This window comes from Ruegeria sp. N4 (genome assembly GCF_056531425.1).
This window is the reverse complement of record NZ_JBQFLT010000013.1, coordinates 56908-111930: the sequence shown is the minus strand read 5'-3', so window position 1 is coordinate 111930 and position 55023 is coordinate 56908. Positions and strand designations below refer to the sequence as shown.

The following is a 55023-nucleotide window of genomic DNA, read 5'->3' as shown; positions in this document are numbered from 1 at the left end:
CTGGACGCCGTCGACCGGCTCAATACTCTGTTGGAGACATAATGGAACAGGTCACTGCCTTTCTGGAGGAAAGCGAAGCATTGGCTGCCGTAATCGAGGCGCAGTGCAACGGACGTTGGGATGCGCCCACCCAGTTCAAGGGGTGGACGGTGAATGATGTGTTGGTGCATCTGCATTTCTGGAACCGGGCTGCCGATCTGTCCCTGACCTCGGCAGATGCGTTCAATGCGATGCTGGGTGAAAGCCTGCCCAAAATCCAGACGCTGGGGTTTCGGGCCATGGAAAACGCCGCCATCCCGGAACGGGGCGAGGCGCTGCTGACCCTCTGGCGGGATTACTTCCGCGATATGGCCACCCGCTGGCAAGGTGTGGATCCCAAAGCGCGACTGCCCTGGGTGGGGCCATCGATGTCGGCGCGGTCGTCCATCAGCGCGCGCCAGATGGAGACCTGGGCCCATGGGCACGAGGTCTTTGACCTGTTCGGCGCGGAACGCGCCGAGAGCGACCGGATCAAGAACATCGTCATTCTGGGCGTCAACACATTCGGGTTTTCGTTCCAACTGCGTGGGAAAGAGGTTCCGCCTGCGATGCCTGCCGTCGAACTGACTGCGCCCTCGGGCGAGGTCTGGCAATTTGGCGACGCGTCGGTGGGGCAGATCAGCGGTTCGGCCCTTGGGTTTGCGCAGGCGGTGACGCAGACGCGCAGCTATGTGGACACCGATCTGACCGTTTCGGGCGATCTGGCACGGGAATGGATGGAAAACGCCCAGTGCTTTGCTGGCCCGCCTGAAACCACGCCGCCGCCCGGATCGCGGTTCCGGCAATAAACGGTCCTGACCCCGGAAAGGACGAGATGCAGCCGATCGACGCCAATACCCTGAAGCCCGTACCGCTTCACCTGATCGACACCGTCAGGCGTCTTGGGGATGCGCCCGCCTATTGGCACGAGGTTGATGGGGATTGGCAATCGCAAAGCTGGTCGGGGTTCGGGGCCGAGGTTGAGCGGGCGGGTCGTGCATTGATCGCCTTGGGGCTTGACCCCGGACAGGTCGTTTGCATTCTCGGTCGCAATCGCCCGGAATGGGTGGTCATGGCCCATGCGGCAATGGCGGCCGGGTGCAATCCGACAGGGATCTATTTCACCTCATCGGCCGAAGAGGTCGATTATATCATCCGCCATTCGGATTGCCCGCTGGTCTTGTGCGACACGGACGAAAACCTGTCGCGGGTGCAATCGGTGCGGGCAGACGCCCCGGGCCTGCGCCACGTCGTGTCCATGAACCGACAGGTGGCCGAGGCCGAAGTGCTGTCCTGGCCTGATTTCCTTGGGCTTGGCGGGGCAGAGTTTCAGCCCGAATTGGACGCCCGCCGCAATGCGCTGACGCTGAAAGACACGGCACTTCTGGTCTATACATCGGGGACCACCGGGAAACCGAAGGCGGTTGTGCTGTCGCATCGCGCTGCGATCTGGATAACGCAGACGCTTGGTGAGTTCATGCAGGTCAAGGACGGCGCGCGTATGCTGTCTTACCTGCCGCTGGCCCATATTGCAGAGTTCAACAACTCGATTTTGGGCCAAGCCGTGTTTGGAAGTCAGGTCTGGTATTGTCTGGACCCTTTGACCATGCGCGATGTGCTGCCCCTGTGCCGCCCAACGGTGTTTCTGGGCGTGCCGCGCGTCTGGCAGAAGATCGAAGAACGGATCTCCACGGGTGTTGCTGCGGCAAAAGGGGCCAAAGGCGCGATGGCGCGCTGGGCACTGGGTGTTGGGCAGGAGGTGGCTCAAAAGCGGCTTGGGGGTCAAAAGCCCGGCTTTGGCCTTGCGCTGCAATACCGTCTGGCTGATCGGCTGTTGCTGAGACGGGTGCGCCGCGCCTTGGGGCTGGCGGATTGCGGTACGATCCTGTCCTCTGCGGCACCGATCTCGGTTCAGACACTGCAGTTCTTTTCCGGCCTCGGCATCGATGTCTATGAAGGTTACGGCCAGTCCGAGGCCTGCGGTCCCAGCACGATGAACAGCGCCAGCGCCAACCGATTGGGTAGTGTCGGCAGACCTCTGCCGGGCATCGAGGCGCGCGTTGCCGAGGATGGCGAGATTCTGGTGCGTGGGCCAAACGTCTTTGATGGGTATCTGAAAGACCCTGAATCCAGCAGCGAAACCCTGACCGAAGATGGCTGGCTTCGTACAGGTGACTTGGGGCAGATCGACGAGGATGGGTTTGTCACCATCAACGGGCGCAAGAAGGAAATTCTGATCACCACCGGCGGCAAGAACATCTCGCCCGCCGCGATTGAAAATGACCTGACGGATATTCCGCTGGTCGAACACGCCATGTTGTTGGGAGATGGGCGCAAATTCGTGGCCGCGCTGCTGAGTATCTCGGAAGATGCGCTGGCCGCTTTCGCCGAGGCCGAAGGTTTGGACAACCCGACACCGTTGCATCCCCGCGTGCAAGAGGTTGTCGCTGCCGCCATTGCCCAGATCAACCCACGTTATTCTCGCGTCAATCAGGTGCATGAATTCCGTATTCTGGACCGACCTCTGTCTCAGGACGCTGATGAACTGACCCCGACCCTTAAGATGAAGCGACGGGTGATCGAGAAAAACCATGCCGCTTTAATCGACGCAATCTATGCAAATCCCCCCGAACAGGAGCCTTTATGAGCCCCCATTTGAACGACCCAACCACCCCCATCAAACCCGCTGCGTTTGGTGCCTGCCATGGCCTTGACCATGGATAAGGCGATCCTGACCTGTGCGCTGAACGGGGTGCTGACAAACCCGGCGCAGCATCCCGTTCCGGTTACCCCCGAAGACTGCGCAGCCTCGGCGCGTGAGGCTTATGATGCGGGCGCGTCGATCATTCATGTCCACTACAGGGATCAGGGCCCCGGTCGCGGCCACTTACCCAGCTGGGATCCAAAAGTTGCCCGTGACATTACAGATGCAATCCGCGATGCCTGTCCGGAAGTGCTGATCAATTCGACCACCGGCTTGCCCGGTGCGGATATCAGCGCGCCGGTTGGTGTGTTGCGTGAACTCAGGCCCGAGATTGCGGCCTGCAATGCCGGGACGCTGAACTACCTCAAGCTGCGGGCCTCGGGCGATTGGGCCTGGCCACCGATGGTCTTCGATAACCCGCCCGAAAAGGTGCAGGGCTTCTTGGACGTAATGGCAGAGACCGGAAGCATCCCAGAGTTTGAGTGCTTTGACGTGGGCATTGTCCGTTCGGTCGAGATGTATGTCCGTGCGGGAATGGCCAGGCAAGCACAGTATAACCTTGTGATGGGTGTCGCCTCGGGCATGCCGGTGGATGGTGATCTGCTGCGTCTGCTTCAGAAATACATGATCCCCGGATCAAAATGGCAGACAACGTTGATCGGACGGGCGGATATTTGGCCAGTGCACCAGCTAAGCGCCGAGTTGGGTGGTATGTTGCGCACCGGGGTTGAGGACACGTTCTATCTGCCGTCGGGCGACAAAACCTCGGGCAACGGGCAGTTGATCGAAGCGCTGGCCACATGTGCTGGCAACGCCGGGCGCGCAGTCGCATCCCCGGCCGAGGCGCGCGCGATCTTGGGGATTGGCTGACCAGTCAGGCCGATTTCGTTTGCGTGCGATCAGCCTGCCACGCTTGCTGGGCCGAAAAAGCATGAGCCATTATTGACTCATGCTGCACTAGCACAATAGGAGGGGTCGGTCCGGTCGCATCGGGTGACCGGCACAGCTTTCCCGATGGAGCATATCGAAATGTCTGAACTGCGTGACACCGCAATGTCGTCCAAGGCCTGGCCTTTTGAAGAGGCGCGCCGGTTGCTCAAACGCTATCAGAAGAATGCGCCGGAAAAGGGCTATGTTCTGTTCGAAACCGGCTATGGCCCTTCGGGCTTGCCGCATATCGGCACGTTTGGCGAAGTCGCGCGGACCACGATGGTCAAGCGTGCGTTCGAGGCGCTGTCGGATATCCCCACCAAGCTGATCTGTTTCTCGGACGATCTGGACGGTATGCGCAAGGTTCCGACCAATGTACCGAACCCTGAGATACTTGAACAGCATTTGCAGCGCCCGCTGACCTCGGTCCCGGATCCGTTCGGCGAATACGACAGCTTTGGCGCGCACAACAACGCGATGCTGCGGCGGTTTCTTGATACGTTTGGGTTCGAGTACGAGTTCTATTCGGCCAAGGAATTCTACGAGTCCGGGCAGTTTGACGAGATCCTCAAGCGCGCGGTCGAACGCTATGACGAGATCATGGCAATCATGCTGAAAAGCCTGCGGGAAGAACGCCAGCAGACCTATTCGATCTTCCTGCCGCTGCACCCGGAAAGCGGGCGGGTCATGTATGTGCCGATGAAAAAGGTCTGCGCCGAGACCTACACGGTGACCTTTGACGATGAAACCGGCAAGGAATGGACCGTACCCGTCACCGGCGGCCACGTGAAGCTGCAGTGGAAGCCGGATTTTGGCGCGCGCTGGGCGGCGCTGGGTGTCGATTTCGAGATGTATGGCAAGGAACACGCGACCAACGAAAAGATCTATGACGCGATCTGCCGTGCGTTGGGTGGTCGTGCGCCCGAGCATTTCAGCTATGAGCTGTTTCTGGATGAAAACGGTCAGAAGATCTCCAAGTCCTCCGGCAATGGCGTGTCGATTGACGAATGGCTGACCTATGCACCGACCGAGTCGCTTGCGTATTTCATGTATCAAAAGCCCAAGACCGCCAAGCGGATGCATTTCGATGTGATCCCAAAAGCTTATGACGAGTATCATCAACAGTTGCGAGCCTATCCGGGTCAGGACCTGAAGGCGCAGTTGAACAACCCGGTTTGGCATATCCATGGCGGAGAAGTGCCCGAGTCGACCCTGATGGTACCCTTTGCGATGTTGCTGAACCTGGCATCAGTGTCCGGGGCCGAAGACAAAGAGGCGTTGTGGGGTTTTATCCGCCGTTATGCGCCCGACGCGACTGCGGAAAGCCATCCCGATTTGGATCAGGCGGCAGGCTTTGCCGTGCGCTACTTCAACGACTTCGTCAAACCGACCCGCAAGCACCGCGCGCCGACCGATCAGGAACGCGAGGCGCTGGAGGCGCTGAAAGCTGCGCTTGAGGCCTATGACGGCCCGGTCGAGGACGAGGCGCTGCAATCGGTGGTCTATTCCATCGGACGCGAGCGGTTCGACCCGATGCGTGGTTGGTTCACGGCGCTTTATGAGGTGCTGCTGGGGGCCTCACAGGGGCCGCGCTTTGGTGGTTTCATCGCGCTTTACGGCGTGGCCGAGACGATCGCCCTGATCGACAAGGCCCTGGCCGGAGAGCTGGTCTGATTTGACCTGATCCCGCTTGGGGCTACCCTTCCGACAGGAGGTGGCCCCATGCGTCGATTTTTGCTTGCTGTATCCCTGAGTGTCGCTCTGGCTTCGGGTGCCTATGGTCAGAGCGAAGAGATCGAGGCCAATATCGCGGCGCAGATCGAAGCGTTCGAAGCCGATGATTTCGCCACCGCCTTCACCTTTGCCAGCCCGAATATCCAGCGCCTGTTCCAGAACCCTGACAACTTTGGTGCCATGGTGCGCAACGGCTATCCGATGGTGTGGCGGCCGTCCGAGGTGCGGTTTCTGGAACTGCGCGAGATTGCGGGCGCGCTGTGGCAAAAGGTCATGATCGTGGATGGTGACGGCCGGGTTCACATTCTCGACTACCAGATGATCGAGCAGGAAAACGGTTGGAAAATCAACGGCGTGCAATTGCTGGGCAATTCCGACCCATCAGCCTGAGGCAACGCCACCGTCACGGTGGGATGAGCCGCAGTTAATCCCTTTTGGATACTCAGACTTTCGCGTTCGGGGTGGACCCGGGCTGAGGGTTTGAACGTGTCGCTGTTCTGTGCGGCGCGATTGGGAAAGGGATTTCTATGAACAAGGCAATCACCGACGGCATCGTTTTCATGCCGCCTCAATTCGCGGATGGTCTGGGGGTTTGGTCTGCGGGGGACGGGACACCGGGCTCTCCCACCTATGCCGGGTCGGGCACGGGGGCATTTGTGCCAGCGGATGCGGATTTTGGCGGCTGCCTGGAGATTCTGAAGGTCAATCCGACGCAGCAATTGCGGTACATGGGCCAGACGCCGCTGCTGCCTGGATGTTATTTGCAGATTAAGGCGCGGGTCAAGGCCGTCAGCGGTCCGTTGCCCGAGGTTCGGATTGCGGCCTGGGCCGGCGGGGCCGGGGATACAAACCTGACCGGCGTGATCGAAGAGGGGCCGGCGACGCAACTTTCAGGCTACGGGGCGGTGCATGAAATCACCGCAATCGTCGGCACCGGGCGTCGCCCCGGGGTGGACATGCCCTGGGGTGTCGATGCGCTGTACGGCCATTTTGGTCTGGACATCCTTGGTGCCAACGGCGCACTTGTGCGGGTCGATGACATCGAGATCACAGATGTGACCGGCGTTTTCCTGCGCGAGATGATCAGCATTGTGGATGTGCGCGATTACGGGGCCATTGGCGACGGCGTCACGGATGACTCGGCTGCGTTCGAAGCGGCGGATCAGGCTGCGGGCGGTCGTCGGGTTTATGTTCCGCAGGGAACATATCATCTGGCCGAAAATACCAGCATGACGTCCGAGATGGATTTCGAGGGCACGGTGACCATGCCCGACGACAAGATGCTGCTGTTGACCAAGAATTTCGATCTGCCTGCCTACATCACCGCCTTCGGGGATGAGGAACTGGCCTTTAAAAAGGCATTTCAGGCGTTGCTGAACAACTCGGACCACGACTCGCTGGATCTGGGCGGGCGCAAGGTCGCGGTGACGGGGCCGATTGATATGGCGGCGGCTGTGCCCAACAAGCAAGGCTTCTCCACCCGACGTGTGATCCGTAACGGACAGTTCGACGTCAAAAGCAGCACGGATTGGGACACCGAGACCTTCACCTCGGTCGCCACCTATGACCCTTCCGACAATACCCGTCTGACGGATGTGGCCAATGTGGCGAACATCCCTGTTGGATCACTGGTGCAGGGCGCAGGCGTGGGGCGCGAGATTTACGTGCGGTCCAAGGATGTCGGCGCGGGCGAGATCACGCTGAATGCGCCGATCTATGACGCCTCGGGCACGCAGACCTATACATTCCAGTCCTTCAAATATCTGCTGGATTTCAGCGGCTTCAGTACACTGCGCAAATTCGGCATGGAGCAGATCGAATTCCAGTGCAACAGCCGGTGCAGCGCCATCCGTCTGGCGCAGTCGGGCAGCACGTTTTCGCTGAACGATTGTTTCATCAGCCGCCCCAAAGATCGCGGCATCTCGTCAACCGGGACCGGGTGCAAGGGGATGCTGATCGACAATTGTCAGTTCCTGTCCGCCGAGGAATCCTTCACCGTGCCCGAGCGTAACTCGATTGCGCTGAACACAAACGCAAATGACATCAAGCTGCGCCATAACCGTGTCGTAAGGTTCAAGCATTTCGCCGTTGTGGGCGGCGACAACAACATGATTTTGGGCAATCATTTCTTTCAGGGGGACAGCATTCCGCAGGGCGTTCGCACCGCTGGCCTGATCATGATTGGCACCTACAACAGCTCGACCATTGCCCAGAATTACATTGACAACTGCTTTATCGAATGGAGCAACGAGCGCGACGCAGAGCCCAGCTATGTTTCGGGCAATTCGTTCAGCGCCATGAGCATCACGGACAACATCTTCTATTCCAGCGAAGCACCGCCCTGGTTCAGCTATATTGTGGTCCGTCCACACGGGCCGGGGCATTTTCTGAACGGATTTTCGGTGACTGGGAACGTGTTCCGGTCAAGCAGCAGCGACATTGAACGCGCCGAGCGGGTGGATACAACGTTTGCTGACCTCAATAAGGATCGCCACGTCAATGTGACGTTCCAGAACAACACCTTTCACGGTATCGACAAGAAAGTAGCGAACCCTCTTCGGCTTCGCCATACACAGAACACGGCTGCCGGGACATGGAGCGTTTGGACCTCTGCCCGCTTGCCATTCAAGGGCAAGGCGCGCAGCTGCGATTCCGTCACCGCGCTGGGGGCGCTCAGAAGTACGCTTGGCACAGTCCGCTATGCCACGCCCTATGTCGATGTCGAGCAGGGGAATAACGAAGACGGCGTTCGCCTGCGGTGGCAGGAAAACCTGAGGGGTACGGCATCTGTTCTGGTGCGAATGGAGCGGTAAGTGCTCAGGCGGTCGCCCCAAGCGGGCGGCCGTCATTCTCTTGCCAAAATCACAAGAATCCAAGGAATTGCGCGACTTATAGGTTTCCTGTGCTAGGCTGAGATCAGCCAAAGGAGGATCAGATGCCGACCATCGCCAAAACCGCAACCGTGCAGACCGTCATTACAACATTTGAAATGACACCGGGAACCTGTCAGGATCTGTTGGAAGCGCTGACGGATGCCTATTCCAGCTTCATCTCCAAGCAGCCGGGATTTGTGTCAGCGGGCCTTCATGTGAACGACGCGCAGACCCGCATTGCCAACTATTCACAGTGGGAACGCCGTGAGGATTTCCTGGCCATGTTGCGCACGCCCGAGATGCGGGACCGCAACCGCAAGCTCAACGAATTATGCAAGAGTTTTGAACCGGTCATGTACGAGGTGGCCGAAACCTTTGACCGATCCTGACCTGGATCAAGGCCTCTGATTTCCGCGTGGTTTACTATGACTGCGGTTAAACGGAGGCCCTAAAATGTATCACAACATTCTTGTCCCCATTTCCTTCGACACCGAACGGGATACGTCCGGCCCGATCAAACTGGCCGAGTTATTGGCAACATCGGACGCAAAGGTCACCTTGCTGCATGTTGTCGAGCATATTCCCAACTATGCGATTTCCTACATGCCCGCCGAATATCTGACCGAAGCGCGCAAGGCCATTCAGACTGAGCTGGATGACCTTGCCGCAAAACTGCCCAATGCCGAAGGGCTGGTGATCGAGGGGCATTCGGGCCGCAGTATCCTGGACTGGGCCGAGGCACACAGCCCGGATCTGATCATCATGGCATCGCATCGGCCGGGGATGCAGGACCTGCTGTTGGGGTCTACCGCGACGCATGTCGTGCGCCACGCAAAATGCGCGGTTCACGTGGTCCGATGACGTCTAGAAATCCGCAGGGCTCAGGCGGTAGGCTTTTCCGAACCCGCCGTTGAGCAACCCGTCGGTGACGTCAAAGCGAACAAACCCGAAGTCGGCAAAATCGACATAAAGCTTGGCCTTCGGGCGCAACTCCAGATAGCGCAGGCGCAGACCCGCATGATCGGGTGTGCCTCGGGCGATCAACTGCGCTGTGGCGTGCAATGTCAGAAACGGATGTGTCAGCGGATCGCCCTTGTCCGCCGGTTCTCCGATCAATAGCGCACAGGCTGGGTTCGCGTGCAGAGCACGTGTGTGATCGGACAGCGTTGAAATCAACGAGATCGGTTGCCCATTCTCATCTGTCGCCAATGCAATGCGCGACGATGATGGCAAGCCGTTGTCCGGGCGCAGAAAGGACAGCGCGGCAAAACTAGCGCTGCCCACCAGATCGCGCGCCAACTTGCGCGCTGTATCGTCCGTGGGTTGGTATGGGTCGGCCTTGGGCATCGCACTCGGCTTGCTGTCGCGTCAGAGATGACCATTTGATACGGGTTTGAGGGACACAGTTCCTGCCCGTCGGGTCGCCGCCGCCTCGGCTTTGCCACAAATCGCGTATACAGACGGGGTATGGATTTGGATCGCCCTACGCAGGAACAGGAACACCTGAACCCGCAGCCCTCAAAGCGACACCTGCGCGCTGATGCGACGCGGCGGCGGGCTTTGTCGCCTTTTCGCATTGGGCTGATGGTCGTGGCCTTACCCCTGACAACTGCTCTGATCGCGGCGAACATCTACATCCGAATGTCCGAGTTCGACCGGAACGGAGCGATCCTGCACCTCATCGCCCTGTCAGGCTGCGAAGCACCCGCAAAGCTTGGCTTTGGTCCCTTCCGCAAAGGTTATGCCGGGTATCACGAACGCTATGACCCGGACCGCAACGGTGTCTCGTGCGAAAAGTCAGGTCAGGTGCGCGCCAACAAAGCACCCACATCCGGCACGGCAACACAACGCGCTGTGGGGAACGCGAAATTCGTGCGCCCCTGATCCGTTCGGCCTGATTTCTTCACCTCAGGACAATTGAGCCCCGGCGCAGTCGCGGAAAATGCGGACCTGGGGCGCGGCCCCGTCCAGCGGAAACTCGGCCACCCCGTCCTGAGTGAATGCGTAGGCGGTCTGATTATATTCCAACCCGTCCAGCACATTTCCGAACCCGGTATCCGCGACGGTCAGCGAGGCCGCACCGTCCGACAACACATGGCGCGCGGTGGCAATTTCAATCGGGTTCGGCCCCTCAAACCGCATGGCAAACCATGGGGCCTGTGTCCAAGCCCCGGTCTTTTGCGTGACGGTCAGCGTGTAGAGAGGTTGGGACGGGTCGTAGGTCAGAAAGATATCTGCTTGGTCGGTGTCATGCGACAGGGTGCAGATTGAACCCACCGAGGCCTCCCATGCGGTGGCTGGGGTGGCGAGGAGTATCGAGAGCAGAACAAGACGCATGACGGAAACTTAGCTGTCGATGGGCATTGGGCAAGGGTGGTGATTTGCCTTCACGACAGAGGTTGGTTGTGCACGAGGCGGCCTGGTTGAAGGCGCTGACCGATTTTTCCGCAGAGGCGCGCCAGATTCTCGGCCAGCACCACACGGGTGCCGCGCACCCGGTGAATGGCGCTTTGGACTTCATGCGGGCCGGGCAGGGTGTTCGTCATGGCAACCGTTTGGGCTTACAATTTGTGATTTCAAACGTGGAGGATAGGGTGTTGGGCTGCAACCTTGAAGTGTGGAGCGTTAACATTCCAGAGTACCACAGAGCACCATGGATCAGAGACCCAACTGCGATGCAAGCGACTGCCCAAATGATGTCAGTCCAATGTACTCGAAATCGGGTATGTCGAATGCCAATTCGACATAGACCATTTCTCCGTTCTCATAGTCTGCACCATCGGCTGTCCCCGCGGGCACTCGAGGATATTGTAAGACCCCCAATTGAACCAAATTTTCAAAATCAGATCTATTGAACCCGGATTTCTGTAAATCAAGGACCATCATGGAAGACCGCCCTTCGGTGCGCTGAACAACTTCTGAGAAAAGCTTAGCGTCATTAGAAGAGAGATTTTGAAGACAATTGATAAAACGCTTCTCTACACTGGCGGAAGAAGGGTCCATCGCGTTTGCTAGCAAATTTGCCCAAAGTTCGAGCAATTCATCGTCGTCTTCTAGACTCGCATCTTCGAGAAGTGGCGCAGCGAATTTTGGAGGCACTGATCTAGTCTCATCAATCTGTCTTTCGGACAAAATTCTTTCAGTGTTTTCCTTGAGCTTCGCCAACCTTCGCGTTCTGAACTCGCGAAGCGGGTCGGTCAAAAAAGTGCCAGCCGCGATTTCAATCGGCTCACCAACTACTTTGTAAATGAAAGATCCAACTGCTGAAGTTTGATCTAATGCTTTCGAAGTTGTTTTAGCTACTTCAGTGGAAGCGCCTGCAATTTCTTTGATCGTTTCTTTATCCATAAGCTACCCAACTAAATCTACCGCTTCCGCCGCTTCACATTCCCACCCCTTTGCCCCGGCCTCCCAGCCGTTGACCGCCCACGCGACCTAACCGCATCCTCCGAGGCCTTCTCAACCGCCCACTGGCGCGCCATGGGGTCGTCGGCGACGGCCAGATCGACCGCTTCCAGACGTTTGATCTCATCCCGGATGTTGGCGGCCTCTTCGAACTCCAGGTTCTCGGCGGCTTTGCGCATTTGCTCGCGCAACCCGTCCAGATGGGCCTCCAAATTCGCGCCGTGCATCGGTTTGTCGATGGTGGCGGTGACGCGGTTCATGTCGACGTCGCCTTCGTAGAGACCGGCCAGAACGTCTTCGACATTCTTCTTGACCGTTTCAGGCGTGATGCCGTGTTCCTCGTTATAGGCGAGCTGTTTGGCGCGGCGGCGGTTGGTTTCGCCCAAGGCGCGTTCCATGGAACCGGTGATCTTGTCGGCATACATGATCACCCGCCCGTCGGCGTTTCGCGCAGCGCGGCCGATGGTCTGGATCAGTGAAGTCTCGGAACGTAGGAACCCCTCTTTATCCGCGTCCAGAATGGCAACCAGACCGCATTCGGGGATATCGAGCCCCTCGCGCAGCAGGTTGATGCCGACCAGCACGTCAAACGCGCTTAACCGCAGGTCGCGCAGGATTTCGATGCGTTCCAGCGTGTCGATGTCGGAATGCATGTAGCGCACCTTGATGCCCTGTTCGTGCAGGTATTCGGTCAGGTCCTCGGCCATGCGTTTGGTCAACGTCGTGACCAGCGTGCGGAAGCCGTTGGCGGCCACTTTTCGCACCTCGTCCAGCAGATCGTCCACCTGCATCGAGACGGGGCGGATTTCTACCTCGGGGTCCAGCAGGCCGGTGGGGCGGATCACCTGTTCGGTGAAGACGCCGCCGGTCTGTTCGATCTCCCACTTGGCGGGGGTGGCCGAGACAAAGACGGATTGCGGGCGCATGGCGTCCCATTCCTCGAACTTCAGCGGGCGGTTATCCATGCAGGAAGGCAGGCGGAACCCGTGTTCGGCCAGCGTGAACTTGCGCCGATAGTCGCCCCGGTACATGCCGCCGATTTGCGGAACGCTGACATGGCTTTCATCGGCGAAAACGATGGCATTGTCGGGGATGAATTCGAACAGGGTCGGGGGCGGTTCGCCCGGTGCGCGGCCTGTCAGATAGCGCGAATAGTTCTCGATCCCGTTGCAGACGCCAGTGGCCTCGAGCATTTCCAGATCGAAATTGGTGCGCTGCTCCAGACGTTGGGCCTCCAGCAGTTTGCCTTCGCCCACCAGTTGGTCCAGCCGGATGCGCAGTTCCTTTTTGATCCCGATGATCGCCTGCTGCATCGTCGGCTTCGGCGTCACGTAGTGCGAGTTCGCATAGACGCGCACCTGTTCCATCGTCGCAGCGCGCTCACCGGTCAGCGGGTCGAACTCGGTGATCTGTTCCAGTTCCTCACCAAAGAAGGACAGTTTCCAGGCGCGGTCCTCAAGGTGGGCGGGCCAGATTTCCAGCGAGTCACCCCGCACCCGGAACGAGCCACGCTGAAACGCCTGATCATTGCGCCGGTATTGCTGCGCCACCAGATCGGCCATCACCTGCCGCTGATCGTACTCGTTGCCAACCTTAAGGTCCTGCGTCATCGCCCCGTAGGTCTCGACCGAGCCAATGCCGTAGATGCACGAGACCGAGGCCACGATGATCACATCATCGCGCTCCAACAGCGCCCGCGTGGCCGAGTGGCGCATCCGGTCGATCTGTTCGTTGATCTGGGATTCTTTTTCTATGTACGTGTCGCTGCGCGGCACATAGGCCTCGGGCTGGTAGTAATCGTAGTAGGACACGAAATATTCCACCGAGTTTTCGGGGAAGAAGCCCTTGAACTCACCATATAGCTGCGCCGCCAGCGTCTTGTTGGGGGCAAGGATGATGGCGGGGCGCTGGGTTTCCTCGATCACCTTGGCCATGGTGAAGGTCTTGCCCGTCCCGGTCGCGCCCAGCAGGACCTGATCGCGCTCGCCGTCGAGAACGCCGCCGGCCAGTTCCCTGATCGCGGTCGGCTGATCGCCTGCAGGGGCAAATTCGGTATGCATTACGAACTGTTTGCCGCCTTCCAGTTTAAGGCGCGCGCGGACGTCTTCGGCGGTCAGTTGGGTCTTGTCGGAATGGGCATAGGGCATGGGCAGGCTCCAGGTCAGGCCCTTACATTTGTTCTTATTTTGTCCAACTGCAAGTCCTGATCTGGTTTTTGAAAACGCCTTTCAGTAATACGCAAGCCCACCGTCCGGGATTTGATCCGATTGCACCTGTGGCGGAAATTCGTCAGTGTTCATAAACCGGCTTAGAACGGCCCGGTTGGCCTCGGGCCGGGCATCGATTTCAAGGGTTCTTTCGTGGTGGATCAAGTTGCAATCCTCATCATGAGCTGAACCCTTTTTAGGCCACGTTGATGACAGTTTCTGGCATCAGTCGGATCGCTGAAACCCGCGACAATTGCGGACTTGTCCGCGCCGCTCGCGTGGCGCATAAACATGATCAGCCAAGTGAGGACGGAGAGGCGACATGCGCGCACGGATTTACCAGCCTTCAAGAAATGCGATGACCTCGGGCATGGCAAAGACCCGCAAATGGGTTCTGGAATATGCCCCCGCCTCGGCGCGCGAGGTTGATCCGCTGATGGGCTGGACCTCGTCCAATGACACGCAGACTCAGGTTCGGCTGAAATTCGATACCAAGGAAGAGGCGCTGGAATACGCCAAGGATAACGGTATCGAGGCGCAGGTCAGCGAGCCGCATAAGCGCAAACCCAACCTGCGCGCCCGGGGCTATGGCGAGAACTTCGCCACCGACCGGCGCGGCCCCTGGACGCACTGAGTGATCGACATTCGTCAGGCCGACCCCACATCGGACGCTTTGCGCCCGGTGGTCGAGGCGCATTTTGCCCATAGCCAAACGGCTGGCCCTGCGGAAAGCAATCATACAATGGATGCCGATGCGCTGTCCGGGTCGGGGATCCGGTTTTGGGCCGTTTATGACGGCGATCAACCGGTGGGATGCGGGGCGCTGAAGCTGTTGCCGGACCAAACGGCCGAGGTGAAATCGGTGCACATCCTGTCACAAGCGCGCGGACGCGGGCTTGCGCGCGCGATGATGGATCATCTTGCGGAACACGCCCGGTCGGAAGGGTTATCCGCGCTGGTTCTGGAAACCGGCGCGGCGCATTTGCCGGAATATGACGGCGCCCGCAAACTGTACGAAGCATTGGGATATTCCTATTGCGGCCCGATCTACGGCTATGAGGATGATCCCAACAGCGCCTTCATGCGCTTGGGCCTTGAACCCCGCCCGTAAAAACCGCAAGAAGGGCGCAGCGGTCCCTTAGCTCAACTGGATAGAGCAGCTGACTTCTAATCAGCAGGTTGAGGGTTCGAGTCCTTCAGGGATCGCCATTTCCAACCGATGCAACCGACCCATCGCGCGCGAAATCTCGTTTGTGTGATCCGGGTCACTGACCGGCCCCACAGAATCAGTCAAAGTGACCCTATTGATGAGTTGGCGTCAGTTGGTTTTATGACGTGAGTTTTTTTAAAGTTCTCCCCAAGACACTTGGCGCGTTTGTTTCAAACGCGCCATTTTCTTTTGGCCTTGGGGGAGGGTGAGGGGCTGGGTGAGGGGGTCAGGCCAGCCCCTCGTAAGGGGTTACTGAGTGGTAGTGTAATCCGCTGACCTCAAATTAGCCCAAGTCTCGGGCCGCGGATATTGGGGGATTCCCGTACGGATCGCCTTTTCTGGTCGGATTTTCTGCGATTTCCCACAAAATTCGAGCGATTTTCGGGGCCTTTGATCAAAACAGGGCCAACCTTAGGCGTGAGTCCGACGGGTGATTCCCATCCGTCAAAAGGCGCTTGGCCTGTGTTTGCCTGTTTCCTCGTGGCATCCCGAAAAAAAATCTTGCAACCGGTTGCAAAGAGCAACATTGTGACGCCAAGTAAGATTCGGGAGAATTACATGCTGAAGGTCGGGCTGCTTGGTGCTGGTCGTATCGGACGTGTCCACGCGCAAGCCATTACGTTGCATTCGGAAAGCAAGCTATGTGCGGTGTCGGACGCAATGGCCGAAGCCGCGACGCAACTTGCCGAGGCGCATGGCGCGCAGGTGCAAAGCTCGGACGAAATTATCGATAACCCGGATATTGATGCGGTACTGATCGCAACGCCGACCGACACGCATTCGGACCTGATCGAGGCTGCAACGCAGGCAGGCAAGGCGGTTTTGTGCGAAAAGCCGGTCGATCTGGACCTGCAGCGGGCGCTTGACTGCCAGACTGTTGTGGCCGGGCGCAAGCCACCTGTCATGATTGGGTTCAACCGCCGGTTTGATCCCAACTTTTCCGCGATGAAGGCCGCTGCCGACGCAGGTGAGATTGGCAAGGCTGAGCTGTTGTCGATCACCTCATTCGATCCTGCACCCCCGCCGGTCAGCTACATCAAGGTTTCGGGCGGGCTGTTCCGCGACATGATGATCCACGATTTTGACATGGCGAACTATCTGATGGGGGAAATCCCTACGTCTATTTCCGCCGTCGGGTCCTCGGTCGTGGACCCTGAGATCGGGCAGGCCGGGGATGTTGATACCGCTGTTGTCACAATGACTTACGCCGATGGTCGGATCGCGGTCATCAAGAACTCGCGCCGTGCGGCATATGGTTATGACCAACGGGTCGAAATGCTGGGATCAAAGGGACTGCTGCAGGCCCAGAACATGCTGGAAAACACGGTGATCAAATCGACGGCGGACGGTGTTGTCGGGGCCAAGCCTACCTACTTTTTCCTTGAACGCTATATGCCTGCGTATCGGGCCGAATGGGATGCATTTGTCCAGGCCGCAACGTCGGGCGCGGCGGTTCCGGTGACCCTGGACGACGGTGTCACCGCGCTGGCCATGGCCGAAGCGGCAACGCAATCCGCACGGTCGGGCGCACCCGTCCAAATGGCGGAAATTTTGAAACCGGTTGCAAAATGAGCGAATTTCTTCAAACTGAAAACGGCTCGGTACCACTTCCGGCTACGACAGATTCGGTCCGACCGAGTGAATGGGGCGGATAGCCCAGGACAAAAACAGACGGTTTTTATGGGAGGAAACCAAATGAACAAGTTTGTGAAACGAGTGCTGATGGCCAGTGCTGTGGCGGTTGCGGCGGCCACGGGCGCTGCGGCGGAAGGCGAAAAGTACATCCTGGTCAGCCATGCCCCGGACAGCGACAGCTGGTGGAACACGATCAAGAACGGCATCGCGCTGGCGGGTGATCAGATGGGTGTCGAGGTCGAGTATCGCAACCCGCCCACCGGCGACATCGCCGACATGGCGCGGATCATCGATCAGGCGGCAGCCTCGGGGCCGAACGGGATCATCACCACTCTGGCCGATTATGACGTGTTGAAAGGTCCGATCACATCTGCCGTGGACTCGGGCATCGACGTTATCATCATGAACACCGGCACGCCGGATCAGGCGCGCGAGGTTGGCGCGTTGATGTATGTCGGCCAGCCCGAATATGACGCCGGTCTTGCCGCCGGTCAGCGCGCGAAAGGTGACGGCGTTACCAAATTCCTGTGCGTGAACCACGCGATCCAGCAGCCCACGGTGGGTGAGCGTTGCCGCGGTTTTGCCGATGGTCTGGGTGTTGAACTGGGCGATGCGATGCTGGACAGCGGCACCGACCCGGCGGAAATCAAGAACAAGGTTCTGGCCTATCTGTCCGCGAATCCGGATACCGATGGCATCCTGACTCTGGGTCCGGTGTCGGCTGATCCCACCGTGGCGGCACTGAAGGAAAACGGCATGGCCGGTGACATCTATTTCGGCACCTTCGATCTGGGTGAGGAAATCGTCAAAGGCATCAAGGACGGCACCATTCAGTGGGGCATCGACCAGCAGCCCTTCCTGCAGGCCTATCTGCCGGTCGTGATCCTGACCAACTACCATCGCTATGGCGTTCTGCCGGGCAACAACATCAACTCGGGCCCTGGTTTTGTGACCGCAGACGCCCTTGAAAAAGTCGAGGAACACGCGGGCGAATACCGCTGATCCCAACCGGGTGGCGCCAGGGCGCGCCACCCGCCTGACTTCAATCCGCACCTTTCAAATCGTGGAGGCACCCCATGTCCACCACCCAAGTCGCTGACGAACGCGTCAAGGAAATGTCCGCGCTGCGCCGCTGGCTGATCCGCCCCGAGCTGGGCGGGATCGTTGGAACCGTCGCAGTCTTTACCTTCTTTCTTCTATTCGCCGCCGATTCCGGCATGTTCAACGCGCAGGGCGTGATGAACTGGGGCACCGTGTCCGCTCAGTTCATGATTATCGCTGTTGGCGCGTGCCTACTGATGATCGCGGGTGAATTCGACCTGTCCGTCGGCTCGATGATCGGCTTTTCGGGCATGATGATTGCCATCTTTCTGGTGATCCTGGGCTGGCCCGCCTGGATCTCGATCATTGTGACTTTCATTCTGTGCATGCTGATCGGTGCCTTTAACGGCTGGATCGTGATCCGCACCGGGCTGCCCAGCTTTATCGTGACGCTGGCGGCGCTGTTCGTGCTGCGGGGCTTTACCATCTATCTGCCGCAAACCTTCGAGAACAAGACCATTATCGGCGGTATCCGCGACGCGGCAGAGGGCGACTGGCTGGCCCCGATTTTTGGCGGGAAAGTTCTGCAGGGGCTGTTCGTCTGGCTGGGCGATAACGGCATTATCGCCACGTTCGAACGCGGTACGCGCGCCGGTCAACCTGTTGTTGACGGTATCCCCATGCTGATCGTCTGGGCGATTGTCATCATTATCTTTGGCCATGTGCTGCTGACCAAAACCAAGTTTGGCAACTGGATCTTTGCGGCCGGTGGCGATGCCGAGGCCGCGCGAAACTCGGGTGTGCCCGTGAACAAGGTGAAAATCCTGATGTTCATGTTCACCGCCTTTTGCGCCACCGTCTTTGCGACCTGTCAGGTCATGGAATTCGGTTCGGCCGGGGCGGATCGTGGTCTGCTGAAAGAGTTCGAGGCAATCATCGCCGTGGTCATTGGTGGCGCGTTGCTGACCGGCGGCTATGGCTCGGTTCTGGGCGCGGCGCTGGGTGCGCTGATCTTTGGTGTGGTGCAGCAGGGGCTGTTCTTTGCAGGCGTCGAAAGCTCTCTGTTCCGGGTGTTTCTGGGTGTGATCCTGCTGGGTGCGGTGATCCTGAACACCTATATTCGTCGCATCATCACAGGAGAACGCTGAGATGACCGAAGACACCAAATTCCACCACGGCGACTCGCAAGAGCAAAAGCCGATCATCCGTATGGTCGACATCCAGAAACACTTTGGTTCGGTGATCGCGCTGGCTGGCGTCAGTTTCGACCTGAAACCGGGGGAATGCCATTGCCTACTGGGAGATAACGGCGCAGGTAAGTCGACCTTCATCAAAACCATGTCCGGTGTGCACAAACCCACCGCGGGCGAGATTTTCTTCGAAGACAGGCCGATGCATTTCGAAGACCCGCGTGACGCCATTTCAGCGGGTATCGCCACGGTGCACCAGCATCTGGCCATGATCCCGTTGATGAGCGTCAGCCGCAACTTCTTCATGGGCAATGAGCCGACGCGCAAAGTGGCCGGTATCAACTTCTTCGACAAGAAACTGGCGGACGAGATCACCATGGAAGAGATGCGCAAGATGGGCATCAACCTACGTGGCCCGGATCAGGCCGTCGGCACCCTGTCAGGCGGGGAACGTCAGACCGTTGCGATTGCCCGCGCCGTGCATTTCGGTGCGAAGATCCTGATTTTGGACGAGCCGACCTCCGCCCTTGGGGTGCGTCAGACCTCGAACGTGCTGGCGACGATCGACAAGGTGCGCAGTCAGGGCGTGGGCGTCGTGTTCATCAGCCACAACGTCCGCCACGCGTTGGCGGTGGGCGACCGCTTTACCGTGTTGAACCGGGGGCAGACGCTGGGCACCGCAAAGCGGGGTGAGATCACGCCTGAGGAGCTTCAGGACCTCATGGCTGGCGGTCAGGAACTGGCCGAACTGGAAGGTTCGTTGGGCGGGACCGTTTAAAACACCGGTGCCCCGCAGACATGCGGGGTGCCCGATCATTCAGTGGTGCAAGGCCACACTAAAATCACAGGTCAGATTGGGTGGCCTGGAACCTTCAGAAATGTGAAAACCGACCTAAAGCCCATGGCGGCTTCGTGTTGAAAGGGATCATGATGAGCAAGACAGTCCGACTGACCGCGGCGCAAGCTCTGGTGCGCTATCTCGGGGCGCAGATGAATGAGGCCGGAGAGCCCTATATCGCCGGAGTCTGGGCCATTTTCGGCCATGGCAACGTGGCGGGTCTGGGTGAGGCTTTGCACGCCGTCAAGGACAGCCTGCCGACCTATCGTGGTCACAACGAACAGACCATGGCCCATTGCGCGATTGCCTATGCCAAGCAGATGCGCCGCACGCGGGCGATGGCCGTGACCTCATCCATCGGGCCGGGGGCCACGAATATGGTGACAGCGGCGGCATTGGCTCATGCGAACCGACTGCCGGTACTGATCATCCCCGGCGATGTGTTTGCCTCGCGCGGTCCGGACCCGGTGCTGCAGCAGATCGAGAATTTTGGCGACGGCACGGTCAGCGCCAATGACTGTTTCCGCCCGGTCAGCCGCTACTATGACCGTATCTCGCGCCCCGAACACCTGTTGACCGCGCTACCGCGCGCCTTCCGTACCATGACCGACCCGGCAGATTGCGGTCCGGTGACGCTGGCCTTCTGCCAGGACGTGCAGGCCGAGGCCTACGACTACCCCGAAAGCTTCTTTGAGCCCCGCGTCTGGTATCAGCGCCGCATCCGCCCGGACGAGGGCGAACTGGCCCGCGCCGTTGCCGCGATCAAGGCGGCGAAGCGCCCGGTCATCGTAGCCGGAGGCGGGGTGCATTACTCGGGCGCGACCGATGCGCTGCAAAGCTTTGTTGAAACCCACAACATCCCCGTCGCTGAAACGCAGGCGGGCAAATCGGCCTTGGCCTGGGACCATCCATTGAATCTGGGGCCCATTGGCGTCACCGGTGGAGAACCGGCCAATGATGTCTGCGCCGAGGCTGATCTGGTTCTTGCGGTTGGTACGCGGTTGCAGGATTTCACCACCGGGTCATGGGGCCTGTTTTCGAACCCCGAACGCGAGATGATCTGCCTGAACACCGCAGCCTATGACGCCGAAAAGCACGGAGCAATGCCATTGCAATCCGACGCACGCGTGGGCTTGCAAGAGCTGGGCGCAGGCTTGCAGGGCTACAGCGCCGATCCAGTGGCCGATACCCTGAAAGCCGATTGGTTCGGCAAGGTCGACAAGCTGACCGACGCGCCCGGCGACGGGAATGCTCTGCCTACCGACATGCAGGTGATTGGCGCGGTTCAGCGGGCCTCGCACAACGACACGGTTGTAATGTGCGCCGCCGGAACAATGCCCGGTGAGTTGCACAAGCTGTGGAAGGCCCCACGCCCCGGCGCCTATCACATGGAATACGGGTTCAGCTGCATGGGGTATGAGATCGCAGGTGCGATGGGTATCAAAATGGCCCAGCCCGAACGGGACGTGATCTGCTTTACCGGCGACGGCACCTATATGATGGCGAACTCGGAAATGGCCTCTGCCGCGATGATGGGCGTGTCTTTCACTGTTGTCATCACCGACAACCGGGGCTTTGGCTGTATTAACCGCTTGCAGATGGGCACCGGCGGGGCCGAGTTTAACAATCTGCTGGATCACGCGGTGCATGAGACACCGTCGGCTATTGATTTTACCGCCCACGCGGCGGCGATGGGGGCGACCTCGGTCAAGGTCAGCTCGATTGCTGACTTGGAAGAGGCTTTGGCCAAGCGTGCCGACATCAAAGGGCCTTATGTGGTGGTCATCGACACCGATCCGTACCCGTCCACCGAATACGGCGGTACCTGGTGGGAGGTTGCGGTGCCCGAGGTCTCAATCCGCCCCGAAGTCAACGAAAAACGCGCGGCCTATGAAGTTGCGATCAAGGAAAGAAATACGAAATGAGCGTGAAGATCGGTATCTCTCCGATTGCCTGGCAGAATGACGATCTGCCCGACCTTACGGCAGCCTATACCATGGAACAGGCGCTGAAAGAGGCCAGAGAGATTGGTTATACAGGCGTCGAGCGCGGCCAGCGGATGCCCGGCGATACCCAAGGTTTGCGCGCCTATCTCGACGGCAACGACATCGCCCTGTGCGGCGGTTGGTGTTCCGGTGCGTCGCTGGTCAACGACTTCGCGACCGAACGTGAGGCGGTGCGCGAACAGGTCGAGCAATTCGTGGCGCTGAACAGCCCGTGCATTGTCTATGCCGAATGCTCGAACACCGTGCAGGGGCAGATGGGCACGCCGGTCAATCACCGTCCGAAACTGTCGAAGGATGAGGTCAAGGCCTACGCAGCCAAGATCACCGAATTGGCGAAATGGATGGCCGATCAGGGGATGCCGATGGCCTATCACCACCACATGGGCACGATCATCGAAAGCGAGGATGACGTGAACTGGCTGATGGAGGGATCGGGCCCCGAGGTGAACCTGTGCTTTGACACTGGCCATCTGCTGTTTGGCGGCGGCGATGTGATGGCAACCCTGAACCGCTGGGGCGACCGGGTGCATCATGTGCATTTCAAGGACATCCGCCCTCAGATCGTGCAGACAACTCGCGAGAATGACCATTCTTTCCTGGATGCGGTGGTCGGCGGCGCTTTCACCGTTCCAAGCGATGGTTGCATCGACTTTCAGGCGGTCGCAAACGCGCTGAAAGCGATGGATTACGACGGCTGGATCGTGGTCGAGGCCGAACAGGACCCGGCCAAGGCACCGCCCTATGAATATTCCAAGATGGGCTACGACCACATTGTCGAGGTTTGCACACGGGCGGGATTGGAGATCACGGCGTAACACCCAGCCCCAAAGGGCAACACCAAAAGCCATGAGAAAGGAGACTGTCATGGTGACTCAACAGCTTGGATATGTCGGCTATTTCGACCGGGAATCCTGTGGTCTGGATGAATTCAAGGTGTTGACCGCTCAGAACCTCTTGGCTGAAACGGTGCCTTTTGCGGCCTCCGTCGAAAAGAACGTGCCCGTCTATGACATGCAGGCGCTGCGTCAGATGTTGGAACAGCCTGATACACGCCGGGCTTTGCTGGCGGAGTGGGGCTGGGTTCTGGACAAATCCGCTGGTGTGATCGCTTTGAAAGGGGCATATCCGGACACCTCGATCATTGATCGGGCGACGGATGTGTTCCGTCAGATTATCGAGCAAGAACGCCTAAGCGGGGCGGGTGAGGGTGATCATTTCGCCGCCTCAGGCGCGAATGACCGGATTTGGAACGCGTTGCAAAAACAATGCCTGCGCGACCCCGAAGGCTTTGCGCTCTATTTCGGGAACACGGCGATCTCGGCGGCTTGTGAAGCATGGCTTGGACCGAACTATCAGGTGACGGCGCAGATCAATCAGGTGCGCCCCGGTGGCAAGGCGCAACAGGCGCATCGGGACTATCACCTGGGGTTTCAAAGCGCGGACAGTGCAGCCCGATACCCGGCCCATGCGCATCTGGTAACAGCCTCGCTGACGCTGCAGGGCGCAGTTGCGCATTGCGACATGCCGGTAGAAAGCGGTCCGACCAAGCTGCTACCGTTCTCGCAGCTCTACCCGCCGGGCTACCTGGCTTTCCATGATGAGGCCCACCGGGCGCATTTCGAGGACAGCTATATCCAGCTCCCACTGGAAAAGGGCGACGCGGTGTTCTTCAACCCGGCCCTGTTCCATGCGGCGGGCGAGAACAGCAGCACCAACATTCACCGCATGGCGAACCTGCTGCAAATCTCATCTCCCTTCGGGCGTGCGATGGAGGCGGTGGATCGTCAGGCGATGTCGCTGGCAGTGTTCCCGTCACTGGTCGCCTTGAAGCAGCGCGGGGCGTTGGACGCTGCGCAGTTGGAGGCCGCGATTGCGGCCACGGCTGAGGGTTATCCTTTCCCTACCAATCTGGACACGGACCCTCCGGTCGGGGGCAACGCGCCTGAAAGCCAGGCGGACATACTGCGCCGCGCTGTTGCGGAAGGCTGGACCGAGGCGCAACTGTCCAAGGTTCTTTCGGCCCTGAACCAAAGGCAAGCTGCCTGAAACAACAATCGGGCGGCCCGAATGGCTGCCCGCAAGGAGAACAAAATGGCAGATCTGCTCAAGAAACCCTTCGGCACGCGCGGCAAGGTCCACGATATCACCCCGGCCAGCGCCGGGTGGCGGTATGTCGGGTTTGGTCTCTATCACTTGCGGGCCGGTGACACGGCGTTTGAGGCCACCGGTGATCGTGAGGTCATTCTGGTCATGGTCGAGGGGAAGGCACAGATCACCGGGGCCGGGCAGGATTGGGGTGTTCTGGGTGACCGGATGAACGTGTTCGAGAAGACGCCACCGCATTGCCTGTACCTGCCGAACGGAACCGAATGGGAAGCGGTGGCAGAAACCGATTGTGTCATCGCTGTCTGTTCGGCACCGGGCAAAAGCGGTCATGCGGCGCGGCGTATTGGCCCTGATGGAATAACCTTGACCGAACGCGGCAAGGGCGTGAACACGCGCTATATCAACAACATAGCGATGGAGGCGGAGGACTTCGCCGACAGCCTGCTGGTGACCGAGGTCTTCACGCCAAATGGCCACTGGTCGTCCTATCCCAGTCACCGCCACGACGAGGACGATTATCCCCGGATCACCTATCTGGAAGAGACCTATTACCACCGCCTGAACCCGTCCAACGGCTTCGGCATCCAGCGGGTCTATACCGATGACGGCCAGTTGGATGAAACGATGGCGGTGTCTGATGGCGACGTCGTGACCGTCCCGCGCGGCCACCACCCCTGCGGCGCGCCCTATGGGTTCGAGATGTACTACCTGAACGTCATGGCCGGGCCGCTGCGAAAATGGCGGTTCGTCCCGGCCCCCGAGGTCGAGTGGATCATGGAGCGTGACGCTTAGCGCCTGCTGGAAACCGGGCCCCGTCATTCCGGGGCCTTTTTGCTTCTATCACTGCGCCGGTGCACCAAAAGCGCGGATCACCATGCGCGCAGCAGCCTCGACCGGGTCATGCGTTTCCTTCAGGATGGTCACGCGGTCGAACCTGTCGGGGTCTGCGTTCACGGCCTCGCGCAGGGCCTGACCAAAGGCCATGCGCAGTTCGGTTCCGATGTTGAACTTGCAAATTGCGGTTTCGCGGGCGAGGCGCGCGCGCTGTTCGACCGGTACGCCCGACCCACCATGGATGACCAGCGGAACCTCGGTCATGGCGTCAATCTGGCGGATGCGATCTTCGTCCAGGCCGCCCTCTTTGTTCTGTTGCAAATGGACGTTGCCGACCGAGATCGCCATCGCGTCCACGCCGCTGTCGCGGGCGAACTGCGCAGCCTCGGTCGGGTCGGTCCCGTTCGAGCCTTCGCCGCCGGAATAACCCACGAACCCGATCTCGCCCTCGCAGGAAATGCCCGCCGCGTGGGCCATCTCGGCAATTGCGGCAGTCTCGTCGATGTTCTGCTGCAGGGGCTTGCGCGATCCGTCGAACATCAGCGAGGTAAAGCCGCTGTCCAGTGCGATCTTGCACTCCTCAAACGTATAGCCGTGATCCAGGTGGGCCACTACCGGCACCGAAGCGTTCTCGGCCAGATGCCGGAACATCTTACCCAGAATAGGCAGGGGGGTGTGCTCGCGGCAGCTGGGTCCGGCTTGCAGGATCACTGGGGCATTTTCGGCCTCGGCCGCGGCCACATAGGCGCGCATGTCTTCCCAGCCGAGGGTCACAAGCCCGCCCACGGCATAGCCTTGTTCGTAGGCCGGTTGCAGGACGTCTTTCAGAGTGACGAGGGTCATTTGAACTTCGCGATCATGTCTTTGATGCCCGGAATCGTTTCGATCTGATAGGCATGTGTTGGTTGGAAATACTGCACCAGAGACCGCTGGCTGAGACCGCCGAGGATGGTGAAGTAATACATCTCATACCCCGGCAGCACGCAGCAGGGGTGATAACCCTTGTCGATGCAGATCGTCGAGCCATCGACGATGTGGTAGGCATCGCCCGGCTCGTTGTCCTCGCGCTGCAGCATTTGCAGGCCCGAGCCCCAGTTGGGCTTGAAGCGGAAGTTATAGGTCTCGTCGTGGCGCGATTCATCCGGCAGGCGGTTGGTGTCGTGCTTATGGCTGGGAAAACCTGACCAGCCGCCCTGACCAACCGTGAACAACTCGCTCACCAGCAGGCGACCGACCTTGTCATGTTGTTTCTGGCCAAGGATGTGTTTGATTTTACGATGGGTTTTGGTGTCATCGCTGCCATATTGCACAAGGTCATGTTCGCGCACGTCGAAAGGATCCAGCACCTTGTCGAACTTTGCGCCCGCGATGAAAACCTCGGCCTTGTCCGATACACAGACCAGTTGTGCCTTGGCCCCGACCGGAACGTATACGCCCTCGGGTTCACCGTCCCAGACATCCTCGCCCCGGTTGCCCAGCTTGGGGAATTGCACCCCCTCGACTTCGACATCGGCGCTGCCGGTGGCGGGCACGATGCAGGTCTCATACCCCGGTACCTGATATTCGAACGCCTCGCCACGGCGCAGTTTGACGATGTTGAAATAGTTCAGCGGCACCGTCGGATCGTCGGCATCCACAATGGGTTTGTTCTGGTTGTCATAGGGCGCGATGTGCATGGGAAACTCCTATGTGGTCGGGCCGGGATGATCGGCAAGGAACGCATCCAGTTCCGGGGTTGTGGGCATGGCGGGGGCGCAGCCGGGATTGGAAACCACGATGGACGCACAGGCTGAACCGCGCAGGACCGCCTGTTCCAGCGACGCGCCAGCAGCGATCGAGGCCAAAAGACCGGCCATGAAACTGTCACCCGCGCCAACGGGTTTGATCGCATCGACCGGGAAGATGCCTGTTTGAATCTCTTGCCCGTCGGTCAGGGTCACGGCACCCTTTTCGCCCATCTTGTAGATGACAACCCGGCCCGGTTTCGAGGCCAGTTCCCGGGCCTTGTCGAACCCTTTTTCGATGCCACCGGCCATGAAGCCGAATTCTTCATCATTGCCGACGATCAGGTCGCTGGCCTCACCAGCGCGGGACAGAACGTCGGCGGCCACTTCGGGTGAGGGCCAGCTATAGGGCCGGTAATCGACATCGAAAATCACCGGCAACCCGGCTTTGTGTGCATTGTCAAAGGCGCGGAACGTGGCGCTGCGCGAAGGTTCCGAGGCGAACACCGTTCCGGCGGACAGGACAGCCGAGAATTCGCCATAGTTGACCCGGTCAACGTCCTCTTCGGTCACCTGGAAATCGACGGCCCCGTTGCGATAGATGACGTTCTGGAAATTCTCGGTCCGGCTTTCATACAACGCCAGAGAGGTGCGATATTCGCCCCCCAATATGCGGATATAGGACGTATCCACCCCGTAATGCCGCAGCCGGTTCAGGCAAAAGCGCCCGATTGCATCATCCGAGACCGAGGTGACCAGCGATGCCTGACTGCCCAGCTTGACCAGACCCGCGCAGATATTGGCCGAGGATCCGCCTAGATCGGCATGGAACGTTTCGGCATCCTCGCTTTTGACGTTGATGGGATCGGCAAACAGGTCCATGCCAGCACGCCCGAAAACCGCAAAACGGTTCCCTTTGATACCGTCCATCAAAGCGCTCACGTCATATTCCTCCGGCTTAGGGGCGTCGGCAAAGTTTGGACCTTGCGTTGAATCGATTCACACGATACTGATTTTGCAACCGGTTGCAAATGATATGTTCGGAGCCGTGACAGATGCCTGAAATCGGAATTGGAATCGTTGGTGGCGGCTATATGGGCAAGGCACATTCCGTTGCCATGTCCGCCGTTGGTGCGGTGTTCAACACGGCGCTCAGACCTCGGCTTGAGGTGATCTGCGCGTCCACGCCTGCAAGCGCCGAGCGGTATCGGGAAGCCTATGGATTTCAGCGCGCGACCCATGACTGGCGCGCTTTGGTCGAGGACCCAAGGGTCGAGGCTGTGGTGATCGCGTCGCCGCAGGAAACCCATCGCCAGATCGCCGAGGCGGCTTTTGCTTTGGGCAAGCCGGTTTTGTGCGAAAAACCGCTGGGCGCGTCGCTTGAGGACAGTCAGGCGATGGTCAACGCTGCCGAGGCTGCGGGTGCCGTCAATATGGTCGGTTTCAACTATATCCGCACGCCAGCCAGCCAGTACGCCCGCCAGTTGATCGCCGAGGGCGAGATTGGCGACGTCACCTGGTTTCGGGGCGAGCATACCGAGGATTTCTATGCCGACCCGCAAGCCCCCGCCACATGGCGCACGACGGGCATGGCGAACGGCACGATTGGCGATCTGGCCCCGCATATGGTGAACGGCGCGATGGCTTTGATCGGACCAATTGCGCAGGTCATGGCCGATGTGGAAACCGTGCACCGCACGCGCCCCGGCGGAGAGGTCACAAATGACGACCACGCGCAGATGATGTGCCGGTTTGAAAATGGCGTGATGGGGAACCTCTATTTCAGTCGCGTCGCGACGGGGCGGAAGATGGGCTATGCCTATGAGATTTCTGGCACAAAAGGCGCAATCCGCTTTGATCAGGAAGATCAGAATGCCCTGTGGCTTTATCGGCGCGAAGGGCCCGAGGCGCAGCGGGGATTCACCAAAATCCTGACCGGCCCGACGCACCCGGATTACGAACCCTTCTGTCAGGGACCCGGCCACGGCACCGGCTATCAGGACCAGATCATCATCGAGGCCAAGGATTTCCTGCAGGCTATCCACACAGGCGAAGCGATCTGGCCCACCTTCCGCGACGGGCATCAGGTCAACCGGGTGCTGGCGGCGGCGCTGGCCTCATCGGACCAGCGGCAGTGGAAAAACATCAGCGATTTCTGATCGCTTAACGATACAATCGATAGAGAGACCAAGACCATGGCAAAGCTGAAATGGGGCATGATCGGCGGTGGCGAAGGCAGCCAGATCGGGCCCGCCCACCGGTTGGGCGCGCAGGCGGACGGGATGTTCGAATTCGCCGCAGGCGCGCTGGATCATCGGCCCGAGGTGGGCCGTGAATATGCGCAACGGCTGGGTATTGCTGCTGATCGCGCCTATGGCGATTGGCAAGAGATGCTGGCAGGGGAGAAAGACCGCGACGATCGCGTCGATCTGGTGACGATTGCCACGCCAAACTCGACCCATTTCGAGATCGCCAAGGCGTTTCTGGAAGCCGGGTTCAACGTGCTGTGTGAAAAGCCGATGACGATGACGGTGGAAGAAGGCGAAGAGATCGTTCGCGTCGCAGAAACCTCGGGCAAGATCTGCGCGGTCAACTATTGCTATTCGGCCTATCCGATGGTTCGTCAGGCCCGTGCCATGGTGCGGGCGGGTGATATTGGCATGGTCCGTCTGGTTGTCACCAATTTCAGCCATGGGCACCACGGCGATGCCACGGATGCCGACAACCCGCGCGTGCGCTGGCGCTACGATCCGGCGATGGCCGGTGTCTCGGGTCAATTCGCAGACTGTGGCATTCATGCGCTGCATATGGCCAGTTTCATCTGCGATGACGAGGTGAAGTCCTTGTCCGCCGATATGGCCTCGACCATCTCCAGCCGGGAACTGGAAGACGACGCGATGGTGAATTTCCGGATGGAGGGCGGCACGGTCGGGCGGCTCTGGACTTCCTCCGTGGCTATTGGGCGGCAGCACGGGTTCGACATTCAGGTGTTTGGCGAAACCGGTGGGCTGCGCTGGGCCTCCGAACAGCCGAACCAGTTGATTTACACGCCTGTCGGTGGACGCACCCAGATCATCGAAAAGGGCGAGGGCGGGCTGCATGATGAAGTGCAACGTCTGTCTCGGGTGGCGATCGCGCACCCCGAGGGCTTTCCGCTGGCCGTGGCCAATATCTACTGCGATCTGGCCGACGCGATCCGAGGTGAGACGCGCGACGGCTTGCCCGGCGCTGCGGATGGGGTGCGGTCTATCGCGGCAGTCCACGCCGCTGTCGCGTCCGGCAAAGAGCAGGGTGCGTGGAAAGACGCCCGCCCGCCGATGTTTCGCTGATCAAGGGCGGGGCCGCCGCAACGTGCCGCGCTCGATCACCCGACAGGGGAAAATCCGGGCCTCAGGGTATCTATGAGGCTCTTTCAGCATTTCCTCGACCAGATCGACCGAGGACGTGATGATCTGTTTGATCGGCTGGTGAATGGTCGTGAGATCGACGCTTTCCCACCGGGCCATTTCCATGTCGTTCAGGCCGATGATGCCGATGTCCTTGCCGGGTTTCAGCCCATGATCCTTGAGCGCTGACAGCGCACCGACAGACAGGATGTCGTCGCCGCAGAAATACCCTTCGGCAGGGTTGCCTTGCAGCAGGCGCAGCATTTCCGCGCGCCCCGCCTCGAACGAGTAATTATCCGCGAAAGAATGCGACACGTCGAGGTCGGGGTGCTGGTCGGTTTCCTCGATAAACCCCCGATACCGATCCATGGCCGAGGTCGCATCTTTTGGCCCGCCGAGATAGCCGACGCGCTTGTACCCGCGCGAAACAAGCTCTCGCGCCGCCATGCGCCCGCATTCGACGTTATCGATGCCGACCACATGCACCTCGGGCGAGGTCGCCGACCGTCCGAAGGTATGCACAACCGGCACGCCCGCATCGTGGAACGCTTTGGCAAAACTGGGGGGCAGGGTTGATGACGCGACAATGACCGCATCGACTGAATACTGACGCAGCATTCGCACGGAATTGGCAGGCTCGGTCTCGTCCGTCAGGTTTACGATCAGCGGGCGCAAGCCGCGCTCCTGCAGCGCGCGGGTGAACTGGTCGAACACCTCAAGAAAGATCGGGTTGTGGAAGTTGTTGGAGATCAGGCCGATCAGCTTGGTCCGCCCGGTCGTCAGCGATGAGGCCAGCGCATTTGGGCTGTACCCCAATTCTCGCGCCGCTTTCTCGACCTTGCTGCGCGTTTTGGCCGAGACCGAGGCCCCTTCGGTAAAGGTGCGCGAAACGGCGGATCGGGACACCCCGGCAAGCGCCGCAACATCTTTCAAAGTCACGCTCACAGGGCGTACCGTTCATGCGGGTGGGGTGTGGATCGGGTCGCGATAATCATTGGGCTTGATTATGCACTATTGCGACGCGGCTGCAACCGGTTGCAACCTGCCTGAGGTGGTACGAGGCGGCTTGAAAACCGCCTCGACCGGGTATCATCAGCTCGCGCCTTGGGTTTCCAGCGCAGTCAGCAGCGTGCCCAGATTATGCTGGAACATCGCCAGATAGCTTGTGGCCGGGCCACCACGCTCGGACAGGGCGTCCGAAAACAGACGGCCACCGATCTCAATACCGGTTTCGTCCGAGATCTGCTGAACCAAGGCCGGGCTGGTGATGTTTTCAACAAACAAGGCTGCCGCACCTTCGGCTTTCAGTTGGTCGATCAGAACGGCCAGTTCCTTGGCGGACGGCTGGGCTTCGGTGTCGATGCCGACTGGCGCCAGGAAGGTCATGCCATAGGCGTCCGCCAGATAGCCGAACGCGTCATGGGCAGTGACGACAGTGCGGCGGTCTGCGGGCAGGTTCGCCAGTTTGGTTTTGGTTTCGGCGTCCAGTGCCTCCAGCTTGGCGATATACGCGTCGGCATTGGCGGCGATTTCATCTGCATGCTCGGGCATGGCGTCTTTCATCGCGTCCGCCACGTTGGTCACGTAGATCACGCCGTTCAACAGCGAGTTCCAGGCGTGGGGGTCAATTGCACCGTCGACCTCGACCGGCGTGATGCCGTCGGTTGCGACATGCACGGTGGCTTCGGTGCCCGATTCCGCGATCAGCGTGTCGGACCATGTCTCAAAGCCCAGACCGTTGACAAAGATGATGTCCGCCTGCGCCACGGCCTTGGCGTCCGCAACCGACGGCTGATACACATGCGCGTCCGCATCGGGGCCAACGATTGTGGTCACATCGGCCAGGTCGCCCACGACCTCTTCGACCATGTCGCCGAGGATCGAGAAGCTGGCGACGACCTTGACGTGGTCTTCACCTGCATAGGCTGGCAGGGCAACCAGAGCGAGGGATGCCGTGGCAATACCGGCATAGAGGGATTTCATAAGAGTCATTGAGCTCTCTCTTCTTGTGGAACTTGCGCGACGGGGATGTCTTTCGAAACGGACGGTTTGCGCAGCCGTCCGCCAAAACCAAGCGGCCCAAAGATGGCCGAAAACAGGAAGAACCCGCCCGCGACCAGCACGATGGCCGGGCCGGATGGCGTGTCGGGAAACAGGTAGGACAGGGTCAGACCGATCCAGCAGCTGGACAGGGCGAAAAGGAAACCCAAAACCAGCTGCGCCGTGATGGTACTTGCCCAATACCGCGCGGCGGTTGCGGGCAGGATCATCAGGCCGACAGCCATAAGTGTGCCCAGCGTCTTGAACGCGGCCAGCAGGTTCAGAACCAGCAGCAGCATAAAGCCCTGATCGACCAGCCAGGGGCGGCGCGTCTGGGTTTCGAAAAACACCGGGTCGCAGGTGCTGACAATCAAGGGGCGCAGCAGGACAGCAAAGGCCACCAGCGTCACCGTCGCGACCCCACCCACCAGCATCATCGACGCATCGTCAATTCCGAGGATCGAACCGAACAGGAAGCTTTTCAGCGGAACGGCGGACCCGGCTGCGGATAGAATGAATATCCCTACGGCCAAGGCGATCAGGTACAGCGAGGCAAGGCTGGCATCGCTGCGCAGGATCGTCCGGCGCGCCAGCAGGGCCGTAAGGATGGCCACCCCGACCCCAGCAATCAGCCCGCCGACCAACAGCGACATGACCGATAAACCCGCCGTCACGAACCCGATGACGATGCCGGGCGTAATCGCGTGGGCCATGGCTTCACCCGCCAGTGACAGGCGGCGCAGGACAAGGAATGCCCCCACCGGCGCGACCGAGGCCGACAGAACGGTGGTCGCCACAAAGGCGCGGCGCATGAAGGCAAAGCTCCACATTTCGGTAAGCAGATCAAACATGGGCATGCTCCGATGCTGAAGGGTTTCCACGGAACATCCACGAGGCCTGACTCTCGGACAGATACCCCTGCGCGACCAGCCGGTCGGGCGTCAGGACGTCATTCACCGGACCATGGGTCGCTTCTTGCCCGCCCAACAGCAGGGCATGGCTGCAATGGTCCAGAACCGATGACAGGTCATGCACGACCAGCACAACGGCGCGGCCCTCATCGCGCCAGCGGCGGATGATCGTCAGCAGATGCGCCTCCGTGCTTTGGTCAACGGCGGCAAAGGGTTCGTCCAGCAGGATCAGCGGCGCGTCCTGCATGATGACACGTGCGAACAGGGCGCGTTGAAGCTGCCCGCCGGACAGCATGTGAAGCGGGCGGTCTGCGATGTCCAGAACCCCGGCCTCGTCCAATGCGGCGGTCATCCGGTCGCGCGCGGCGCTGTCCAGACCGGACCGAAATCCAAATCCACGCCAGGCCCCCATCGCGGCCAGATCGCGTACTCGGATGGGAAAGCGGCGGTCAAACTCGGTCATTTGCGCCAGATAGCCGATGGCGCCGGGGCGGCCATTGGGCCAGTTCATGCTGCCCGAAAGCGGATCCAGCAGACCCAGCAGCATCTTCACAAACGTGCTTTTGCCCGACCCATTGGCCCCCAGAACGGCCAGAGTTGTGCCGGCTTCAATATCCATGGACAGGCGACGAAACAGCGTCAGATCAGGGTATCCAAGCGTCAGATCGCGGAGTTGCAAGACAGCCGTCATCACAGCACCACGTAAATCGCAAGCCACAGCACAGCCGACACGGCCAAAGCGCCAGCAATCAGCGCCAAAACGCTGAATTCGGTTAGGCAGCGCCCTCGTGCACCCGAGTCGTCATGGGTAATGTGCCGCGTCATCGGGATACCCCATTGGCTTGCGCGCAAACAGTGGTGTTGCAGGTCACCGGGGCAACGGTCAACCGATGCGGGTTGCAGGGTGGAAATTCATTTTTTTGCAATGACAAAAGCATCGCCTCCTTCGCGAGGTCGAGGGCAAAGCGAGTGCAAGGTTTTGGACGGCACAGGCCGTTTGAAACATTGTCATCTCCCTCTGGGACACCCCGCCCAGGTTCATTCAAATTCGGATGGCAGGTCTCCTGACTTGCGGGTCAACGCTGTCCCGATCCTTCCCAGGCAAATGCCCAGTGGACGATCTCGGGTCGCTCGCCGCCTACAGTTGCGGGGGCAGTCACGGAATTGGCCATGGGGCCGCACCGTATTCCCTTTTATCCCGTCCGCAGAAAGCGGTCGGGAACCATCGCGGGCGACAGAACATGAAACACCTTGATTCGACAAGAGCACGTTCTAGAACGTTGTTGTTATCGGACGGGTCGGTTTCGAGGGGCAAAAGAGCTTCGTGGCATAAAAAGCGTGGTTTTTGGGGTGGCGGGTCCGAACGGAGGTCCGCAGGCGAAAAGGCCTGCCAGGCGCAAGTGATAACCGCCCATTGCCTTGATTTCATGTATATGGAGAAGTGGTGGGCGACCCTGGAATCGAACCAGGCGTGCGTCTCCGCGAGGGAGTTACAGTCCCCTGCCACACCTTGCGGCCTGTCGCCCACTGTCAGGCGTTGCACCTGACGTGGAGGCGTGATTACTAGCGCACCAAAGGAGCGTCAACAGGAAAATTCCGCTTTGACGCAGGAAACCGAATTCCCGGCCCGGAGGCCCCCAAAATGAAAAAACCCAAGTGGGTCGTCGAAAAGGAACAGGCGCGAAAAGCCGCCGCTGCAGAGACCGTTTGGTTGTTCGGCCTGCACGCCGTGCGGGACGCTTTGATGAACCCCAAACGCCAAAAACTGCGCCTGATCGTGACCCGAAATGCCCGCGACAAGCTGGCCGAAGCCATTGAGTTTGCAGGGATCGAAGCCGAGATGGTCGATCCGCGCAAGTTCACGGCACCTATCGATGCAGGCTCGGTCCATCAAGGCGCGGCGCTTGAGGTCAAGCCGCTGGATTGGGGCGGTCTGGCTGAAAACTGCATCGGGCGCGAACACCCGCGCGTGATCCTGCTGGACCGGGTGACCGACCCGCATAACGTGGGGGCGATTCTGCGCTCGGCCGAGGTTCTGGGCGCAAGCGCCGTGATCGGAACGCGGCACCATTCGGCCCCTGAAACCGGGGCGCTGGCGAAAACGGCCAGCGGCGCGTTGGAACGTCAGCCCTATCTTCGGGTGCGTAATCTGGCCGACACGATCACCGAATTGCAGGAAATGGGCTTTCTGGTGCTTGGGCTGGACGGTGAGGCGCAAGAGACGATCGAAACCGCCCTGGGCGATCAGCGCGACCGGCCCGTGGCCCTGGTGCTGGGCGCCGAAGGGCCGGGATTGCGGCAAAAGACCAAGGAAACGGTTGATCAGCTGGTGAAAATTGACGCATCCGGCGGGTTCGGGTCCCTGAACGTCTCAAATGCGGCGGCAATCGCCTTATATGCCTCACGTCACCATTGAACAGGAGAGCGTCATTTCCGGACCATCCAAAATCGCCACCTGCTGTTATTGCGGGACCCGGGCTGCGCTGGTTTTGACCGGTAAGAACCGGCACGAGCTGAGCTGTTCCAATTGCGGCGCGCCGTTGCATGACCTGAAGAAGCTGCCAAAGCGCAAGGTAGCAAAGCCCAGGCAGGAACGCACCGCAATCAGCCATGTTGCCCCGCCCAAGACGCGCAAGAAGAAAAAGAAGAAAAGCGTGCTGTATCGGGTGCTGGACGAAGCCTGGGACGTGATCGAGGATATTTTCGACTAAACTGCAACCCAGGCAGCACAGGCGTTCACAACCGCGTCAACAGGGGTTCCCGAAGCGTCAAAAAATTGCACTTTGATACTCTCGATTCTCAGTTGTGGGTTCCGTGATGCTTCGTCGTCGCTCCATCTTTGGTGCAATATTTGCCTTGGCCTTGGCGCCTGCCGTTCAGGCGCAGGATAAACCTGTCTATTTCGCGACCGAAGGGGCTGCGATGGCGGGGTACGATCCCGTGTCCTATTTTGACAGCGACGTTCCGATTCAGGGTCAGCCGACGATTGCCGTGATGTGGAAAGGGGCCGAATGGCATTTCGCGTCGCAGGAAAACCGCGAGCGATTTGAAAGCAATCCGCGCGCCTTTGCGCCTCAATTTGGCGGGTATTGTTCCTACGCGATGGCCAAGGGTGTACTGAAAAGCACCGACCCGATGGCGTGGCAAGTGGTGGATGGCCGACTATACCTGACGCATTCGCCGGAAATCGAGCAGATCTGGCAGCAGGACAGGTCGGAATATATCCAGATGGCCGAACAGAACTGGCCGGTGGTTTTGTACGAGGAATAGGACGGTTTCCGCTTTTTGTGAAAAGTCATCACAAAAAAGAAGGCCCCCTCTTTTTTTCATCCGGATCATGCTTAAATGTCACAGTGACCGCGGAACGGAACTGCCGCGGGTCATTTCACTGTCCCTCGTTCCAACAACTGGCGCCCAAGGCTTCTTGGGCGCTTTTTTCTTTTTGCGGTCTGTGCTTAGGATGCCGCTATGCCTGACTATTCCGATGATCATCTGAAAGGTATCCTGCAGCGCACCAAACGTGTTGCTGTTGTCGGCGTGTCGATGAATCCTGTGCGGCCCAGCTATTACGTGGCGCGCTACCTGTCGCTGAAGGGGTATACCGTGATCCCTGTCAATCCGGGCCACGCGGGCAAGGACCTGTTCGGTCAGACGGTGTGCGGCAGTTTGGCCGAGATTTCCGAACCCGTTGACATGGTGGATATCTTCCGACGGTCCGAGGCTGTTCCGCCGATTGTGGATGAGGCTTTGGAGGTCTTCCCCGATCTTCGCACGGTCTGGATGCAGATTGGCGTCGAACACGCCGAGGCCGCTGCCAAAGCGCAGGCGCGCGGCGTGGATGTAGTGATGAACCGTTGCCCGAAGATCGAATATCAGCGCCTGTTTGGCGAGTTGCGCATGGGCGGATTCAGCACCGGCATCATCTCATCCAAGCTTTAGCTTATTCAGCCGGGTAGGGCCTTAGCCGGGCCACCTGCGCCTGGCGACGCTTTTCCAGAACCACATTGCGTGGCACCCAATCGTATCTTGTGTCCTTTGACAGGGGTGACCAGTACAGAACACCGCCATAGCGCCACGGGTCCAGCACGATGCCGTCATCCATCGGGTCTCCGGCACGGCTGATGATGGCGGTGCTGTGGTCGATTCGGAACGGATTGTCCGCGTTGGCGATGGCGCGATGCAGGGTCAGTGTCTGGAACTGTTCCTGCTTCAGACGTCGTTCGACATCCTCGGCCCAATGCCAGCACAACCCACGCGGGCGCAGCCCCCTGTTGACCTTCGCATTGTGGATCAGGGGCGGGTCGGTGATCTGGTATTCCTGCACCAGTTGCGCGGTATAGGCATAGGCGACCCGGGCGGCGCGGTCGGCCTCTTCGGGATCGATGCCGGGGCCGAGTTCGCGAATTTCGGTGGCCAGACGCTGGACTTCGTCGCCGGTCGACGGGGGAGGGGACGCACAGGCCCCCAACGTCACGAGGGCCAGAACAAAGGCCAAAGCTCTGATCATTCTCATGCCCTCAGGGTTACGGACCGCACAGCCCGATCATAGGGCCGGGGCGGTCGTTCTGAAACCCCGCAGCTTACCCCTTGGGGCGCGCGGCCTTTTCGGCAATACCGCTGAGGCCCTGGCGCCGTGCCAGTTCGGCCAGCACATCGTCTAGTGCCACGTCCCGCGCCGCCAGCATGACCAGCAGGTGATACAGCACATCCGCCGCCTCGGAGGTCAGCCCCGCCTTGTCATTCTTGACGGCTTCGATGATGGCTTCAACGGCCTCTTCCCCGAATTTCTCCGCGCATTTCTCGGGGCCTTTGGCCAGCAGCTTGGCGGTCCAGCTCGATTCAGGGTCGGCGGTTTTGCGGGCCTCAATGGTGGTGGCCAGATCGTTCAGAATGCTCATGTCAGCCTCATCGGAATGCCCGCAGCGGCCATGTGTTCCTTGGCCTCGCGAATGGTATATTCGCCGAAATGGAAGATGGATGCCGCCAGAACGGCACTTGCGCCGCCTTCGGTCACGCCCTCGACCAGATGGTCCAAATTGCCGACGCCCCCGCTTGCGATCACCGGAACATCCACCGCGTCCGAGATCGCGCGTGTTAAAGGCAGGTTGAACCCCGCCTTGGTGCCATCACGATCCATTGAGGTCAGCAGGATTTCCCCAGCACCCTTGGCCACAACGGTCTTAGCAAATTCCACCGCGTCTATGCCGGTGGGTTTGCGGCCGCCATGGGTGAAAATCTCCCACTTGCCGGGACTGACGGTCTTGGCGTCGATCGCGCAGACGATGCACTGGCTGCCAAACTGATCCGCAGCCTCGGCGATTACGTCCGGGTTCGCTACAGCAGCCGAGTTGAAGCTGACCTTATCCGCCCCCGCCAGCAACAGGGCCCGCACGTCGTCCTTGGTGCGCACGCCGCCGCCCACGGTCAGGGGCACGAAACACTGCTCTGCCGTGCGCTGCACCACGTCGAACATGGTGCCCCGGTTTTCATGCGTGGCGTGGATGTCCAGAAAACAAATCTCATCCGCCCCGGCGGCGTCATAGGCCTTGGCCGACTCCACCGGGTCGCCCGCATCGCGCAGGCCCACGAAATTCACGCCTTTGACGACACGGCCATCGGCGACATCCAGACAGGGAATGATACGGGTTTTCAGCATGGGTTGTCCTTTGTTGAGCGCACCTCTACCGGCAAAGCCCCGCCGATGCCAGACTTGTGATTGCCACCCCTCTCAAAGCTGTGAAAACTGTTCCCAAATTCAGCAGGAGATCAATGAGATGCGAAACCTCTTTTTGACGACCACATTCATTTTTGCAGGAGCAGTCGCCGCAATGGCAGACGATATCATCAAGGTGGAAACCGACAAATCCGTGGCCGAGGCGCTGGATGCGCTTGAAGCCGCAGTGGGCAATGCAGGCGCAACCGTCTTTGCCCGGATCGATCACGCGGCAGGGGCCGAGAAGGTTGGCACACCTATCCCGCCCAATCAGGTTCTGATCTTTGGCAACCCCGCACTGGGCACGCCAGCGATGCAAATTGATCCGCGCGCAGGTCTGTTCCTGCCGCTGAAAGTACAGGCCTATGAGGATGCGAACGGGCAGGTCTGGCTGGCCTATGAAGACCCGAAAGAGACCATGGACGAGCTTGACGATGTCGAAAACTCGCCTGTGATCGAAAAGATGCGCGGTGCGTTGAACAAACTGACCTCGGCTGCCGCGCAGTAGAGGTTAAGACAGGGCGCGAATGGCCTCGGCCAGGTCAATCGCGCCATCATAAAGCGCGCGACCCGAAATAGCGCCGTTCAACTCAACGCCGCAGTCGCGCAGGGCGATCAGGTCGTCCAGTGAACTGACACCACCCGAGGCAATCACCGGGATCGACACAGCCTGCGCCAGAGCCGCCGTCGCCTCGATATTCGGGCCCTGCATCGCGCCATCGCGGTTGATGTCGGTGTAGATGATCGCAGCAACGCCTGCGTCCTCGAAGCTGCGGGCAAGGTCAGTGACCTGCACGTCGGTTTCCTCGGCCCAGCCTTTGGTTGCAACCATACCGTTGCGCGCATCGATGCCCACGGCGACCTTGCCCGGGAAAGCCTTGGACGCTTCGCGCACCAGATCAGGGTTTTCAACCGCGACAGTACCCAGGATGACGCGCGCCAGTCCCTTGTCGATCCAGGTCTCGATGGTTGCCATGTCGCGGATGCCGCCGCCCAGCTGCGCGGGCACATCGCAAGCCTTCAGAATCGCCTCGACCGGGGCGGCATTGACCGGCTCGCCCGCAAACGCGCCGTTCAGGTCGACCAGATGCAGCCATTCACACCCGGCCTCGACAAAAGCGCGGGCCTGCGCTGCCGGGTCTTCGTTGAACACGGTGGCTTTGTCCATTTCTCCGCGCAGCAGGCGAACGGCGTTGCCGTCTTTCAGGTCGATGGCGGGGTAGAGGATCATGTCGGGCGGCCCTATCTAAGTGTTACACGCGCGGCATATCGCACAGGCGGGACAGGGGATGCAACGCGACGCTGGGTCATTCTTGCCCACACGCACGCCTCGGGTCAGACTGCCCGCAAATCAGGGAGGTTGATTATGAAGAAACTCACTCTTGCCGCCGGTTTTGTAGCACTGGCCACCGGTGCTTTTGCCGATCCGGTCGATGGCATCTGGAAAACCCAAGCAGGTGATGAAGGCGGTTACCTGCACGTATCCATTTCGGAATGCGGCAGCGCCGTCTGCGGAACCATTGACAGTGCATTTGATGGCAGCGGCAATCAAAACTTGGAATACGAGAATCTGGGCAAGCAAATCATTTGGGACATGGTCCCTGAAGGTGACGGGAGCTATGACAATGGCAAGATCTGGGCCCCAGACCGCGACAAGACCTATAACTCAAAGATGACACTGGACAGCCAGAATCAACTGACCGTCAAAGGCTGCGTTGCTGGTGGTCTGGTCTGTCGCGGGCAGACCTGGACGCGCGTTCAGTAATTGCTCAGGGGGCCCAGGTCAGGAAATTCCCGATCATGCGCAGGCCCACATCCTGACTTTTCTCAGGATGGAACTGCATCCCAACCATTGTGTCGCGGCCAATCACGGCCGTGACCTCTTGCCCATAGCCCACATAGGCCAGCCGCTGCGCCGGATTGCTGACCCGGAAGTGGTAGGAGTGAACGAAATAGGCATGATCGCCTGAACGCACCCCATCGAACACCGGGTGGTCGCTTTCCAGAACCAGATCGTTCCAGCCCATATGCGGCACTTTCAATGCGCGATCTGACGGCTCGATTCGAACAACATCGCCGCCAACCCAGCCCAGCCCGTCGGTTTCTGTGTATTCGTGCCCCTTCGAGGCCATCAATTGCATTCCCACGCAGATGCCCAGAAACGGGCGGCCCTTTTGTTCGACCGCCTCGACCATCGCGTCATAGATGCCCTTGTGCCCGCGCAACTCGGCAGCGCAGGCCGGGAACGCTCCATCGCCTGGCAACACCAGGCGATCCGCACGCGCCACGACATCCGCGTCCGATGTCACGACAACCTCACCCGCGTCCACCTCACGCGCCATGCGCTGAAACGCCTTCTCGGCCGAGTGCAGATTGCCCGACTCATAATCAATGATCGCAGTCAGCATGATACGGACCTGTTCTTCTTCTTGTTCCAAATACGGCGGGGTGAATTGGCCGCAGGCCAAGAGGGGCAGCGCCCCTTACGACCGCCTACAAAGCGCCTTTGGTGGATGGAATCGCATCCGCCTTGCGCGGGTCGGTCTCAACCGCCAGCCGCAATGCGCGCGCGACAGCCTTGAACGCCGCCTCGGCGATGTGGTGGCTGTTGAAACCGTGCAGCTGATCTATATGCAGCGTGATACCGCCATGAGTGGCCAGCGCCTGAAAGAACTCGCGCACCAGTTCGGTGTCGAAATTGCCTATCTTGGGCGTTGGCAGATCGACATTCCAGATCAGGAACGGACGCCCCGACAGGTCCAGCGCGCAACGCACCTGCGCGTCATCCATCGGCAAATGACACTCGCCATAGCGACGGATGCCCTTCTTGTCGCCAAGGGCCTGTGTCAGCGCCTGTCCTAGCGCGATGCCGGTATCCTCGACCGTGTGGTGATCATCGATGTGATAATCGCCTTTGGCCCGGATCGTCATGTCGATCAGCGAATGGCGCGCAAGCTGGTCCAGCATGTGGTCGAAAAAGCCAACGCCGGTCTGATTGTCATACTGGCCGGTGCCGTCCAGATTGACCTGAACCGAAATCTCGGTCTCAGCGGTCTTGCGGCTGATCGATGCGCTGCGCATGGGCGAATTCCTTTTGCTTCGAGGGAGCTTATAGACGGGGTGGGGCGGGTTGATCCAGACCATGTGTGGCATTCGCCGCAAACTGTTGCAGGGGATTGCACCCGGCCCGGCCTCGTGCCAGCCTGCCCGCAAGTCAATTGAAGGACCGACGCCATGTCCACTTGCGTTTTCATCCAGATTCGCTGCAAACCCGGCACCACCTACAGTGTGGCCGAGGAAATCGCGCTGCGCGAAATCCATTCCGAACTCTATTCGACAAGCGGCGAATATGACCTGCTGCTGAAGCTCTATATCCCGGAAACCGAGGACGTGGGCCATTTCATCAATGAAAACCTGCTGGTCATCCCAAACATCGAACGGTCACTGACCACGATGACATTCAAGGCTTTCTGAAGGTTTTGGTATCTGGAGCGGGCGAGGCGATTCGAACGCCCGACCCTAACCTTGGCAAGGTTATGCTCTACCCCTGAGCTACGCCCGCATCAGATACATATGTGTCGGTCCGAAGACCTCTCAATGGAGCGGGCGAGGCGATTCGAACGCCCGACCCTAACCTTGGCAAGGTTATGCTCTACCCCTGAGCTACGCCCGCGCCGTTGAGTGAGGAGGGATGTATAAATTCCCACGCGGGGCTGCAAGTGGAAAATGCGGCGCAATCGAAATTTTCTTTTGCGCCGCCGGGGTCCGTCAGATGGCCAGAACGAAGCTGGTGATGGCCGTACCCAACAGGGCGATATAAGTCAGGATCATCCCGTACATCCGCAGCGGCTGAATCTGAGGCGTGCGGCCGAAACCATAGGCGTGCATCAGGCGTCCGACCAGAAGGGCGGCGCCAAATGCGTGGACCAGCCAGCCTTCGGCCCCCTGAATTTCGATCATTGCCAGCAGCAGCAGGGTGAAGGGGGCGTATTCCAGGCAGTTCTCCTGCGTGCGCATCGCCTTGAGCACTTCTTCCTTCCCGCCATCCCCGAACGAGACCAGGCCCGAGCGGCGATACCGGACAACGAGAAGGCTGAGAACAACATACAGAATGGCGATGGGGGCCGCATAAAGTGGGGTGATCGATAGCATTGGTCCTGTTTCTCCTCGGGCCGTTATGCAACCGCCGGGTCGTCCGGGCGGCTTTACAGGCACGGGGACTAAACAGATCGGTTCAGTTCAGCCAGTCACAGTTTTGTGTAGATGTGGCATGTCGGTCGAATGCGTGCGGAAACTGCCACGATCGTCCTGTTGGACCCGAGGTGACCTGACGATTGGCGGCAGTTGTGGGGGCAGTTAAGCCCTGAGGTAATGGGGTTAAGGCCGGAAAACCGACCCGCGCCGGTTGTACCGAGCAAAAACAAAGGCGCGCCGGTGGCGCGCCTTTTTTCGTCGACTACCTGAATGTCAGTCACTCAAGCTCAACCAACAAGTCCTTGGCGTCAATCTGACCGCCGGGCTGAACATGGACCGCTTTGACAACTGCGTCGCGTTCGGCGTGGATGCCAGTTTCCATCTTCATCGCCTCGATGGTCAGCAGCATGTCGCCTTCCTTGACCTCTTGCCCCGCCGTGACGGCGACCGTGGCCACCACACCGGGCATCGGCGCGCCGACATGGTTGGCATTGCCGGCCTCGGCCTTGGGCCGCGCCTGCGTGGTCGAGGTCACCATGCGGTTCGGTACCCGGATCACGCGGGGCTGGCCGTTGAGTTCAAAGAACACTTTGACCTCGCCCTTTTCATCGGTGTCGCCAATGGCCTGACAACGGATTTCCAGCGTCTTGCCGGGGTCGATTTCCGCAGTGATCTCTTCGCCCGGCTCCATGCCGTAGAAGAAGGTGCGCGTGGGCAGGGTGCGGACCGGGCCGTAAACCCGGTGGCGGCCCATGTAGTCCAGAAAGACCTTGGGATACATCAGGTATCCGTTCAGGTCTTCGTCATCGACCTCCATGCCTTCCAATTGTTTGGACAGATCAGCACGGGTGGCTTCCAGATCGACCGCTTCGACCCCCTTGCCGGGGCGCTCGGTGTTGGGCGTTTCGTCCTTCAGCACCTTTTTGATGATCGACTCGGGGAACCCGCCCGGAGGCTGGCCCAGATTGCCGCGCATCATGTCCACGACCGAGTCGGGGAAGGCCACATCGGTCGACGGATCTTCGACCTGTTCCCGGGTCATGTTCTGGCTGACCATCATCAGCGCCATGTCACCGACCACCTTGGACGAAGGCGTCACCTTGACGATATCACCAAACATCTGGTTCACGTCGGCATAGGTCTGCGCGACCTCGTGCCAGCGTTCCTCCAGCCCGAGGCTGCGGGCCTGCGCCTTGAGGTTGGTGAACTGGCCGCCTGGCATCTCGTGCAGGTAAACCTCGGAGGCCGGGGCCTGCAGGCTGGATTCAAACGCCGCGTACTGACCCCGGACTGCTTCGAAATAGTCGCTGATCTCGCGGATGGCCTTGATGTCCAGCCCGGTGTCCCGCTCGGTATGGCGCAGGGCTTCGACCACGGTGCCCAGCGTTGCCTGCGAGGTGTTGCCGCTGAAGCTGTCCATCGCGCAATCCACCGCGTCTACTCCCGCCTCGGACGCGGCCAGAATGGTGGCGCTGGCGATACCGGCGGTGTCGTGCGTGTGGAAGTGGATCGGCAAGCCGACCTCTTCCTTCAGCGCGCGGATCAGGATCTTGGCCGAGGCCGGTTTCAGCAGGCCCGCCATATCTTTCAGGCCCAGCACATGGGCACCCGCGTCGCGCAGTTCCTTGGCCATGCCGACATAGTATTTCAGGTCATACTTGGCGCGGTCCGGGTCCAGAATATCTCCGGTATAACAAACGGTGCCTTCACAGATCTTGCCGCTCTCGACAACCGCATCCATCGCAACGCGCATATTCTCGACCCAGTTCAGCGAGTCGAACACGCGGAACACGTCGATGTTTTTCGATGCCTGACGCACAAATTCCTGCACGACGTTGTCGGGGTAGTTGGTATAGCCAACCCCGTTTGCGCCGCGCAGCAGCATCTGGGTCATCAGGTTCGGCATCGCCTCGCGCAGATCGCGCAAGCGCTGCCACGGGCATTCCTGCAAAAAGCGGTAGGCCACATCGAAGGTCGCACCGCCCCAGCATTCGACGCTGAACAGTTGCGGCAGGTTGGCCGCATAGGTCGGGGCCACCTTGATCATGTCGATCGAGCGCATCCGGGTCGCCAGCAGCGACTGGTGCCCGTCCCGCATGGTGGTGTCGGTGATCAGCAACTGCCGCTGCGCCTTCATCCAGTCGGCAACGGCCTGCGGGCCTTTCTGCTCCAGCAGGTTGCGGGTGCCCATCTGCGGCTCGGCCTTGGCGGCGGGGGCCTTGGCCTCCTTCAGATCGGCGCGCGGTTCCGGGCGGTCCTTGGTTTCGGGATGCCCGTTCACGGTGATATCCGCGATATAGGTCAGAACCTTGGTGCCCCGATCGCGGCGGCGCTTGAACTGGAACAGGTCCGGCGTCGTGTCGATGAACTTGGTGGTGTATTCATTCGACAGGAATGTCGGGTGCTTCAGCAGGTTGATGACAAAGTCGATATTGGTGCTGACGCCGCGAATGCGGAATTCGCGCAGGGCGCGGTCCATACGGGCAATTGCCGCGTCGGGCGTCGGGGCCTTGGCCGTCACCTTGGTCAGCAGCGAGTCGTAATACCGGGTAATCACCCCGCCCGCATAAGCGGTGCCGCCATCCAGTCGGATGCCCATGCCAGTGGCCGAGCGATAGGCGGTGATGCGGCCATAATCGGGAATGAAGTTGTTCTGCGGGTCCTCGGTGGTGATCCGCGTCTGCAACGCGTGGCCATTCAGGCGCACATCGGCCTGGCTGGCGGCACCGGTGGCCTCGGCCAGCGGTTTCCCCTCGGCGATCAGAATCTGGGCCTGCACGATGTCGATACCGGTGACTTCCTCGGTGACGGTGTGTTCCACCTGCACGCGGGGGTTCACCTCGATGAAGTAGAACTTGCCGGTTTCCATATCCATCAGGAATTCGACGGTGCCTGCGCATTCATAGTTCACATGGGCACAGATCTTGCGGCCGAGTTCACAGATTTCCGCGCGTTGTTCTTCGGACAGATACGGGGCAGGGGCGCGTTCGACGACTTTCTGATTCCGACGCTGGACCGAGCAGTCGCGTTCGTACAGGTGATAAATCTCCCCATGCTTGTCGCCAAGGATCTGCACCTCAACGTGACGCGCGCGGGTGATCATCTTTTCTAGATAGCCCTCGCCATTGCCGAATGCGGCCTCGGCCTCACGCCGACCTTCCAGCACCTTTTCTTCCAGCTCATCCTCGGAGTTGATGGGACGCATGCCGCGCCCGCCGCCGCCCCAGCTGGCCTTCAGCATCAGCGGATAGCCGATCTCTTTGGCCTCAGCCCGGATCGCATCCATGTCATCGCCCAGAACCTCGGTCGCGGGGATCACCGGAACACCTGCCTCAATCGCCACGCGCCGCGCGCTGGCCTTGTCGCCCAGGGCGCGCATGGTCTCGGCCTTTGGTCCGATGAAGGTGATGCCGTTCTGAACACAGGCATCCACAAAGTTGGGATTTTCGGACAGCAGGCCATAGCCCGGATGGATCGCATCCGCGCCGCATTCCTTGGCCACCCGGATGATCTCGTCAATCGACAAATAGGCCGCGACCGGTCCCATGCCTTCGCCAATGCGATATGCCTCATCCGCCTTGAAACGGTGCAGGCCCAGCTTGTCTTCTTCGGCAAAGACGGCGACGGTGCGTTTGCCCATCTCATTGGCTGCGCGCATGACGCGGATAGCGATTTCGCCGCGGTTGGCGATCAGGATCTTGTTGAAGTCGGTCATTTTAGGTCCCGGTCATTTAGGTGTGGCCGTTTAATAGGCGGACAATACGCGTACGTATATCAGTCGTTCTGGGTAGAACCGGCATGTTATCGCTCGCAAACGCCGCCTTATGGCGGTTTCTCTTTAGCGTTGCTGCGGCGCAGCATCAATCGCAGAGTTGACCTTGCGGCACCTGATCCGGCGAAGCGATGCCCATTTGTCCCATATTGGCCAGCAAATCCTGCCGCAGAATGTCGATCACATGGGTCGGACCCTGCGCGCCAAGGGCCGCAAGCCCATACAGAAACGCCCGCCCCAGCATGACAAAATCCGCACCTTTGGCCATGGCGCGCAGAATGTCCAAACCACCCTCGACGCCGCTGTCGAAAATCAGCGGCAGGCTGCAGGCGGCGCGAATCTCGGGCAGCACGTCGATGCTGGCCGGTGCAGCGTCAAACTGGCGTCCGCCGTGGTTCGAGACCCAAAGCGCATCCACACCTGTTTTCTCAAGCCGTTCCGCATCTTCGGGTCGTAATACGCCCTTCACGATAAACGGCCCGTCCCAATGATCGCGCAGCCATTTGACATAATCCATGTCTGGCGAGGTACGCAGCAGATACCCGATATGGGCGGTTGGGGGCAGGGTCTGCTGGCCATCGATATACTTGTCCAGGGTCCGCATCCTGGGCGTTCCGTGCCGCCACATGCCCATGGCCCAGGCCGGGCGCATCGCAACCTGAGCCAGCAATCGCGGCGTCAGACGCGGCGGCTGCGTCAGGCCCGAGCGTGTCTGACGCTCGCGCCGCGACGCAACCGGCACATCGGCGGTCAGAACCAGAGTCTTGAACCCGGCGGCACGTGCGCGGGCCAGCACATCGCTGCGAATCTCGGGGTCTTTGGGCGGGTAGAGTTGAAACCACGCGTTCCGGCCCAGATGCGGCGCCATATCCTCGGGCGATTGGCTGGCAACGGTTGACAGGGTGAACGGCAGGCCAGCCTGCGCGGCTGCGCGCGCCAGCAGTGCTTCGGCATTCGGCCAGATCAGGCCGCACATCCCGATCGGAGCGATTCCAAAAGGCAAGGCGCAGGTCTGCCCCAAAAGCTCGACCTGTGTGTCGAACGTTAACTCTCCATGCAGGATCGAAGGGTAAAGTCGCACATCGTCCAGCGCCTGCCGGTTGCGGTGCAGAGTGGATTCCGTTCCGGTGCCACTGTCCACATATTCCCAGACAAAATGCGGCAACCTGCGCCGGGCGCGGCGTTTCAGATCCGGGATGCCGGGATACATGCTGTGCAAATCCATGCGGATTGATCCGACCTGCACGGCGATTCGGCAAGGGTTTGGGCGTTGCAGGTCCTTCGACGCGCCTTGGCCGATCCAAATGAGCCGTTCGAAGCGCGCGTTACGCCGCCTGTTCAGTGTGTGTTAAGAAAGTTGAAAGCGCGTGTGAACAAGCCGTGAACAAACTCTTTCCCTTGGCACGCATCCGGCGTAGTTTGAAGCCATGAGCAGTTTTGACGAAATGGACGCCTTCGAGGGCGCATCGCTGTCGCAACGAGCCATGGCCGCGCGGCCAGCGCCGTATCTGGATGACCTGAACCCGGCCCAGCGCGAAGCGGTTGAGCGGTTGGACGGGCCCGTCCTGATGCTGGCAGGCGCGGGGACCGGGAAAACCAAGGCCCTAACGACCCGGATTGCGCATTTGCTGACCACCGGGAAAGCGCGTCCAAATGAGATTCTGGCAGTAACTTTCACCAACAAAGCCGCACGCGAGATGAAAGAGCGTGTGGGGCGACTTCTTGGGCAACCAGCCGAGGGCATGCCCTGGTTGGGCACTTTCCACGCCATCTGCGTCAAGCTACTGCGGCGGCATGCCGAACTGGTCGATCTGAAATCGAACTTCACCATTCTGGACAGCGACGACCAACTGCGCCTGCTCAAGCAGTTGGTGCAGGCCGCCAATATCGACGACAAACGCTGGCCTGCGCGGATGCTGGCCGGAATTATCGATGATTGGAAAAACCGCGCCCTGACGCCAGACAAGGTGCCCACGGCGGATGCAGGAGCCTATAACAACAAGGGCATCGAGCTGTACGCGCAATACCAGACCCGCTTGCGCGAATTGAATGCGGTGGATTTTGGCGACCTGCTGTTGCACATGGTCACGATCTTCCAGACTCACCCGGACGTTCTGGAACAATACCAACGCTGGTTCCGCTACATCCTTGTGGACGAGTATCAGGACACCAACGTCGCCCAGTACCTCTGGCTGCGTTTGCTGGCCGGGGGGCACAAGAATATCTGCTGCGTGGGTGACGACGACCAGTCGATCTATGGCTGGCGCGGGGCCGAGGTGGGCAATATCCTGCGGTTCGAGAAGGATTTTCCGGGCGCTTATGTGGTGCGGTTGGAGCAGAACTACCGCTCGACCCCGCATATTCTGGCTGCTGCGTCGAATGTCATTCGGGGCAACGAAGGCCGTCTGGGCAAAGAGTTATGGACAGCCGAAGAAGAGGGCGAAAAGGTTCGCTTGATCGGCCATTGGGATGGCGAGGAAGAGGCGCGCTGGATCGGCGAGGAAATTGACGCGATGCAGGGCGGCACGCGCGGCGTGCGTCCAATGAACCTCGATGAGATTGCTATTCTGGTCCGCGCCTCGCATCAGATGCGGGCGTTTGAGGATCGGTTTTTGACCATTGGTCTGCCCTACAAGGTGATCGGCGGCCCTCGGTTCTATGAACGGATGGAGATTCGCGATGCCATGGCCTATTTCCGGCTGGTGGTCAGCCCCGAGGACGATTTGGCGTTTGAGCGGATCGTGAACACGCCCAAACGGGGCCTTGGCGACAAGGCGCAGCAGACGATTCAGGTTGTCGCTCGCGAGAACGGGGTGTCTCTGGTCGATGGTGCGCGGATCGCGGTCGATAACGGCCTGATCAAGGGCAAAGGCGGCAAGGCGCTGCGTGAACTGATCGATGGTCTGGCGCGCTGGAATGCGATGACGCGGGGCCCTCGGATTGAGGTCGATGATGACTCGGTTATCGACGATGGCGTGTCGCCGATCCGCTATGGCGCGCCCGAGCATACGCACATCGAACTGGCTCAGATTGTTTTGGACGAATCCGGCTATACCGGTCACTGGCAGAACGACAAAACACCCGAAGCGCCGGGACGGCTGGAAAACCTCAAGGAACTGGTCAACCAACTGGACAATTTCGAGAACCTGCAAGGGTTTTTGGAACATGTCAGCCTGGTCATGGATAATGAGCAGGACTCGGATGGGGCCAAGGTTTCCATCATGACGCTGCACGCGGCCAAGGGGCTGGAGTTTCCCGCGGTGTTCCTGCCGGGGTGGGAGGATGGTCTGTTCCCCTCGCAACGGTCGATGGACGAATCGGGGATCAAAGGCCTCGAAGAAGAACGTCGCTTGGCATACGTGGGCATCACTCGTGCGGAAGAGGTTTGTATGATTTCTTTTGCGGCCAATCGGCGGGTGTTCGGGCAGTGGCAGAACTCGATGCCGTCGCGGTTCATCGACGAATTGCCCGAGGATCATGTGGAGGTGCTGACGCCTCCGGGGCTGTATGGCGGTGGTCAAACCACGGCAGGCATCGAAACCCGCGCGGCGGAGGCGAATGTTTATAACTCGCCGGGCTGGAAGCGGATGCAGGCGCGGCAGGGCCAGTATGGTATGTCGCAACCGCGCGAGAGCCGGAATACGGTGATCGATGCCACGGCTGTGGCCAGTTTCACTCTGGGTGAAAGGGTCTTTCACCAGAAATTCGGCTATGGCGGTGTGGTTGGCATCGAAGGCGACAAGGTCGAGGTCGAGTTTGACAAGGCCGGGACGAAGAAGGTTGTTTCCCGGTTCCTGTCTGCCAAGGACGACGTGCCGTTTTGATCTTTTGCGAGGCTCTGCCTCGCGCTCCGAGGTATTTTTGAACAGAAGAAGCAGGGGCGTTCGCGCCCCTTTTTGCCGTGCGAAAAAGAAAAGCGGCGGTTCCCAGGGAGGAGGAGGGGGAACCGCCGCTCTTTGCAACATCAGAGCAGGGAGGAGGAGAGCCCTGATGTATCAGCGCCCGGGTTTGAGCCCGGTATGAGTACGACGCGGCGACGTCAGGGAGGAGAAGGACGTCGCCGCGCGCTTTCAACATCAGGGCAGGGAGGAGGAGAGCCCCGATGTATCAGTTTCCGGCGTTCAGGGCCGGAATAAGGTGCGGCAGCGTCAGGGAGGAGGAGAGACGCTGCCGCTGATTACAGACCCTAAAGGGAGGAGGAAGGGTCTGATCTCGGGTGTTTCGGTGCGCTTAGCGCGCGGTATAGTCGTCAGCCGCCTGCATCGCTACGCGGCGGATCATCGAGCGGTGCAGACCCAGATCGGCCAGCTCGCGGTTGGACAGGCCGGACAGTTCGTTGACCGTCTGGCGGTACATGCGGTGACGGGCAAAGCGGGTTTTGGCGGCTTCGATCAGCGCGCTTAGCCCGCTTGTGTGTGCGCCCTTCAGTGCGGTGGAATTTGCTGCAACAGCCATGTGCTTTACTCGGTCTCGTGTGTCTGTGCCGGTATTGTCCGGCGCTTGCTTGAGACTGAAAATAGGCAAATGCTGCGATTGCACAATACCGGGCAACGTCAATGCTGCTATGCAGCAAATGCATAGATATCAGAATGTTGAGCGGGCACCTGTAGATTCCCCTTATAAATATGGGTTTTGGACACGCCTTTGCTTGTGGTTTGCGAAGCGGAAAAAAGTTACCGCAAGCATTCGCCATATGTTTGAGCGCTAACTTGGAAAATTTGTGCGTTGAAAAGCCCAAGATTTCAGCAGCGCCCGCCTGTTTGGGACTGTGACGGCCCCCACTTGGGAATTCATGGGATGTTCTGTGGATTGATGGTCCAAGCAAGACTGCCGTGGATTTTGAGGTCATTGATTCGGGATTGGTGTCACGGTTTTTGGGCGATATTTCCGGAAAGCCGGGGTAATTCTGAAAAAAGTTGGGAAATCGTGGGAAGTCTCTTCCGCTTATAGAAATTGGAACATATGGGTACATGGATGCCCGGCTTGTCTATATGCAGTGTATATACGCCTGTGAATCATAGTGATATGATGGTCGCATCGCAGCTTGACGAACGCAGTGACCAAATTTTCCAGTTGATTTCCATGATTTCCCATGTCATCCCTTATTCATCCGATGAGGACGAGGCAGCAGGGGCACAAAACGACCCCAACCAATAATAACCAGGTTTCATACAGGCATCTCGCTTTCATCAATCAAGAGATCCGGCGCGCGGGCGAGCAGACATCCCCCCAGGTGGCGCGTGCAGCTGGACATCCCGCAAAGCGGGTCAATGCGGCGGGTTGATCAGTGGCAGCAGATCAACCCGCCGTTTTTCATCCGGGGGGAGCGTGAATTTGAGGTGGGGCGCAAGCGAAAGGGACAGTCGTCTTGGCGCGCAGGTTTAGAGGTGAAAGCCACCATAAGGTGGACACGAAGGGCAGGGTCTCGATCCCGGCCTCGTTTCGCCGTGTGCTTGAAGCGTCCGATCCCAACTGGCAGCCCGGTGACAATCCTGAGCTTGTGATTGTCTATGGCGATCACCGCCGCAAATACCTTGAATGTTATACGATGCAGGCGATTGACGAGGTTGATGCCAAGATCGATGCGCTGCCGCGTGGTTCGATGGAGCGCAAGATGTTGCAGCGCATGTTCCACGGTCAATCCTTCCCGACCAATGTGGACGAAACCGGGCGGCTGGTGCTGCCTGCAAAGCTGCGCAACAAGATCGACCTTGAGAATGAGGCGTTTTTTATCGCCGCCGGTGACACCTTCCAGATCTGGAAGCCCGAGACCTATGAGGTCGAGGAACTGGCCAAGGCCGAAGAGTGGATGGACGATCTGCCCGACGATTTCGACCCGATGGTCTATCTCGATGGCATCGGGGACGCGTGACGGCATGCCCGGCGCTGAGACCCCTTCCGACAAACCTCATATCCCTGTTCTGTTGCGCCCGTTGCTGGGCGCGGTGGCGCCGGTTTCAGGCGTGTGGTTGGACGGAACCTTCGGCGCGGGCGGGTATACGCGTGGCTTGTTGGAGGCCGGGGCTGACAAGGTCATCGGGGTGGACCGCGATCCGCTGGCGTTTGAGATGGCGGCGGGTTGGGCAGCCGAATATGGTGACCGGCTGGTGATGCAACCCGGCGTGTTTTCCCGGATGGACGAATATGCCGAAGGTCTGGATGGCGTTGTGCTGGACCTCGGGGTGTCGTCCATGCAGTTGGATCAGGCCGAGCGTGGGTTTTCCTTCATGAAGGACGGGCCGCTGGACATGCGCATGAGCCAGGAGGGCGAAAGCGCCGCCGATCTGGTGAATGAGGCGACCGAGGCGCAACTGGCCGATATTCTGTTTCATTACGGTGAAGAACGCGCCAGCCGTCGGATTGCCAAGGCGATTGTCAAAGCGCGGGACGAGGAACCCATCACCACAACCCTGCGTCTGACAGAGATCATAGAATCCTGCCTGCCGCGCCCGAAGCCGGGGCAATCCCATCCTGCAACGCGCAGCTTTCAGGGGCTGCGGATCGCGGTGAACGCGGAATATGAAGAACTGTTTCAGGGCCTCATGGCCGCGGAACGGGCGTTGAAGCCGGGCGGGCAACTGGCTGTTGTCACCTTCCATTCCATCGAAGACCGCATGGTCAAACGGTTCTTTCAGTCCCGCGCGGGCAAAACCGGTCGGGCAAACCGCTATGCGCCCGAAATGGAACAGGAATTGCCGCAATTCACTTTGAAAACCCGAAAGGCCGTGGGGCCGGATGATCAGGAATTGCAGGAAAATCCGCGCGCGCGGTCGGCCAAGCTGCGTGTTGCGGTGCGAACCGAGGCTCCGGCGGGGGAAATTGACGCCCGCGCGATTGGGATGCCGCAATTGGGGGGAAGGGCAAGATGAAGAGTGTTTTGTATGTGTTGACCGCTCTGTCCGTGTTCGGATTGGCGCTTTGGGCGTATCAGGAAAATTACCGCACCCAGCAGGTGCTGAAAGAAACGCAGAAATTGCAGCGTGAGATCGGCATGGCGCAGGTGCGTCTGGCGGTTCTGAACGCCGAATGGGCCTATCTGAACCGTCCTGACCGGTTGCGCGAACTGGCGGATCTAAATTTCGAACGTCTGGGTCTGCTGCCCCTGCGGGCCGAGCAGTTTGGGCGTGCCGATCAGATCGCATATGCCGAAGACCCTGATCTGCCCATCGTGGATCCGATTGAATTGCAGGCGATTACTGACTTGCAGGCATTGGGCGAGGTGCAGATTCCATGACACGCACACCGCTCCGCCCCCTGGCCCGTGTTCTGGATGCGCGCGCACGCGGCGAGAACCCGAAAGTCATTGAACGCGAGAACATCCGTCAGCGTCATGAACAGATGAAAGACCGCGCCCGCGCCCGCGCCGAGGGTCGCCTGCTGGTGCTGGGCCTGTTCTTTTTCTGCGCCTTCTCGGTTGTTGGCTTCCGGATGGGCATGTTGGCGACCTCCGAGGCGCAGGAACCGCTGGCCAGCGCGCCGGGGGCGGCGATTGCCATGCAGCGTGCCAATATTGTGGATCGTGAGGGTCGGATTCTTGCGACCAATCTGGACACCTATTCGGTCTACGCCCAACCACCCCTGATGATCGATCCGATTGCGGCGGCGGATCAGTTGGTGGCGATCTTCCCCGATCTGGACAAAGAACGTCTGGTCAAGGATTTCACCGGCGAACGCAAATTTCTGTGGATCAAGAAGCGCATCTCGCCCGAGCAGAAGCAGGCTGTCCATGACATTGGCGATCCGGGCATCCTGTTTGGTCCGCGTGAAATGCGGCTGTACCCGAACGGTAAACTGGCCGCGCATATTCTGGGTGGCTCGGGCTTTGGTCGCGAGGGCGTGAGTGCTGCAGAAGTGATCGGCGTTGCTGGTGTCGAGAAGAAATTCGACGATTATCTGCGCGATCCGGCCAACGGCAACAAGCCGTTGCAACTGTCGCTGGACCTGACCATTCAGGCCGCGGTCGAGCAGGTGCTGTATGGCGGCATGAAGATCATGAACGCCAAGGGGGCTTCGGCCGTTCTGATGAATGCGCATACGGGTGAGGTGGTCTCGGCCGCGTCGCTGCCGTCCTTCGACCCCAATGACCGCCCGCGCCCGCCGACCTCGGGCTTTGATCCGTCGGACAGCCCGCTGTTCAACCGCTATGTGCAGGGCGTGTACGAACTGGGCTCGGTCTTCAAGATCTTCACCGCCGCGCAGGCCGTGCAGCTTGGGTTGGTGAACTCCGAGACCATTATCGACACCTCGGGGCCGATGAAAATCGGTCGCTTCCCGATTGGTGAGTTCAACGGCAAAAATTATGGCAAGATCAGCGTTGCGGATGTGATCGTCCATAGCTCGAACCGGGGAACCGGGCGCTTGGCCTTGCAGATTGGTTCCAAACGCCAGCAGGAGTTTCTGCAGACTCTGGGCATGTTTGAACCCACACCGTTCGAGATTGTCGAGGCCGCCGGGGGCGCGCCGCTCAAGCCCAAGAAATGGGGTGAGTTGAGCACGGTGACCATTTCCTATGGCCATGGCCTGTCGACCAGCCCGATGCATCTTGCGGCGGG

58 protein-coding genes, 4 tRNA genes and 1 riboswitch (2 of these 63 cut by a window edge) are annotated in these 55023 nt (G+C 59.8%); of the genes, 35 read left to right on the top strand and 27 right to left on the bottom strand.

Going from position 1 to position 55023, the window contains the following annotated elements:
* The 9 genes from ACR0LW_RS18000 to ACR0LW_RS17960 form a co-directional block, all read left to right on the top strand.
* Positions 1–42: the final stretch of an NAD(P)H-dependent flavin oxidoreductase gene (locus ACR0LW_RS18000; RefSeq protein ID WP_170523150.1), read on the top strand. The gene continues 1086 nt to the left of window position 1, outside the view; 42 of the gene's 1128 nt are visible here — the last part of the coding sequence; its start codon lies beyond the left edge, outside the window; its stop codon occupies positions 40–42.
* Positions 42–827 carry a TIGR03084 family metal-binding protein gene (locus tag ACR0LW_RS17995; protein ID WP_480883712.1) on the top strand — a complete coding sequence of 262 codons (786 nt, stop codon included), beginning with the start codon at positions 42–44 and terminating at the stop codon, positions 825–827. Before ACR0LW_RS18000 ends, ACR0LW_RS17995 begins: the two co-directional genes overlap by 1 nt.
* A 26-nt stretch (positions 828–853) precedes the next feature.
* Entirely contained in the window at positions 854–2665 is a 1812-nt protein-coding gene (locus ACR0LW_RS17990) for an AMP-dependent synthetase/ligase (RefSeq protein WP_480883710.1), read from the top strand.
* A gap of 57 nt (positions 2666–2722) precedes the next feature.
* Complete coding sequence (locus ACR0LW_RS17985) at positions 2723–3592, top strand: beta-keto acid cleavage family enzyme (protein WP_480883708.1); 870 nt, start codon at positions 2723–2725, stop codon at positions 3590–3592.
* 159 nt (positions 3593–3751) lie between these two features.
* Positions 3752–5326: a lysine--tRNA ligase gene (locus ACR0LW_RS17980; protein ID WP_170633802.1), complete on the top strand. Its 1575-nt coding sequence runs from the start codon at positions 3752–3754 to the stop codon at positions 5324–5326.
* A 48-nt stretch (positions 5327–5374) separates the two neighbouring features.
* On the top strand, positions 5375–5776 hold the full coding sequence (locus ACR0LW_RS17975; protein WP_170452248.1) for a DUF4864 domain-containing protein: 402 nt from the start codon (positions 5375–5377) through the stop codon (positions 5774–5776).
* Between the two features lie 137 nt (positions 5777–5913).
* Complete coding sequence (locus ACR0LW_RS17970; protein WP_480883706.1) at positions 5914–8199, top strand: glycosyl hydrolase family 28-related protein; 2286 nt, start codon at positions 5914–5916, stop codon at positions 8197–8199.
* 122 nt (positions 8200–8321) lie between these two features.
* Positions 8322–8648 carry an antibiotic biosynthesis monooxygenase family protein gene (locus ACR0LW_RS17965; protein WP_170452244.1) on the top strand — a complete coding sequence of 109 codons (327 nt, stop codon included), beginning with the start codon at positions 8322–8324 and terminating at the stop codon, positions 8646–8648.
* A 64-nt stretch (positions 8649–8712) separates the two neighbouring features.
* Entirely contained in the window at positions 8713–9120 is a 408-nt protein-coding gene (locus tag ACR0LW_RS17960; protein WP_480582371.1) for a universal stress protein, read from the top strand.
* A 3-nt stretch (positions 9121–9123) separates the two neighbouring features.
* On the opposite strand, the gene ACR0LW_RS17955 is transcribed toward ACR0LW_RS17960, so the two are convergent.
* Positions 9124–9606, bottom strand: coding sequence for a HugZ family pyridoxamine 5'-phosphate oxidase (locus tag ACR0LW_RS17955; RefSeq protein ID WP_480883704.1), 483 nt, complete (start codon positions 9604–9606; stop codon positions 9124–9126).
* 120 nt (positions 9607–9726) lie between these two features.
* Between ACR0LW_RS17955 and ACR0LW_RS17950 the strand changes: the two genes are divergently transcribed.
* Positions 9727–10143: an excalibur calcium-binding domain-containing protein gene (locus ACR0LW_RS17950; protein WP_480582367.1), complete on the top strand. Its 417-nt coding sequence runs from the start codon at positions 9727–9729 to the stop codon at positions 10141–10143.
* 24 nt (positions 10144–10167) lie between these two features.
* Here ACR0LW_RS17950 and ACR0LW_RS17945 read toward each other — a convergent pair whose 3' ends face one another.
* The 5 genes from ACR0LW_RS17945 to ACR0LW_RS17925 form a co-directional block, all read right to left on the bottom strand.
* On the bottom strand, positions 10168–10596 hold the full coding sequence (locus tag ACR0LW_RS17945) for an excinuclease ABC subunit B (RefSeq protein WP_480883702.1): 429 nt from the start codon (positions 10594–10596) through the stop codon (positions 10168–10170).
* 50 nt (positions 10597–10646) lie between these two features.
* Positions 10647–10805 (bottom strand): hypothetical protein, encoded by a 159-nt coding sequence (locus ACR0LW_RS17940; RefSeq protein WP_480883700.1) that lies wholly within the window; start codon positions 10803–10805, stop codon positions 10647–10649.
* 112 nt (positions 10806–10917) lie between these two features.
* Entirely contained in the window at positions 10918–11607 is a 690-nt protein-coding gene (locus ACR0LW_RS17935; RefSeq protein ID WP_480883698.1) for an Abi-alpha family protein, read from the bottom strand.
* Positions 11608–11624: 17 nt separating this feature from the next.
* Positions 11625–13811 (bottom strand): excinuclease ABC subunit UvrB, encoded by a 2187-nt coding sequence (gene uvrB, locus ACR0LW_RS17930; RefSeq protein WP_480883696.1) that lies wholly within the window; start codon positions 13809–13811, stop codon positions 11625–11627.
* An 81-nt stretch (positions 13812–13892) separates the two neighbouring features.
* Positions 13893–14036 carry a hypothetical protein gene (locus tag ACR0LW_RS17925; RefSeq protein WP_480883694.1) on the bottom strand — a complete coding sequence of 48 codons (144 nt, stop codon included), beginning with the start codon at positions 14034–14036 and terminating at the stop codon, positions 13893–13895.
* 157 nt (positions 14037–14193) lie between these two features.
* On the opposite strand from ACR0LW_RS17925, the gene ACR0LW_RS17920 reads away from it, so the two are divergent.
* The 11 genes from ACR0LW_RS17920 (at position 14194) to iolB (ending at position 24689) form a co-directional block, all read left to right on the top strand.
* Positions 14194–14505: an ETC complex I subunit gene (locus tag ACR0LW_RS17920; RefSeq protein ID WP_170452229.1), complete on the top strand. Its 312-nt coding sequence runs from the start codon at positions 14194–14196 to the stop codon at positions 14503–14505.
* Positions 14506–14982 (top strand): GNAT family N-acetyltransferase, encoded by a 477-nt coding sequence (locus tag ACR0LW_RS17915; RefSeq protein ID WP_170452227.1) that lies wholly within the window; start codon positions 14506–14508, stop codon positions 14980–14982.
* Positions 14983–15003: 21 nt separating this feature from the next.
* Positions 15004–15080: transfer RNA gene (locus ACR0LW_RS17910), tRNA-Arg, on the top strand.
* A 559-nt stretch (positions 15081–15639) separates the two neighbouring features.
* Positions 15640–16653, top strand: a complete 1014-nt coding sequence (gene iolG, locus ACR0LW_RS17905; protein ID WP_480883692.1) for an inositol 2-dehydrogenase — start codon at positions 15640–15642, stop codon at positions 16651–16653.
* Between the two features lie 123 nt (positions 16654–16776).
* On the top strand, positions 16777–17718 hold the full coding sequence (locus ACR0LW_RS17900) for a sugar ABC transporter substrate-binding protein (protein ID WP_170452223.1): 942 nt from the start codon (positions 16777–16779) through the stop codon (positions 17716–17718).
* 74 nt (positions 17719–17792) lie between these two features.
* Positions 17793–18905, top strand: coding sequence for an ABC transporter permease (locus tag ACR0LW_RS17895; RefSeq protein ID WP_170452221.1), 1113 nt, complete (start codon positions 17793–17795; stop codon positions 18903–18905).
* A 1-nt stretch (position 18906) separates the two neighbouring features.
* The gene (locus tag ACR0LW_RS17890; protein ID WP_170452219.1) at positions 18907–19725 is read left to right on the top strand and encodes an ATP-binding cassette domain-containing protein; all 819 of its coding nucleotides are present in this window, start codon (positions 18907–18909) and stop codon (positions 19723–19725) included.
* Between the two features lie 152 nt (positions 19726–19877).
* Complete coding sequence (gene iolD, locus ACR0LW_RS17885) at positions 19878–21710, top strand: 3D-(3,5/4)-trihydroxycyclohexane-1,2-dione acylhydrolase (decyclizing) (protein WP_170622337.1); 1833 nt, start codon at positions 19878–19880, stop codon at positions 21708–21710.
* Entirely contained in the window at positions 21707–22606 is a 900-nt protein-coding gene (gene iolE, locus ACR0LW_RS17880; protein ID WP_170622338.1) for a myo-inosose-2 dehydratase, read from the top strand. The genes iolD and iolE overlap by 4 nt, the downstream gene beginning before the upstream one ends.
* 49 nt (positions 22607–22655) lie before the next feature.
* Positions 22656–23837 (top strand): phytanoyl-CoA dioxygenase family protein, encoded by a 1182-nt coding sequence (locus ACR0LW_RS17875; protein ID WP_480883689.1) that lies wholly within the window; start codon positions 22656–22658, stop codon positions 23835–23837.
* 45 nt (positions 23838–23882) lie between these two features.
* Entirely contained in the window at positions 23883–24689 is an 807-nt protein-coding gene (gene iolB, locus ACR0LW_RS17870) for a 5-deoxy-glucuronate isomerase (protein ID WP_480883687.1), read from the top strand.
* Between the two features lie 48 nt (positions 24690–24737).
* On the opposite strand, the gene ACR0LW_RS17865 is transcribed toward iolB, so the two are convergent.
* From ACR0LW_RS17865 to iolC, 3 genes are read right to left on the bottom strand one after another with little or no spacing between them, the layout of a single operon-like run.
* Positions 24738–25574, bottom strand: a complete 837-nt coding sequence (locus ACR0LW_RS17865; RefSeq protein ID WP_480883685.1) for a class II fructose-bisphosphate aldolase — start codon at positions 25572–25574, stop codon at positions 24738–24740.
* Positions 25571–26407: a 5-deoxy-glucuronate isomerase gene (locus ACR0LW_RS17860; RefSeq protein ID WP_480883683.1), complete on the bottom strand. Its 837-nt coding sequence runs from the start codon at positions 26405–26407 to the stop codon at positions 25571–25573. Before ACR0LW_RS17860 ends, ACR0LW_RS17865 begins: the two co-directional genes overlap by 4 nt.
* 9 nt (positions 26408–26416) lie before the next feature.
* The gene (iolC, locus tag ACR0LW_RS17855) at positions 26417–27385 is read right to left on the bottom strand and encodes a 5-dehydro-2-deoxygluconokinase (RefSeq protein ID WP_480883746.1); all 969 of its coding nucleotides are present in this window, start codon (positions 27383–27385) and stop codon (positions 26417–26419) included.
* 125 nt (positions 27386–27510) lie between these two features.
* Between iolC and ACR0LW_RS17850 the strand changes: the two genes are divergently transcribed.
* Both ACR0LW_RS17850 and ACR0LW_RS17845 read left to right on the top strand, forming a co-directional pair.
* On the top strand, positions 27511–28614 hold the full coding sequence (locus ACR0LW_RS17850; RefSeq protein ID WP_480883681.1) for a Gfo/Idh/MocA family protein: 1104 nt from the start codon (positions 27511–27513) through the stop codon (positions 28612–28614).
* Between the two features lie 36 nt (positions 28615–28650).
* The gene (locus ACR0LW_RS17845) at positions 28651–29784 is read left to right on the top strand and encodes a Gfo/Idh/MocA family protein (RefSeq protein ID WP_480883679.1); all 1134 of its coding nucleotides are present in this window, start codon (positions 28651–28653) and stop codon (positions 29782–29784) included.
* Here the strand turns inward: ACR0LW_RS17845 and ACR0LW_RS17840 are convergent, their stop codons facing one another.
* The 6 genes from ACR0LW_RS17840 to ACR0LW_RS17815 all read right to left on the bottom strand — a co-directional run bounded on the left by ACR0LW_RS17840 (position 29785) and on the right by ACR0LW_RS17815 (position 34318).
* Positions 29785–30786 (bottom strand): LacI family DNA-binding transcriptional regulator, encoded by a 1002-nt coding sequence (locus ACR0LW_RS17840; protein WP_480883677.1) that lies wholly within the window; start codon positions 30784–30786, stop codon positions 29785–29787. It lies immediately after the preceding gene.
* Between the two features lie 147 nt (positions 30787–30933).
* Complete coding sequence (locus ACR0LW_RS17835) at positions 30934–31833, bottom strand: metal ABC transporter solute-binding protein, Zn/Mn family (RefSeq protein WP_480883675.1); 900 nt, start codon at positions 31831–31833, stop codon at positions 30934–30936.
* The gene (locus tag ACR0LW_RS17830) at positions 31830–32732 is read right to left on the bottom strand and encodes a metal ABC transporter permease (protein WP_480582337.1); all 903 of its coding nucleotides are present in this window, start codon (positions 32730–32732) and stop codon (positions 31830–31832) included. The genes ACR0LW_RS17835 and ACR0LW_RS17830 overlap by 4 nt, the downstream gene beginning before the upstream one ends.
* Positions 32725–33483, bottom strand: coding sequence for a metal ABC transporter ATP-binding protein (locus ACR0LW_RS17825; protein WP_480883673.1), 759 nt, complete (start codon positions 33481–33483; stop codon positions 32725–32727). The genes ACR0LW_RS17830 and ACR0LW_RS17825 overlap by 8 nt, the downstream gene beginning before the upstream one ends.
* Positions 33483–33617 carry a hypothetical protein gene (locus ACR0LW_RS17820; protein WP_480883671.1) on the bottom strand — a complete coding sequence of 45 codons (135 nt, stop codon included), beginning with the start codon at positions 33615–33617 and terminating at the stop codon, positions 33483–33485. Before ACR0LW_RS17820 ends, ACR0LW_RS17825 begins: the two co-directional genes overlap by 1 nt.
* Before the next feature lie 212 nt (positions 33618–33829).
* A riboswitch (cobalamin riboswitch) is annotated at positions 33830–34034 on the bottom strand.
* A 200-nt stretch (positions 34035–34234) separates the two neighbouring features.
* Positions 34235–34318 (bottom strand) — tRNA-Tyr (locus tag ACR0LW_RS17815).
* A gap of 116 nt (positions 34319–34434) precedes the next feature.
* Here ACR0LW_RS17815 and rlmB point away from each other — a divergent pair.
* The 4 genes from rlmB (at position 34435) to ACR0LW_RS17795 (ending at position 36731) form a co-directional block, all read left to right on the top strand.
* Positions 34435–35208, top strand: coding sequence for a 23S rRNA (guanosine(2251)-2'-O)-methyltransferase RlmB (gene rlmB, locus ACR0LW_RS17810; RefSeq protein WP_480883669.1), 774 nt, complete (start codon positions 34435–34437; stop codon positions 35206–35208).
* Entirely contained in the window at positions 35189–35503 is a 315-nt protein-coding gene (locus ACR0LW_RS17805) for a hypothetical protein (RefSeq protein WP_170452150.1), read from the top strand. Before rlmB ends, ACR0LW_RS17805 begins: the two co-directional genes overlap by 20 nt.
* 106 nt (positions 35504–35609) lie before the next feature.
* Positions 35610–36062, top strand: coding sequence for a YHS domain-containing (seleno)protein (locus ACR0LW_RS17800; RefSeq protein ID WP_480883667.1), 453 nt, complete (start codon positions 35610–35612; stop codon positions 36060–36062).
* Between the two features lie 198 nt (positions 36063–36260).
* On the top strand, positions 36261–36731 hold the full coding sequence (locus ACR0LW_RS17795) for a CoA-binding protein (RefSeq protein ID WP_480883665.1): 471 nt from the start codon (positions 36261–36263) through the stop codon (positions 36729–36731).
* A gap of 1 nt (position 36732) precedes the next feature.
* Here ACR0LW_RS17795 and ACR0LW_RS17790 read toward each other — a convergent pair whose 3' ends face one another.
* The 3 genes from ACR0LW_RS17790 to hisF form a co-directional block, all read right to left on the bottom strand.
* Complete coding sequence (locus tag ACR0LW_RS17790) at positions 36733–37299, bottom strand: hypothetical protein (protein ID WP_480883663.1); 567 nt, start codon at positions 37297–37299, stop codon at positions 36733–36735.
* A 73-nt stretch (positions 37300–37372) separates the two neighbouring features.
* Positions 37373–37690: a phosphoribosyl-ATP diphosphatase gene (locus ACR0LW_RS17785; RefSeq protein WP_480883661.1), complete on the bottom strand. Its 318-nt coding sequence runs from the start codon at positions 37688–37690 to the stop codon at positions 37373–37375.
* The gene (hisF, locus tag ACR0LW_RS17780) at positions 37687–38448 is read right to left on the bottom strand and encodes an imidazole glycerol phosphate synthase subunit HisF (RefSeq protein WP_170383233.1); all 762 of its coding nucleotides are present in this window, start codon (positions 38446–38448) and stop codon (positions 37687–37689) included. Before hisF ends, ACR0LW_RS17785 begins: the two co-directional genes overlap by 4 nt.
* Before the next feature lie 172 nt (positions 38449–38620).
* On the opposite strand from hisF, the gene ACR0LW_RS17775 reads away from it, so the two are divergent.
* Positions 38621–39013 (top strand): DUF302 domain-containing protein, encoded by a 393-nt coding sequence (locus ACR0LW_RS17775; protein WP_480883659.1) that lies wholly within the window; start codon positions 38621–38623, stop codon positions 39011–39013.
* 3 nt (positions 39014–39016) lie between these two features.
* Here ACR0LW_RS17775 and hisA read toward each other — a convergent pair whose 3' ends face one another.
* Positions 39017–39736: a 1-(5-phosphoribosyl)-5-[(5-phosphoribosylamino)methylideneamino]imidazole-4-carboxamide isomerase gene (gene hisA / locus ACR0LW_RS17770; protein ID WP_480625700.1), complete on the bottom strand. Its 720-nt coding sequence runs from the start codon at positions 39734–39736 to the stop codon at positions 39017–39019.
* A gap of 135 nt (positions 39737–39871) precedes the next feature.
* Here hisA and ACR0LW_RS17765 point away from each other — a divergent pair, with 135 nt between their 5' ends.
* Positions 39872–40270, top strand: a complete 399-nt coding sequence (locus ACR0LW_RS17765) for a DUF2147 domain-containing protein (protein WP_170452135.1) — start codon at positions 39872–39874, stop codon at positions 40268–40270.
* 4 nt (positions 40271–40274) lie between these two features.
* On the opposite strand, the gene hisH is transcribed toward ACR0LW_RS17765, so the two are convergent.
* Together hisH and hisB are read right to left on the bottom strand one after the other, a co-directional pair.
* Entirely contained in the window at positions 40275–40913 is a 639-nt protein-coding gene (gene hisH, locus ACR0LW_RS17760) for an imidazole glycerol phosphate synthase subunit HisH (RefSeq protein ID WP_480582316.1), read from the bottom strand.
* 85 nt (positions 40914–40998) lie between these two features.
* On the bottom strand, positions 40999–41586 hold the full coding sequence (hisB, locus tag ACR0LW_RS17755; RefSeq protein WP_480883656.1) for an imidazoleglycerol-phosphate dehydratase HisB: 588 nt from the start codon (positions 41584–41586) through the stop codon (positions 40999–41001).
* A gap of 153 nt (positions 41587–41739) precedes the next feature.
* Between hisB and ACR0LW_RS17750 the strand changes: the two genes are divergently transcribed.
* On the top strand, positions 41740–41979 hold the full coding sequence (locus tag ACR0LW_RS17750) for an Lrp/AsnC ligand binding domain-containing protein (RefSeq protein ID WP_170452129.1): 240 nt from the start codon (positions 41740–41742) through the stop codon (positions 41977–41979).
* Between the two features lie 13 nt (positions 41980–41992).
* On the opposite strand, the gene ACR0LW_RS17745 is transcribed toward ACR0LW_RS17750, so the two are convergent.
* The 5 genes from ACR0LW_RS17745 to ACR0LW_RS17725 all read right to left on the bottom strand — a co-directional run bounded on the left by ACR0LW_RS17745 (position 41993) and on the right by ACR0LW_RS17725 (position 47696).
* Positions 41993–42067 (bottom strand) — tRNA-Gly (locus tag ACR0LW_RS17745).
* A 36-nt stretch (positions 42068–42103) separates the two neighbouring features.
* Positions 42104–42178: transfer RNA gene (locus ACR0LW_RS17740), tRNA-Gly, on the bottom strand.
* 95 nt (positions 42179–42273) lie between these two features.
* Positions 42274–42657, bottom strand: a complete 384-nt coding sequence (locus ACR0LW_RS17735; RefSeq protein WP_480625703.1) for an MAPEG family protein — start codon at positions 42655–42657, stop codon at positions 42274–42276.
* A gap of 319 nt (positions 42658–42976) precedes the next feature.
* Positions 42977–46414, bottom strand: coding sequence for a pyruvate carboxylase (locus ACR0LW_RS17730; RefSeq protein WP_480883654.1), 3438 nt, complete (start codon positions 46412–46414; stop codon positions 42977–42979).
* Positions 46415–46559: 145 nt separating this feature from the next.
* Positions 46560–47696, bottom strand: coding sequence for an alpha-hydroxy acid oxidase (locus ACR0LW_RS17725; protein WP_480883652.1), 1137 nt, complete (start codon positions 47694–47696; stop codon positions 46560–46562).
* Positions 47697–47898: 202 nt separating this feature from the next.
* On the opposite strand from ACR0LW_RS17725, the gene ACR0LW_RS17720 reads away from it, so the two are divergent.
* Complete coding sequence (locus tag ACR0LW_RS17720) at positions 47899–50295, top strand: ATP-dependent helicase (RefSeq protein ID WP_480883650.1); 2397 nt, start codon at positions 47899–47901, stop codon at positions 50293–50295.
* A gap of 406 nt (positions 50296–50701) precedes the next feature.
* Here the strand turns inward: ACR0LW_RS17720 and ACR0LW_RS17715 are convergent, their stop codons facing one another.
* Positions 50702–50926: a DUF1127 domain-containing protein gene (locus ACR0LW_RS17715; protein WP_170622359.1), complete on the bottom strand. Its 225-nt coding sequence runs from the start codon at positions 50924–50926 to the stop codon at positions 50702–50704.
* Positions 50927–51875: 949 nt separating this feature from the next.
* Here ACR0LW_RS17715 and mraZ point away from each other — a divergent pair.
* The 4 genes in view from mraZ to ACR0LW_RS17695 are tightly spaced (at most 4 nt apart) and all read left to right on the top strand, a layout consistent with a single transcriptional unit that may run on beyond the window.
* Complete coding sequence (gene mraZ / locus ACR0LW_RS17710; RefSeq protein ID WP_480883648.1) at positions 51876–52343, top strand: division/cell wall cluster transcriptional repressor MraZ; 468 nt, start codon at positions 51876–51878, stop codon at positions 52341–52343.
* 4 nt (positions 52344–52347) lie between these two features.
* Positions 52348–53340 (top strand): 16S rRNA (cytosine(1402)-N(4))-methyltransferase RsmH, encoded by a 993-nt coding sequence (gene rsmH / locus ACR0LW_RS17705; RefSeq protein ID WP_480883744.1) that lies wholly within the window; start codon positions 52348–52350, stop codon positions 53338–53340.
* A complete protein-coding gene (gene ftsL, locus ACR0LW_RS17700) occupies positions 53337–53705 on the top strand; it encodes a cell division protein FtsL (RefSeq protein WP_170633591.1) in 369 nt (122 codons plus the stop codon). Before rsmH ends, ftsL begins: the two co-directional genes overlap by 4 nt.
* Positions 53702–55023, top strand: partial view of a peptidoglycan D,D-transpeptidase FtsI family protein gene (locus ACR0LW_RS17695; RefSeq protein ID WP_480707806.1) — the 5' portion only. Its footprint extends 466 nt past the window's final position; the window shows 1322 of its 1788 coding nt (coding positions 1–1322); its start codon is at positions 53702–53704; its stop codon lies beyond the right edge, outside the window. Before ftsL ends, ACR0LW_RS17695 begins: the two co-directional genes overlap by 4 nt.

What these genes read in the sequence shown, in the direction of transcription:
- ACR0LW_RS17995 (WP_480883712.1), top strand. Translation starts at nt 42, where the DNA reads ATGGAACAGGTCACTGCCTTTCTGGAGGAAAGCGAAGCATTGGCTGCC.
- ACR0LW_RS17960 (WP_480582371.1), top strand. Translation starts at nt 8,713, where the DNA reads ATGTATCACAACATTCTTGTCCCCATTTCCTTCGACACCGAACGGGAT.
- hisB (WP_480883656.1), bottom strand. Translation starts at nt 41,586, where the DNA reads ATGCGCAGCGCATCGATCAGCCGCAAGACCGCTGAGACCGAGATTTCG.
- rlmB (WP_480883669.1), top strand. Translation starts at nt 34,435, where the DNA reads ATGAAAAAACCCAAGTGGGTCGTCGAAAAGGAACAGGCGCGAAAAGCC.
- ACR0LW_RS17895 (WP_170452221.1), top strand. Translation starts at nt 17,793, where the DNA reads ATGTCCACCACCCAAGTCGCTGACGAACGCGTCAAGGAAATGTCCGCG.
- iolG (WP_480883692.1), top strand. Translation starts at nt 15,640, where the DNA reads ATGCTGAAGGTCGGGCTGCTTGGTGCTGGTCGTATCGGACGTGTCCAC.
- iolE (WP_170622338.1), top strand. Translation starts at nt 21,707, where the DNA reads ATGAGCGTGAAGATCGGTATCTCTCCGATTGCCTGGCAGAATGACGAT.
- ACR0LW_RS17825 (WP_480883673.1), bottom strand. Translation starts at nt 33,483, where the DNA reads ATGACGGCTGTCTTGCAACTCCGCGATCTGACGCTTGGATACCCTGAT.
- ACR0LW_RS17715 (WP_170622359.1), bottom strand. Translation starts at nt 50,926, where the DNA reads ATGGCTGTTGCAGCAAATTCCACCGCACTGAAGGGCGCACACACAAGC.
- ACR0LW_RS17970 (WP_480883706.1), top strand. Translation starts at nt 5,914, where the DNA reads ATGAACAAGGCAATCACCGACGGCATCGTTTTCATGCCGCCTCAATTC.
- ACR0LW_RS17835 (WP_480883675.1), bottom strand. Translation starts at nt 31,833, where the DNA reads ATGACTCTTATGAAATCCCTCTATGCCGGTATTGCCACGGCATCCCTC.
- iolB (WP_480883687.1), top strand. Translation starts at nt 23,883, where the DNA reads ATGGCAGATCTGCTCAAGAAACCCTTCGGCACGCGCGGCAAGGTCCAC.
- ACR0LW_RS17920 (WP_170452229.1), top strand. Translation starts at nt 14,194, where the DNA reads ATGCGCGCACGGATTTACCAGCCTTCAAGAAATGCGATGACCTCGGGC.
- ACR0LW_RS17890 (WP_170452219.1), top strand. Translation starts at nt 18,907, where the DNA reads ATGACCGAAGACACCAAATTCCACCACGGCGACTCGCAAGAGCAAAAG.
- ACR0LW_RS17805 (WP_170452150.1), top strand. Translation starts at nt 35,189, where the DNA reads ATGCCTCACGTCACCATTGAACAGGAGAGCGTCATTTCCGGACCATCC.
- hisA (WP_480625700.1), bottom strand. Translation starts at nt 39,736, where the DNA reads ATGATCCTCTACCCCGCCATCGACCTGAAAGACGGCAACGCCGTTCGC.
- ACR0LW_RS17865 (WP_480883685.1), bottom strand. Translation starts at nt 25,574, where the DNA reads ATGACCCTCGTCACTCTGAAAGACGTCCTGCAACCGGCCTACGAACAA.
- hisF (WP_170383233.1), bottom strand. Translation starts at nt 38,448, where the DNA reads ATGCTGAAAACCCGTATCATTCCCTGTCTGGATGTCGCCGATGGCCGT.
- ACR0LW_RS17725 (WP_480883652.1), bottom strand. Translation starts at nt 47,696, where the DNA reads ATGGATTTGCACAGCATGTATCCCGGCATCCCGGATCTGAAACGCCGC.
- ACR0LW_RS17720 (WP_480883650.1), top strand. Translation starts at nt 47,899, where the DNA reads ATGAGCAGTTTTGACGAAATGGACGCCTTCGAGGGCGCATCGCTGTCG.
- ACR0LW_RS17955 (WP_480883704.1), bottom strand. Translation starts at nt 9,606, where the DNA reads ATGCCCAAGGCCGACCCATACCAACCCACGGACGATACAGCGCGCAAG.
- ACR0LW_RS17785 (WP_480883661.1), bottom strand. Translation starts at nt 37,690, where the DNA reads ATGAGCATTCTGAACGATCTGGCCACCACCATTGAGGCCCGCAAAACC.
- iolC (WP_480883746.1), bottom strand. Translation starts at nt 27,385, where the DNA reads ATGGACGGTATCAAAGGGAACCGTTTTGCGGTTTTCGGGCGTGCTGGC.
- ACR0LW_RS17965 (WP_170452244.1), top strand. Translation starts at nt 8,322, where the DNA reads ATGCCGACCATCGCCAAAACCGCAACCGTGCAGACCGTCATTACAACA.
- hisH (WP_480582316.1), bottom strand. Translation starts at nt 40,913, where the DNA reads ATGCTGACTGCGATCATTGATTATGAGTCGGGCAATCTGCACTCGGCC.
- ACR0LW_RS17820 (WP_480883671.1), bottom strand. Translation starts at nt 33,617, where the DNA reads ATGACGCGGCACATTACCCATGACGACTCGGGTGCACGAGGGCGCTGC.
- ACR0LW_RS17985 (WP_480883708.1), top strand. Translation starts at nt 2,723, where the DNA reads ATGGCCTTGACCATGGATAAGGCGATCCTGACCTGTGCGCTGAACGGG.
- ACR0LW_RS17980 (WP_170633802.1), top strand. Translation starts at nt 3,752, where the DNA reads ATGTCTGAACTGCGTGACACCGCAATGTCGTCCAAGGCCTGGCCTTTT.
- ACR0LW_RS17800 (WP_480883667.1), top strand. Translation starts at nt 35,610, where the DNA reads ATGCTTCGTCGTCGCTCCATCTTTGGTGCAATATTTGCCTTGGCCTTG.
- ACR0LW_RS17975 (WP_170452248.1), top strand. Translation starts at nt 5,375, where the DNA reads ATGCGTCGATTTTTGCTTGCTGTATCCCTGAGTGTCGCTCTGGCTTCG.
- uvrB (WP_480883696.1), bottom strand. Translation starts at nt 13,811, where the DNA reads ATGCCCTATGCCCATTCCGACAAGACCCAACTGACCGCCGAAGACGTC.
- ACR0LW_RS17990 (WP_480883710.1), top strand. Translation starts at nt 854, where the DNA reads ATGCAGCCGATCGACGCCAATACCCTGAAGCCCGTACCGCTTCACCTG.
- ACR0LW_RS17875 (WP_480883689.1), top strand. Translation starts at nt 22,656, where the DNA reads ATGGTGACTCAACAGCTTGGATATGTCGGCTATTTCGACCGGGAATCC.
- ACR0LW_RS17790 (WP_480883663.1), bottom strand. Translation starts at nt 37,299, where the DNA reads ATGATCAGAGCTTTGGCCTTTGTTCTGGCCCTCGTGACGTTGGGGGCC.
- ACR0LW_RS17900 (WP_170452223.1), top strand. Translation starts at nt 16,777, where the DNA reads ATGAACAAGTTTGTGAAACGAGTGCTGATGGCCAGTGCTGTGGCGGTT.
- ACR0LW_RS17845 (WP_480883679.1), top strand. Translation starts at nt 28,651, where the DNA reads ATGGCAAAGCTGAAATGGGGCATGATCGGCGGTGGCGAAGGCAGCCAG.
- ACR0LW_RS17730 (WP_480883654.1), bottom strand. Translation starts at nt 46,414, where the DNA reads ATGACCGACTTCAACAAGATCCTGATCGCCAACCGCGGCGAAATCGCT.
- rsmH (WP_480883744.1), top strand. Translation starts at nt 52,348, where the DNA reads ATGCCCGGCGCTGAGACCCCTTCCGACAAACCTCATATCCCTGTTCTG.
- ACR0LW_RS17945 (WP_480883702.1), bottom strand. Translation starts at nt 10,596, where the DNA reads ATGCGTCTTGTTCTGCTCTCGATACTCCTCGCCACCCCAGCCACCGCA.
- ACR0LW_RS17830 (WP_480582337.1), bottom strand. Translation starts at nt 32,732, where the DNA reads ATGTTTGATCTGCTTACCGAAATGTGGAGCTTTGCCTTCATGCGCCGC.
- ACR0LW_RS17795 (WP_480883665.1), top strand. Translation starts at nt 36,261, where the DNA reads ATGCCTGACTATTCCGATGATCATCTGAAAGGTATCCTGCAGCGCACC.
- ACR0LW_RS17950 (WP_480582367.1), top strand. Translation starts at nt 9,727, where the DNA reads ATGGATTTGGATCGCCCTACGCAGGAACAGGAACACCTGAACCCGCAG.
- iolD (WP_170622337.1), top strand. Translation starts at nt 19,878, where the DNA reads ATGAGCAAGACAGTCCGACTGACCGCGGCGCAAGCTCTGGTGCGCTAT.
- ftsL (WP_170633591.1), top strand. Translation starts at nt 53,337, where the DNA reads ATGAAGAGTGTTTTGTATGTGTTGACCGCTCTGTCCGTGTTCGGATTG.
- ACR0LW_RS17765 (WP_170452135.1), top strand. Translation starts at nt 39,872, where the DNA reads ATGAAGAAACTCACTCTTGCCGCCGGTTTTGTAGCACTGGCCACCGGT.
- ACR0LW_RS17750 (WP_170452129.1), top strand. Translation starts at nt 41,740, where the DNA reads ATGTCCACTTGCGTTTTCATCCAGATTCGCTGCAAACCCGGCACCACC.
- ACR0LW_RS17850 (WP_480883681.1), top strand. Translation starts at nt 27,511, where the DNA reads ATGCCTGAAATCGGAATTGGAATCGTTGGTGGCGGCTATATGGGCAAG.
- ACR0LW_RS17775 (WP_480883659.1), top strand. Translation starts at nt 38,621, where the DNA reads ATGGCAGACGATATCATCAAGGTGGAAACCGACAAATCCGTGGCCGAG.
- ACR0LW_RS17860 (WP_480883683.1), bottom strand. Translation starts at nt 26,407, where the DNA reads ATGCACATCGCGCCCTATGACAACCAGAACAAACCCATTGTGGATGCC.
- ACR0LW_RS17935 (WP_480883698.1), bottom strand. Translation starts at nt 11,607, where the DNA reads ATGGATAAAGAAACGATCAAAGAAATTGCAGGCGCTTCCACTGAAGTA.
- ACR0LW_RS17940 (WP_480883700.1), bottom strand. Translation starts at nt 10,805, where the DNA reads ATGACGAACACCCTGCCCGGCCCGCATGAAGTCCAAAGCGCCATTCAC.
- ACR0LW_RS17735 (WP_480625703.1), bottom strand. Translation starts at nt 42,657, where the DNA reads ATGCTATCGATCACCCCACTTTATGCGGCCCCCATCGCCATTCTGTAT.